General features: G+C 46.9%; 44 protein-coding genes, 2 pseudogenes and 1 other annotated feature. Of the genes and pseudogenes, 6 read left to right on the forward strand and 40 right to left on the reverse strand.

The window, feature by feature from the left end:
- From AB4Z17_RS10205 to AB4Z17_RS10270, 14 genes and pseudogenes are all read right to left on the reverse strand, one after another.
- Positions 1-1,161: pseudogene (locus AB4Z17_RS10205) on the reverse strand (metal-dependent phosphohydrolase); the annotation flags it as partial.
- Positions 1,162-1,178: 17 nt separating this feature from the next.
- Entirely contained in the window at positions 1,179-2,150 is a 972-nt protein-coding gene (locus tag AB4Z17_RS10210) for a PhoH family protein (RefSeq protein WP_054026960.1), read from the reverse strand.
- A gap of 6 nt (positions 2,151-2,156) precedes the next feature.
- Positions 2,157-3,350 carry a sporulation protein YqfD gene (gene yqfD, locus AB4Z17_RS10215; protein WP_441910443.1) on the reverse strand — a complete coding sequence of 398 codons (1,194 nt, stop codon included), beginning with the start codon at positions 3,348-3,350 and terminating at the stop codon, positions 2,157-2,159.
- A 54-nt stretch (positions 3,351-3,404) separates the two neighbouring features.
- On the reverse strand, positions 3,405-3,683 hold the full coding sequence (gene yqfC / locus AB4Z17_RS10220; RefSeq protein WP_076266890.1) for a sporulation protein YqfC: 279 nt from the start codon (positions 3,681-3,683) through the stop codon (positions 3,405-3,407).
- 149 nt (positions 3,684-3,832) lie between these two features.
- A complete protein-coding gene (locus AB4Z17_RS10225; RefSeq protein WP_441959635.1) occupies positions 3,833-4,327 on the reverse strand; it encodes a hypothetical protein in 495 nt (164 codons plus the stop codon).
- Positions 4,328-4,397: 70 nt separating this feature from the next.
- A complete protein-coding gene (gene floA / locus AB4Z17_RS10230) occupies positions 4,398-5,387 on the reverse strand; it encodes a flotillin-like protein FloA (protein ID WP_076266888.1) in 990 nt (329 codons plus the stop codon).
- A gap of 33 nt (positions 5,388-5,420) precedes the next feature.
- Positions 5,421-6,794 (reverse strand): NfeD family protein, encoded by a 1,374-nt coding sequence (locus AB4Z17_RS10235; RefSeq protein WP_441959662.1) that lies wholly within the window; start codon positions 6,792-6,794, stop codon positions 5,421-5,423.
- Positions 6,795-6,950: 156 nt separating this feature from the next.
- A complete protein-coding gene (locus AB4Z17_RS10240) occupies positions 6,951-7,394 on the reverse strand; it encodes a GatB/YqeY domain-containing protein (protein ID WP_076266886.1) in 444 nt (147 codons plus the stop codon).
- A 15-nt stretch (positions 7,395-7,409) separates the two neighbouring features.
- Entirely contained in the window at positions 7,410-7,583 is a 174-nt protein-coding gene (gene rpsU, locus AB4Z17_RS10245) for a 30S ribosomal protein S21 (protein WP_005547957.1), read from the reverse strand.
- Positions 7,584-7,674: 91 nt separating this feature from the next.
- Complete coding sequence (locus tag AB4Z17_RS10250) at positions 7,675-8,022, reverse strand: histidine triad nucleotide-binding protein (RefSeq protein WP_076266885.1); 348 nt, start codon at positions 8,020-8,022, stop codon at positions 7,675-7,677.
- 127 nt (positions 8,023-8,149) lie between these two features.
- A complete protein-coding gene (locus tag AB4Z17_RS10255; protein ID WP_441959637.1) occupies positions 8,150-8,764 on the reverse strand; it encodes a hypothetical protein in 615 nt (204 codons plus the stop codon).
- A 15-nt stretch (positions 8,765-8,779) separates the two neighbouring features.
- Complete coding sequence (gene addA, locus AB4Z17_RS10260) at positions 8,780-12,634, reverse strand: helicase-exonuclease AddAB subunit AddA (protein ID WP_441959639.1); 3,855 nt, start codon at positions 12,632-12,634, stop codon at positions 8,780-8,782.
- 3 nt (positions 12,635-12,637) lie between these two features.
- Entirely contained in the window at positions 12,638-16,153 is a 3,516-nt protein-coding gene (gene addB, locus AB4Z17_RS10265) for a helicase-exonuclease AddAB subunit AddB (RefSeq protein ID WP_441959641.1), read from the reverse strand.
- A gap of 32 nt (positions 16,154-16,185) precedes the next feature.
- Entirely contained in the window at positions 16,186-17,595 is a 1,410-nt protein-coding gene (locus tag AB4Z17_RS10270; RefSeq protein WP_441959642.1) for a class I SAM-dependent rRNA methyltransferase, read from the reverse strand.
- A 107-nt stretch (positions 17,596-17,702) separates the two neighbouring features.
- On the opposite strand from AB4Z17_RS10270, the gene AB4Z17_RS10275 reads away from it, so the two are divergent.
- Positions 17,703-18,677 carry a Na/Pi cotransporter family protein gene (locus AB4Z17_RS10275; protein ID WP_441959643.1) on the forward strand — a complete coding sequence of 325 codons (975 nt, stop codon included), beginning with the start codon at positions 17,703-17,705 and terminating at the stop codon, positions 18,675-18,677.
- A gap of 2 nt (positions 18,678-18,679) precedes the next feature.
- Here the strand turns inward: AB4Z17_RS10275 and AB4Z17_RS10280 are convergent, their stop codons facing one another.
- From AB4Z17_RS10280 to prmA, 5 genes are all read right to left on the reverse strand, one after another.
- Positions 18,680-19,111, reverse strand: coding sequence for an NUDIX hydrolase (locus AB4Z17_RS10280; RefSeq protein ID WP_076266880.1), 432 nt, complete (start codon positions 19,109-19,111; stop codon positions 18,680-18,682).
- A 115-nt stretch (positions 19,112-19,226) separates the two neighbouring features.
- Positions 19,227-20,618 (reverse strand): tRNA (N(6)-L-threonylcarbamoyladenosine(37)-C(2))-methylthiotransferase MtaB, encoded by a 1,392-nt coding sequence (gene mtaB, locus AB4Z17_RS10285; protein WP_441910450.1) that lies wholly within the window; start codon positions 20,616-20,618, stop codon positions 19,227-19,229.
- Between the two features lie 5 nt (positions 20,619-20,623).
- Positions 20,624-21,400 carry an RsmE family RNA methyltransferase gene (locus tag AB4Z17_RS10290; protein ID WP_339203463.1) on the reverse strand — a complete coding sequence of 259 codons (777 nt, stop codon included), beginning with the start codon at positions 21,398-21,400 and terminating at the stop codon, positions 20,624-20,626.
- Positions 21,401-21,511: 111 nt separating this feature from the next.
- Positions 21,512-22,225, reverse strand: coding sequence for a site-2 protease family protein (locus AB4Z17_RS10295; RefSeq protein ID WP_441910451.1), 714 nt, complete (start codon positions 22,223-22,225; stop codon positions 21,512-21,514).
- Positions 22,186-23,184 (reverse strand): 50S ribosomal protein L11 methyltransferase, encoded by a 999-nt coding sequence (gene prmA, locus AB4Z17_RS10300; protein WP_441910452.1) that lies wholly within the window; start codon positions 23,182-23,184, stop codon positions 22,186-22,188. Before prmA ends, AB4Z17_RS10295 begins: the two co-directional genes overlap by 40 nt.
- Before the next feature lie 149 nt (positions 23,185-23,333).
- On the opposite strand from prmA, the gene AB4Z17_RS10305 reads away from it, so the two are divergent.
- The 3 genes from AB4Z17_RS10305 to AB4Z17_RS10315 are packed head-to-tail and all read left to right on the forward strand — an operon-like array spanning position 23,334 to position 23,856.
- Entirely contained in the window at positions 23,334-23,477 is a 144-nt protein-coding gene (locus AB4Z17_RS10305; protein WP_441959645.1) for a hypothetical protein, read from the forward strand.
- Between the two features lie 8 nt (positions 23,478-23,485).
- Positions 23,486-23,683, forward strand: a complete 198-nt coding sequence (locus AB4Z17_RS10310; protein WP_441959647.1) for a TetR/AcrR family transcriptional regulator — start codon at positions 23,486-23,488, stop codon at positions 23,681-23,683.
- On the forward strand, positions 23,632-23,856 hold the full coding sequence (locus AB4Z17_RS10315; protein ID WP_441910453.1) for a hypothetical protein: 225 nt from the start codon (positions 23,632-23,634) through the stop codon (positions 23,854-23,856). Before AB4Z17_RS10310 ends, AB4Z17_RS10315 begins: the two co-directional genes overlap by 52 nt.
- A 57-nt stretch (positions 23,857-23,913) precedes the next feature.
- On the opposite strand, the gene AB4Z17_RS10320 is transcribed toward AB4Z17_RS10315, so the two are convergent.
- The 13 genes from AB4Z17_RS10320 to gpr all read right to left on the reverse strand — a co-directional run bounded on the left by AB4Z17_RS10320 (position 23,914) and on the right by gpr (position 36,612).
- A complete protein-coding gene (locus tag AB4Z17_RS10320) occupies positions 23,914-24,120 on the reverse strand; it encodes a hypothetical protein (protein ID WP_441959649.1) in 207 nt (68 codons plus the stop codon).
- Complete coding sequence (locus AB4Z17_RS10325; protein WP_441881057.1) at positions 24,120-24,287, reverse strand: YfhD family protein; 168 nt, start codon at positions 24,285-24,287, stop codon at positions 24,120-24,122. The genes AB4Z17_RS10320 and AB4Z17_RS10325 overlap by 1 nt, the downstream gene beginning before the upstream one ends.
- A gap of 117 nt (positions 24,288-24,404) precedes the next feature.
- On the reverse strand, positions 24,405-25,535 hold the full coding sequence (gene dnaJ / locus AB4Z17_RS10330) for a molecular chaperone DnaJ (RefSeq protein ID WP_076266874.1): 1,131 nt from the start codon (positions 25,533-25,535) through the stop codon (positions 24,405-24,407).
- Between the two features lie 99 nt (positions 25,536-25,634).
- Positions 25,635-27,467, reverse strand: coding sequence for a molecular chaperone DnaK (dnaK, locus tag AB4Z17_RS10335; RefSeq protein WP_441910455.1), 1,833 nt, complete (start codon positions 27,465-27,467; stop codon positions 25,635-25,637).
- 83 nt (positions 27,468-27,550) lie between these two features.
- Positions 27,551-28,111: a nucleotide exchange factor GrpE gene (grpE, locus tag AB4Z17_RS10340; RefSeq protein WP_339203475.1), complete on the reverse strand. Its 561-nt coding sequence runs from the start codon at positions 28,109-28,111 to the stop codon at positions 27,551-27,553.
- Positions 28,112-28,163: 52 nt separating this feature from the next.
- Positions 28,164-29,189: a heat-inducible transcriptional repressor HrcA gene (gene hrcA / locus AB4Z17_RS10345; RefSeq protein ID WP_076266871.1), complete on the reverse strand. Its 1,026-nt coding sequence runs from the start codon at positions 29,187-29,189 to the stop codon at positions 28,164-28,166.
- A 260-nt stretch (positions 29,190-29,449) separates the two neighbouring features.
- Positions 29,450-29,725 (reverse strand): hypothetical protein, encoded by a 276-nt coding sequence (locus AB4Z17_RS10350; protein WP_441910456.1) that lies wholly within the window; start codon positions 29,723-29,725, stop codon positions 29,450-29,452.
- Positions 29,726-29,924: 199 nt separating this feature from the next.
- Positions 29,925-30,395 (reverse strand): N-acetyltransferase, encoded by a 471-nt coding sequence (locus AB4Z17_RS10355; RefSeq protein ID WP_076266869.1) that lies wholly within the window; start codon positions 30,393-30,395, stop codon positions 29,925-29,927.
- Positions 30,396-30,478: 83 nt separating this feature from the next.
- The gene (gene hemW, locus AB4Z17_RS10360; protein WP_441910457.1) at positions 30,479-31,648 is read right to left on the reverse strand and encodes a radical SAM family heme chaperone HemW; all 1,170 of its coding nucleotides are present in this window, start codon (positions 31,646-31,648) and stop codon (positions 30,479-30,481) included.
- A 145-nt stretch (positions 31,649-31,793) separates the two neighbouring features.
- Positions 31,794-33,611 (reverse strand): translation elongation factor 4, encoded by a 1,818-nt coding sequence (gene lepA / locus AB4Z17_RS10365; RefSeq protein WP_076266867.1) that lies wholly within the window; start codon positions 33,609-33,611, stop codon positions 31,794-31,796.
- Between the two features lie 80 nt (positions 33,612-33,691).
- Entirely contained in the window at positions 33,692-34,129 is a 438-nt protein-coding gene (locus tag AB4Z17_RS10370) for a hypothetical protein (protein ID WP_441910458.1), read from the reverse strand.
- Positions 34,130-34,146: 17 nt separating this feature from the next.
- Entirely contained in the window at positions 34,147-35,400 is a 1,254-nt protein-coding gene (spoIIP, locus tag AB4Z17_RS10375) for a stage II sporulation protein P (RefSeq protein ID WP_441959651.1), read from the reverse strand.
- A gap of 204 nt (positions 35,401-35,604) precedes the next feature.
- Entirely contained in the window at positions 35,605-36,612 is a 1,008-nt protein-coding gene (gene gpr, locus AB4Z17_RS10380; protein WP_441910460.1) for a GPR endopeptidase, read from the reverse strand.
- 217 nt (positions 36,613-36,829) lie between these two features.
- Here gpr and rpsT point away from each other — a divergent pair, with 217 nt between their 5' ends.
- Positions 36,830-37,102 (forward strand): 30S ribosomal protein S20, encoded by a 273-nt coding sequence (rpsT, locus tag AB4Z17_RS10385; protein WP_053376847.1) that lies wholly within the window; start codon positions 36,830-36,832, stop codon positions 37,100-37,102.
- Positions 37,103-37,262: 160 nt separating this feature from the next.
- Here the strand turns inward: rpsT and holA are convergent, their stop codons facing one another.
- From holA to AB4Z17_RS10420, 7 genes and pseudogenes are all read right to left on the reverse strand, one after another.
- Positions 37,263-38,297: a DNA polymerase III subunit delta gene (gene holA / locus AB4Z17_RS10390; protein WP_441959653.1), complete on the reverse strand. Its 1,035-nt coding sequence runs from the start codon at positions 38,295-38,297 to the stop codon at positions 37,263-37,265.
- Positions 38,298-38,556: 259 nt separating this feature from the next.
- Complete coding sequence (locus AB4Z17_RS10395; protein WP_441910462.1) at positions 38,557-39,522, reverse strand: anti-sigma factor family protein; 966 nt, start codon at positions 39,520-39,522, stop codon at positions 38,557-38,559.
- Complete coding sequence (locus AB4Z17_RS10400) at positions 39,519-40,067, reverse strand: RNA polymerase sigma factor (RefSeq protein ID WP_053376850.1); 549 nt, start codon at positions 40,065-40,067, stop codon at positions 39,519-39,521. The genes AB4Z17_RS10395 and AB4Z17_RS10400 overlap by 4 nt, the downstream gene beginning before the upstream one ends.
- A gap of 381 nt (positions 40,068-40,448) precedes the next feature.
- Entirely contained in the window at positions 40,449-43,034 is a 2,586-nt protein-coding gene (locus AB4Z17_RS10405; RefSeq protein ID WP_441959655.1) for a DNA internalization-related competence protein ComEC/Rec2, read from the reverse strand.
- A gap of 110 nt (positions 43,035-43,144) precedes the next feature.
- Positions 43,145-43,675: a deoxycytidylate deaminase gene (locus AB4Z17_RS10410; protein WP_076266860.1), complete on the reverse strand. Its 531-nt coding sequence runs from the start codon at positions 43,673-43,675 to the stop codon at positions 43,145-43,147.
- Between the two features lie 97 nt (positions 43,676-43,772).
- Positions 43,773-44,832: pseudogene (locus AB4Z17_RS10415) on the reverse strand (O-acetylhomoserine aminocarboxypropyltransferase/cysteine synthase family protein).
- An 80-nt stretch (positions 44,833-44,912) separates the two neighbouring features.
- Entirely contained in the window at positions 44,913-45,473 is a 561-nt protein-coding gene (locus AB4Z17_RS10420) for a ComEA family DNA-binding protein (RefSeq protein ID WP_441959657.1), read from the reverse strand.
- A gap of 195 nt (positions 45,474-45,668) precedes the next feature.
- On the opposite strand from AB4Z17_RS10420, the gene comER reads away from it, so the two are divergent.
- Positions 45,669-46,508: a late competence protein ComER gene (gene comER / locus AB4Z17_RS10425; protein ID WP_441959659.1), complete on the forward strand. Its 840-nt coding sequence runs from the start codon at positions 45,669-45,671 to the stop codon at positions 46,506-46,508.
- Between the two features lie 40 nt (positions 46,509-46,548).
- Here the strand turns inward: comER and leuS are convergent, their stop codons facing one another.
- Positions 46,549-48,987, reverse strand: a complete 2,439-nt coding sequence (gene leuS / locus AB4Z17_RS10430; RefSeq protein ID WP_441959661.1) for a leucine--tRNA ligase — start codon at positions 48,985-48,987, stop codon at positions 46,549-46,551.
- A gap of 82 nt (positions 48,988-49,069) precedes the next feature.
- Positions 49,070-49,323, reverse strand: a binding site (T-box leader).
- Positions 49,324-49,406 lie beyond the last annotated feature (83 nt).

Below are 49,406 nucleotides of genomic sequence, written 5' to 3' on the forward strand. Positions count from 1 at the left end.
CATATCTAGCAGCAATGTAATCAGCATCGTCCCGAGAGCAGCAGGAGCCAAATAACCCGCATAAGGGGCAGCATCCGTCTGCGTCAACGAAGTAATCTCCATCGTAATAATATTGATCAGAAAGATGAGCCACAACATCAAAAGAGAAGAGTTGTTATATTTGGGCTTAATCCCATTGATACTTCCAGACTGATGCAAATACGCGTAAATGACGACGATAAACATCACAGACATGATTAGYAATCCGAACTGCGGCCAATAAGTCTTACGATCCTGCAGCAGCGAAGAATCAACGAGCAGCTTGTACAATTCAGGAGTAATCGTCTGACCGCGCTTCACGATCAGCTCACCTTCTTTAATTACGACAGGCGGCGTGTTTTGCTTAGCCTGCACTTTAGCCTCGTCCGTCGCTTCCTTATCCAGAAACTTGTTTGGCATGATGGCAAATCTCGCAAGCTCCTGCACAATTTCTCTGCTTGTCCGGCTTGATAGCGAGCTTGCATTAACAAGTTCCGCAACCTGTGTTCGAGCGGTTTCCGCATCACGAAGCTGCTCTACTGTCAGTTTACGCACAATATCCCGAGCTACATCGCGCATCTCGGTTAGCGTTTCTGCTGTTAGATTGGGCATCTTGTAAAAGGTTTCTTCCGGAATGGTGTATTGCTGCTCCTTTGCTATAAGCGCCATTTCCTCAAGCAGCGTGTTGTTATACGTTCCACGGCCTTTATTCAGCTTAACAAAGGTATCAATATACTCCGAATAACGGCCTGGAATTTCATTGCGATAAATATCAATCTTATTTTGCAAGGTTACTTGATCGTCCTGATTCAGCTGCTCTATTCGAACAAAGATTTGGTCGACCAGCACCTCGTTGCGTAGCGGTACTATCGAATAGATGACATCGACTTTCTCGGCTGCATCCTCTTCCGCTTGTCTAGTGGCCTTCTCGTCTTTAATTTGGAAGGGCGCTTTGATGTCCTTCTCGCTTACAGCGCCCTCCTGAATATCATAGGTTTCAGGAACGAGATGCGGAGCTAAGCTGAAATAGAATAGCAGCACAAACATCAACATCAGCACCCAGCGAACGGCTGCACTCTGCTTCCAACCCGCCGTTTTGGACGGCCGCAAGTTCCCTTGTTTTCCGGTCTGGTTTTGGTTCATGCAGCAGACATCCCTTTCTAGGCTTTGTTTTCAGCATCCCAGTTGTAGGCAACAATAATCTTTTGAACGAGCGAATGACGAACGACGTCCTGCTCTGAGAAAAGGATGATGCCAATTTCCTCTATGTCTCTCAGAATCCGCTGAGCTTCAATTAAGCCGGAGTTTTTGCCCCGCGGCAAATCGATTTGCGTAACGTCTCCTGTTATAACCATTTTAGAACTAAATCCTAGTCTTGTTAGAAACATTTTCATTTGCTCAGGCGTCGTATTTTGTGCTTCATCCAAAATAATAAACGCATCATCAAGCGTTCTGCCGCGCATATAAGCAAGCGGAGCAATTTCAATCATACCGCGCTCGAGCGCTTTGACCGTCTGATCAGGTCCAAGCACATCATGCAGCGCATCATACAAAGGACGAAGATAAGGATCAACCTTCTCCTGCAAATCGCCTGGCAAAAAGCCGAGATTTTCTCCCGCTTCTACGGCAGGTCTCGTAAGAACAATTCTTTTTACCGAGCCTTCCTTCAAAGCAGCGACAGCGAGCACAACGGCCAAATATGTCTTACCTGTTCCGGCTGGGCCTATTCCAAACACGATATCCTTCTTGCGTATCGTCTTTACATAATGGCGTTGACCGATCGTCTTTACCCGAATCGGCTTGCCACGGAAGGTAGTTGTAATTTCTTTCTTAAACAAGTCCAACAGCTCTTCTGCCTGCATCGATCTGGCAAGCTCTAGTGCATATGCAACATCACGCTCTGATGGCTTATAGCCCCCGCGAACGAGCTGTAAGAGCACATTGTATAGTTGTTCTAACGAATCAACCTCTTCTACAGGACCTGATATGACAATTTCCGCTTCACGCGATGTAATCGAAGACTCTACTTGCGCTTGAATAAGACGCAAAAAATTATCCTGTGGTCCGAATACTCCAAGTCCTTCCGCTGCGTTGCCGAGCGGTATCTTTACTACTTTCGTTTCAATTTGCAACAATCCTCATTCTCCCTGCATATGGACTAGTGGCATTTCCTTAACGATAGATTGCTCGACTTCAAAAAGAACTTTCATATAAACTTTACCATTGTCCGCCTTTTCATGCAAAACAATTTCATCGCGGATGACTGCGTCGCTGCCTGTTTTAAGCAGCAATTTGGCTTTAGCCTGCAGAATGCCGACGTTCTTCGCTTCTTCTTCAGTAAGCGTGCGGTCTTCCATTCGTGTTTCCATTATGGTCTCCTTCATTCTACCAATTGGCAGCGACCAATTGCGCCAGGATACCTTCTCTTCATGCTTAATCGATTCGGATTTTCCGAAAGCAGAATCACCGTATCCGCTAAGCTGAAGAGCTCTTGAGCCGATGACTGCAAACCATTTCGTCTCTTTATCTCCAGTATACACCTTAACCTGTTGAACAAGCGGTGAAGAAATTTCAAATTCGTACCAAACAAGCCCACGAACATTGCCCTTGGCAACGACAGTGCGTGAATTCATTTCTCCCCCAATCGTTCCCGAGATCAAAATTTGGTCTTTTTTCACCTTCGTATTTTTCCGAACGACGGGCCGTCCCGCCTCCGCTATAATTTCCGTAACAACAGCATCATCAGATGCGACCAGATGTCGAGGGGTATTCAAGGAAGCCTTATCCGGTATGGTTGATTCAACCACTTGAATGATAACCTTTGTCCCCTTTTTTTCCACGCCAACCCAGGTTGAGCCTGGAAGCTTGCGAACAAGCTGCTTGGACAGCACATCAGCATCGGTTAAACGGAATGACCACTGCATAGGATATAAGCCTTCCTCTTTGGCTGCAGCCCGTACTTGATCCTCTGTGAGCTTGACATTGCCTTGCACTTCGATGCTCCAAACAAGCGAGGAGAGCATAAAGATAATCGCAAAAAACAACACGATGCCAGCCGCAAAAAGCTTTCTGCGCTCTGCTTTTACCAGCAGAAAAGGCAAGCCTTTTCGCTTCGTTACATGAACACGACAGCCTGTCTCTTTTAAATACGGACGAAGGCCAAAAAAATCACTGATTGACAGCTCACATTCAAGCAAGCCGCTGCTTGTCCATCTGATGGAAGACAGCTGCAAGCCGCCAGCCAGCGCTCGGTTGACGAGCTGCTCAGGTTGTCCCCCCCGAATATGAATGGTGACCATACCCTTTAACCAATTTGCACCTTGTCCGCTCACGTCCATTCCCCTCCATTACCTCAGCTATTGATAAAGAAAATCGCCTTATCTATTTCATGGAATCAATTGAATATTCGTAATTTGTCCCTCGATAAACACTTCTTCTGTCCAAATGGTGCGGATAACTAGAGAGCTTCCCGTAACCTCCAACTGGCCTTTGCTTAGCGCGAGTCTCAATCGCTCACTAGAGAAATGAACAACACCACGATGGTTCTCGATATATAATTGGCAGTCTCCAATCATTGTTAATCGCGGCAAATCAAATACGACATCATGCGGCATATCAAGCAGCTCTGCTGTCATTTTGCGAAATCTCTTTTTTATGTGGCGCATGTACGATTCTTTGCCTCCTTCAAGGTTTGCTAAAAGTAAAGCAAAGGAATGGCGATTTTCATGTACTGTACCAAAATATGCGAACCGCTCTATAATTATGGCTCCAAAATAAAAAAACCGCCTAAGCGCAGCGCTTAGGCGGTTTAAATTTATTTTCGAAAAGGTTTTTTCGAGCGCGGCGGTCCTAATACTTCGGCCCAAATAACTGCTTTCCGCAAATCATCGGATCGAATGGATGCTGCATTGATGCTCTGGCTTCCATAATTGCGCTGTGCTGCAGCCTGTGTTGTTTCTTTGTTAGCTGCTGCTCTTTGAAGCGCGCGCTGCAGAGAAGCTGTTTGCGGCGCTTCTGCGCTCTCTCTGCTATAAAGCGTCGAATTCATATCAGAAGAACGCTCAACTTCAGTTACAGAGCGATAAGCCGTTCCTCCAGCTGCCTGCGGCGGTTGCGGTTGCGGTCGCTCTACCTCTCGCTCCTGTTCTCCGGACTGCGGGAACAATGAACGCGGCAGCCCTCCGCCGCCAAAGTCAGGCATTTGACCAGGCTTCTTCCTCGCGCCGGATTTGCCGAATACCGAAGCCAGCGCACCCAGTATAACGACTACGATAAATATGTTATTCATCAGAAATTCTATAATATTCAACTTGCCTTCACCTCCAAGGCTCAGTTACGTTGATCCAACTTGATCCAACCAAATAACTGGGCCATCGACTTTATCGGCCGTCTTTAATGTCCGTAGAACTGTCCTGCTTGCCGATAGAGCTGCGCATATGGGTATCCGCTTCGATGTTTTTCAAGTTCATATAGTCCATAACGCCAATTTTCCCGCTTCTAAGCGCTTCAGCCATGGCAAGTGGAACTTGTGATTCCGACTCTACTACGCGCGCTTCCATCTCTACGACTTTTGCTTTCATTTCCTGTTCGTGAGCAACGGCCATCGCACGGCGCTCCTCGGCTTTTGCTTGAGCGATTTTTTTGTCCGCTTCCGCTTGTTCCGTTTGAAGATGTGCACCAATGTTTTTGCCTACATCAACGTCCGCGATATCGATCGACAATATTTCAAACGCTGTACCTGCGTCAAGCCCTTTGCCAAGCACAGTGCGAGAGATCATATCCGGGTTTTCCAAAACGTCTTTATGTGAGCCAGCAGAACCTACAGTCGTTACAATCCCTTCACCAACACGAGCAATAATTGTTTCTTCACCCGCACCACCGACTAGGCGTTCAATGTTGGCACGAACCGTAACACGAGCTTTTACTTTCACTTCAATACCATCCTTCGCAACCGCAGCTACGATTGGTGTTTCAATGACGCGCGGATTAACGCTCATTTGTACGGCTTGTAGTACATCACGACCAGCCAAATCGATAGCCGCCGCGCGTTCGAATATAAGTGGAATGTTCGCACGTTGCGCTGCAATCAACGCATTGACAACCCGATCGACGTTACCGCCTGCCAAGAAGTGACTCTCAAGCTGGTTTATGTTAAGTCCCAGCCCTGCTTTTGTTGCCTTAATTAACGGGTTGACGATTCTGCTTGGTACGACGCGGCGAAGACGCATGGCAACGAGCGTAATAATTCCAACTCTAACGCCCGATGCTAATGCAGATACCCATAGCATAATCGGGAAAAAGCTTAAGAATACGGACAGTACGATAATAACAACGACAGCCAAAATTAAAAAAGATACGATAGGATCCATTTGTTCCAACCTCCATTTGTATATTCGTTTTCTCTATTTTGTTACTTCTTTGACAACGACCCAAGTACCTTCCGCTTTAATGACGGTCACCGTTCGGTTCGTATCGATAAACTCTCCAGAGGTAACGACATCAATTCGCTTGTCATTAATAACAATTGTTCCTGCCGGTCTCAGCGGAGTAATTGTTTTCCCTTGCAATCCGAGCAGTGAATCCTTTATATCCGCAGAAACAAAACCTTGCTCCGTTGTCAGCTTCTCGCGCAATATAAATTTGTTCCAAATACCTCTGGATTTGTTCATTCTAATAAAAATAACGATTAGAATGGTGGCAACAACTAACGCAATGACGATCGAAATGAAAGCCGTCATTGGGTCTGAAGCAGCGGTAACGACTCCTGCTACCAACGCAGCACTGCCGAGCAAGCCCAAAATCCCAAAGCTTGGTACAAACACCTCGATTATGAGCAAGGCTATTCCAATTACGAACAGCACGACCGACTCCATTCCGGCAAATCCTGCAACATAGTGGCCAAAGAAATAAAGGGCAAACGATAATATTCCGACAACGCCCGGTACTCCAAAGCCTGGAATGATCATTTCAATAACGATACCTGCAATGCCAAGTATGAGCAAAATCGTCATAACGATTGGATTGAGCAGCCATCTAGCTGCATTTTCCGCAAGTGACGGAACAACCTCAATTTGTGTTCTGCCTTCCAAGCCCAGCCATTTGACTGCTTCATCAACGTTCGCTGCTGTATGCTCAGAGTATCCGACTTTCTCAGCTTCACTTGCTGACAGGGTAAGAATTTCTCCCTTCAGCTTATCTCTGCCAAGCTTGTCTTTCAGCTCCACCATTGCATTCGGATCCGCCATAGCGACAGCGATACTCTTATCGCGACCCTGCAATCCTGCTGACTCGCTCATTTCAGAGGTCCAATAGGAAATCGTTTTGGGATTATCCTCTAATGTCCCTGAGCCATCCACTACAGCAGCTGCACCAATCGTACTGCCCGGCTGCATGATGATATTATCAGCATTTAAAGCAATATAAGTGCCTGCTGATACGGCTTTCCCCTCTACAAAAGCCGTAGTAGGAATGGCGCTCTCCCTTATAAGATGACCAATTTCCTCTGCGTTTACGACTTTCCCGCCAAGCGTATTAATAACGAGAATCACATGCTCAGCTTTTGCTTCCTCAGCTTCTTTAAAGGCTCGCTCCAAAAAGGATTGAAGCCCCGATTCCACCGTTTGTTTAACGGGAATCACATACACTGCTGGGCCAACTTCATTTGCTGCCTTTGCTTTCTCCCCCGGTGAACCAAATAATGCTGCAAGCGTCACCATTAACACCGCTGCGATCAATGCGATTGGAGTGGCGGACATACTTCTTCGCCATCGATTCATGTGCAAGAAGGTTCCTCCTTTTTTTCATGTTTGCTTTCTACTACGTTTGACAAATGAAAACGTTTCAGGCAGCCTTCTCCACATCATACCATTTACTCTTGAAACGTACAAAAAAACACCCCCGTTAAGGGGTGTTTTGTGAGTCCGTATGTTTAGTTAGTTGAGATGTTGCTGAACGAGCTGATTTACTAGTTTACCGTCAGCGCGTCCTTTTGTTTTAGGCAAAAGGGCACTCATAACTTTTCCCATATCGGCTTTGGAAGAAGCACCGAGTTCATGGATGGTCTGCGTTACTATCTCTTGAATCTCTTCTTCAGTCAGCTGTTCGGGAAGGTATTGACTAATAATTTCAATTTCGACCACAAGACCCGCTACTAAATCATCGCGGCTGGCTTTTTTAAATTCTTGGAGGGAATCTTTACGTTGTTTGATTTCGCGACTCAATATATCAAGCACTTCGTTATCGTCCAATGGACGCTTGAGATCGATTTCCAAGTTTTTCACTGACGCGCGCATCATACGAATAACGGAAAGTTTAAACTTGTCCTGATTCTTCATGGCTTGCTTCATATCATCGGTCAATCTTTCGCTCAGGTTCATTATGGAAGGATCCTCCTAAAACTTTCTCTTGCGCGCAGCCTCAGACTTCTTCTTGCGCTTTACACTTGGCTTTTCATAATGCTTGCGTTTTTTCACCTCAGCTAGAACACCATCTTTAGCGATGGAACGTTTAAAGCGGCGAAGCGCAGCATCAATAGTTTCGTTTTTGCGAACTTTAGTTTCAGACACCAGTTTTCCCTCCCTCCGAAACAGACCGTCCAGAGCTATAACACGGTTTATCAAATTTCATTATATGTCAAACCAAAAGGCAGTGTCAACTTTAGATATCTACAACCCGAGAAGAAAGTTTCGTTCCCCCCAATACATGGATATGCAGATGATAAACAAGCTGTCCTCCGTCGGCATTAACATTGTTGACCAGTCGATAGCCTGACTCCGCAATTCCTTGTTCCTTTGCGATTTGACGAGCTACCGCGAACATCTCGGCTATGACCTCGTCATCTTCATCGGTAACATCATTCATCGTTGCGATATGCTTCTTAGGAATGATAAGAATATGTACAGGAGCAGCTGGCTGTATATCGTGGAATGCGAGAATTCTGTCATTCTCAAATACCTTCTTCGACGGTATTGCACCCTCGATTAATTTACAGAAAATACAGTCCATAGGTTTCACCCCCTATTCGCTTTCCTTACCATATCATACCGAAATTTTAGCCGCTAGTCCAATCATTAAAGATAACCCGCAAAAACTTCGAAGGCGCCCTTCCAAAAAAGCGACTGAATCCAAGCTGCTACTTCGAAATCTCAGCTGATTTTTCCTTCATAACAGCCTGCATCTGTTCAACAAGCCGAGCCCATTCAAGCCCGCTAGACAACCGAATAATTGCAATGCGGCTCTCCCCGATATTTGTATTAAAACCACTCAATATACCTGATATGGTTTCAAACGCGCTTTTTAATCCCTGAATGTACGCGGCATCGGTTTCGTTCAAAGCACCATCATAGTGACCAATCGTTTGCAAGCCTTTGTCGACATCAGTTACATAGGCCAAGGCAAGCTCTTTATTGATTTTTTCCGGCTCTGCGATCACGCTTGCTGCTTCTGCAGTAAATTCCACCAAAGCATGGCCGCTCGCAGCTGCTTGACCTGAAAGAAATGCAATGGCATACCGTTCGTCTAAAGTTTTACTTTGAAGCAAAGCATCCAGCTGCGGAAGCATTTTTTCTACATAATCTTTAGAACCAATCGCTGCTTTAAATATTTTTTGGCCTTTTACATAATTGTTTTCTTGTTTATTTTGTAAAAATTGCGAGTACAAAAAAACATTGCCGATTAAGCTGAATACAAGAATAACGAGAGTTATCGGCAGCGCGATAGAGCGTTTGCCCGTTTGCTGTGGTTCCAACTTCACAGCCTCCTTTTAGATTTGGTTTGTTCTCTTAAGGTGAACGGATTGACCCCCGTCAAAGAAAAAGACATGGCTCTCATCCACTTTTCTCCCGAGAACAGATTCGATTGCTTCGGCATACAGCTCCAGCTGGAAACGATGCCGCTCCGCTGCTTCCACCCATTGCTCCTTATAAATGCGATCCGTCTTATAATCGAGCAGTACGACTCCAGCAGCATCCTCGAACAAGCAATCTATTACCCCTTGAATCAATATCGGCTCATCTAGATCTGAATTCGGATAAACACGTTTAGCAGGGAACATGCAGCTGAACGGAACCTCTCTTCGCACCCAGTCAGCGTTTAACAACCGCTGTCCAAGCTCGCTTCGGAAAAAAGCTGCTACGTTCGGCAAATCAATTGCCTCCGATTGCTTTACCGTTAATAAACGCTGTTCAATCATATGATCAAGCGTTTGTTTAAGCAACGGTTCATCTATTTCCTCAGTGAGGGAGACAAGCTGCATAAGCAAATGATTAACAGAGCCCTTCTCAGCTGCTGTAAGCGACTTTTCCTCCATAAAGGCTGGACGGCGCAGTCGGAACGTATACGATGCTTCTGGAGCAGTTGCAGCTTCTTGAAGATGTGTATTCGCCTGATGCTGATTCAGCTCGTCCAATGGAACAGCATCCTCCTGCTCTTCCGAATATAACCTCTTCATTTCCGTAACCGATGTTTTGGCAGCGAGTGCCGCCGCTTCTTGATGCGGATAATGCCATTCCAACCGCTCACGCAGCTCATCATCTGCTTCTACATGCTCAAGAAGCGATAGTGAAGTAACCGCTTGAAGCCGTTCTTCCTTGTCCTGGTCCTGCAGCTCCGTCTCTGACGCTGCTGCGGCTTCAGTGCCGAATATAGAAGCAGAAACAACACCAGCATGCCAGTTCGGAGCATTATAGTCAGCCAGCTGACTGTCATTGATTTGCCTAGCCGCTAGCGGACCTAGCCAATCGATAAATGTGCGTGCTGCAGCAACCCGGAAATCAGACATTTTACCTGAAGCATCGACGGAAGAAAGCCATCGCTTAAGCTTGGCTTCGGCATCCGCTACAGTCGCGACGAGAAACATTTTTTCCTTTGGCCGGGTTAGCGCAACATACAAAATACGCATTTCCTCTGCTAGCATTTCTTTACGCATGGCTCTTCGGATAGCCAAATAAGGAAGTGTAGGATAACTAATGCGAAGAGCAGGATCAACAAAACGAGGTCCGAAACCGAGCTCTTTGTGTTTCAAGAAGGCACTTCGCACATCCTGCTGATTGAACAGCTTACCTAGACCTGCTACGAATACAACCGGAAATTCAAGCCCCTTGCTCTTATGAATGGACATGATGCGAACGACATCCTCTTGTTCGCCGAGCGCTCTTGCAGTACCCAAGTCACCGCCGCTATCGCGCATACGTTCGATAAATCTTAGAAATCGAAACAAACCGCGGAACGAGGTCGCTTCATACTGCCGAGCCCGGTCATGCAGCGCACGCAAATTCGCTTGACGCTGCGTCCCTCCCGGCAAGCCGCCTACAAAATCGTAATACCCGGTCTCGCGGTAGATTTCCCATAGCAAATTAGCAAGCGAGYCCTGCCTTGCTTCCTCACGCCAGCGATCCAAGCTGTCCAAGAAAAGCGAAAGCTTCCTGCGCGTGTCCTCATCCATAAACAAATCGCCTGCTGCTTGAAGAACCGCATCATAATACGTTGATTTCGCAGATTGGATGCGTATTCTTGCAAGTTCCTCACCGTTTAATGCAAATAATGGCGATCGCAATGCAGCCGCAAGCGGAATATCCTGATACGGATTATCGATAACTCTTAACAAGGAGAGCATCGTCTCGACTTCCGTCGCTTCAAAATAGCCGCTGCTCAGCTCCGCATACGCAGGAATACTGCTTCCTTGAAGCTCCTCAATGATAATTGGCGCCCACTGCTGGGTCGCCCTTAACAAGATAACGACATCCCGCCATTGCATAGGCCGATTCTCACGCCGTTTGCCATCATAAACCTGGAATCCGCTGTCGATAAGAGATTGCAGCTGCTGAGCGATCCAGCGCGCCTCCAACTGCGCCGCCTTTAGCTCGGAAGCTGATTCGAGGAGCGTTCCATTTTCTCCTTGCTCTCCCTCACCCTGTCCCTCTGATGACTCTGAGTTATCGGCATCAGCTGTCTCTTCGTCATCTGCATCCGCTTTATTCAATACGGCAAACTCAACTTGACAACGATCGGCTGGCACTGGATCTGGGTAGGTAGCGCCACATACGAGTTCTGCTCGCTCATCGTAATCCATTTCAGCTACAGTCTCGCGCATGATGGCGCGGAAAACCGCATTCACGCCATCAACAACTTCCGATCGACTGCGAAAGTTGCGCGCCAAATCGATGCGCAGAGCGTCAGACTCATCTATTTCCGATCGCTTGTTCATCTCATGACGAGACAGATACGATTTATATTTTTGCAAAAACAGCTTCGGCTCAGCAAGGCGGAAGCCGTAAATGCTTTGCTTAACATCGCCAACCATAAACCGGTTGCCAGCACCTGGCCGTTCAATTAACGAAACGATTGCTTCCTGCACCATATTCGTATCTTGATATTCATCAAGCAATATTTCATCGAATTGCTGCTGGAATTCAATCGCTGCAATCGAAGGCAGCATTTGCTCTGGTGTAGAAGACGGATCACGCAAAATACGCAAGCAATAATGCTCCAAATCACCAAAATCGAGCATTCCCTTCGCTCGTTTAGCCGCTTCATAGCCTTGGCCAAATTCGATAACAAGCTCGGATAATGCCTTCATCAGAGGAGCAAGCTCCTGAAGCTCTTCCAAAAACTGCTCCGCAGTTCTGCCAAATAACTCATCAGAAAGTGAAGTGATCAGCTTCTTCGCTTGATCGCGCAGCTCCTTCGCCTGCTCCTGAAGGGACTTGTCATATTCATCGCCGCGCATCGCCTTCAGCTTGCCGAATTCGATGGACTGAAAAGGCGCTATCCAACATTCCCAGGGCATGGAATGTACCAGTTCCGAGAGACTTCTAATGATTTGCAAATCATCATCAAAGGTAGCCGCATAAGGTGCTGGGCCAGCAGGTTGTCGTGTTAGCTCTAAGGCTTGGTGCAGCAGCGAGCTCGCTCCTTCTAAAGCCATCTCAATGTCGCCTATTAAACTGACAACCCACGTACTGTTTTGCAGCGCTGCGACATCCGCGATATTAAAGGCATCCGCGGTTTGCCTAAGCCAATATTCAGGCCATGGATGGCTTTGCGCAAAGTCGAACAATTGTTGAACCAGCCTATACAAAGGCTCATCGCCGCGCTCACCGCCATAACGATCGGCAAGCCTTAGAAAAGCGCCGTTGTCGCCAGCCCCTTCATACTTTTGCTCAAATAGCTGATCGAGAACGTCAAGGCGCATTAGCTCGCTTTCGGTCTCGTTTGCAATACGAAAGCCAGGATCAAGCCCGATTAACGGATAGTAACGCCTAATGACGTCCATACAGAACGAGTGTAGTGTCGTAATCGACGCTCTATTCATTAAAGCCAGTTGTCGTCGCAAATGCTCCGAATCGGGTTGCTTTTCCAATTCAAGCTCTAAAGCGTTTCGAATCCTATCCTTCATTTCCGCTGCAGCCGCCTTCGTAAAGGTTGCAACGAGCAGACGGTCAACATCGGAGTTCGCTGATATTTTACGGATGATTCGCTCAACGAGAACGGCTGTTTTACCAGAACCCGCTGCAGCAGCTACAAGGATGTTCGAGCCGCTTGTAACGATTGCATCCCATTGATCATCGGTCCATGTACTATTTTCCGGCTTGGGCGAATCCTTTGCAGTGTGCATCATCCATTACTCCCCCTCTAGCTGCTGCCATATATGTTCCTTAGAAGGTTTGCTCAGCTTCCTATACTCGTTTCCGTCGAACTGAGCATCAAACTGACAAACCGCTTTATAATCGCAATACTGACAAGGTGTTTTTGTTCCGATACGATAAGGCTCAATTGAAACATCACCTGACTGTATCGAGCTGCCAATTCGGCTGATTGTATTTCTGACAGAATGGCGAAGCACATCCCATTGCTCATTCGAGACGACCGAAGAGCTGCTATAAAAGCTTCCATCCCGCTTCAAAGCAACGGGCAGCAGCTCTGAATAGCCAGTGTCAAGCTCGTCGTCCATCAGTCTAACGGTTTCCGAATCAGCCGTAACCAGTCCACGCATTTTGAATCGCTTTAAGAGCTGACCGCTTGCTTCAGCAGGGCTAATGCTGTTGGTCAGCGCCAGAATTGGATTATGCACATGAAAATAAAGTACACCGGCCGGAGAAGCAGGTCGACCAAGCCATGCCGATGCATGTGTAACCAGTACATCCAAATAAGTCAGCATCTGCAGGGAAAGCCCATGGGCGACTTCTTCAAGTCTTAGATGCGTCGAGCTCGATTTGTAATCAAGCACGCGCAGCAGCAGACCTTCCTCCGTTTCTGCAGCATCAACACGGTCGATCCTGCCGATAATCTCTATCTCACCGCCCGCCTCAAGCGGAATGCGGAGTGCAGGCAGCTTCCCATCAGGGCCAAAATCGACCTCGGTCCCTACGGGATGGAATTGCGCCCTTCGCGCATGTTCACCCAGCATAAGCGCTGCTTGGCCAACAATTTCCTTCAGCTTGCGAGCGATATATTGAAAACGACTGCTGCTTAACAAGATTTGTGATTGCAGCTTAGGAACTAAATCATCGACCGTTTGCGAGACGACCGCCTTAAGCTCCGCTTCCGATGTTTTTCCCCAGCGTCCACCAAAGCTCGTCGCCACCTTACTTAGAGCAGCGTGAAACAATTGACCAACATCAGGGGCATCCAGCCGGTAAAGCTTTCTTTCCCTGAGCTTTAAGCCGTGTATCGCAAAATGCTGAAATGGACACGATACGAACCGTTCCATGCGCGATACGCTAACTTGCAGCCTCGCTCCATAAAGCTCTCGTGCTGTATCATTAGAAAGAAACTGCTCTTGGTTCTCATAAGTTAAGGAGCTTGTCAGCAGCTGAAGCTTCTGCTGCCACTCCGGACGAACCGCGTACCAATTGTATAGATCCCACCAGAAAGGCGCAATAACTGCTCCCTGCTGCCATTTCCGAATAGCTCCTATCAAATAGGACATCGTTCTCTGCGGCTGCGATACGAACTTTCTTTGCTCGGACAATGGCAAGCTTGGCGATGGCTCTGCTGCGATACTTTGAACGGCTATGCCCGGGAACAACTGACGGACATGCCTTACAATCTCCGAAGGCAGCAAGCTTTTCCCTTCCTCGTCGGCTTGTGCCCAGCTAAGCCATAAATGCTTGCTTGGCGTGGTCAATGCGTTATAGATCATAAATCGCTCATCAAGCAGGCGCCTGCGCACCCCTGGGGCCATTACGATTCCATCATCAGCCAAACGTTCCCGCTCCGATTCGGTAAGAATGCCGTCTTCTTTCACACGCATTGGCATGATGCCGTCATTTGCACCTAGCACGTAACATACATGTATATGCCCCGACCTTGTTCGGTCCATGCTGCCGATCAATACTTGATCCAGCGCTGGAGGTACCGCAGCAAGCTTCAAGCTGTCAAGCCCCGCCTCAATCATGCCGGCGAACAATTCTGGCGTTACGGTCTGTTTTCCAGCCAGTTCAACTAATTGATCCAAAAGCTGCATGACACTGTCCCAAAGCTGCTTGTGGCTTCTTGCTCTTTGTGTTTTCCCTGCTCCAGTATCTTGAATGCTCCAGCGCTCGAGCTTATCTGCTGCTTCGGATTCATCCAGCAAACGATATAAAGCCTCGCACATCCCTTGAACATTTTCGGCCATATTCAGTGCATCAGAGAAGCGGCGAAGAGGAGGAACAACAACCTCTCTGGCAGCAAGTACGATATTGAATTCACGCTGCGCCTTTTCGCTAATTTTGGTCTCTATATCCTCGTCATCATCAAGTGAAACAGGAACTAACGGATGCCACCGCTTATGGTCAAGCCATTTCCAGCCATCAATGCCTGCAGCGAGCGCATAGTTTTCCAGCATATCGAACCAGTCTCTAGGCAGACTTCCGTCAACCTTGAACAACATTTCCGTCTTAATGCAGCGGAACACCGCATCGTATCGCCAGCCAAACAAGACGGTTTCAATCGCAGACCGAATAAACTCAACCAATGGATGATGGATGGCCTTCTCCTTCTGATCGACAAAATAAGGAATGCCGTAATCAGCAAAGACTAGTCCGATATAGTCGGTATAATCCTCCGCATTTCGTACCATAACTGCAATATCCCGCCAGCGCAGCCCTTCTTTACGTGCTCTGCGAACGATATCGCGTGCAACGGCCTCAACCTCGGCACGTCGATTCGCAGCGGCATGCAGCGATAAGCCGCAGCGTGCATCTTCTGCGTCCAATATCGTTTTGTCAGCAATAAGCATCGGTATTCTCTCGCTATAATGCTTCTCAAGATGAGCAAGCATTGGACTGCTTTTAAACCGAACAGGAGGAATTTCATCTAGCAATATGGGAGAATCGACCTCAACCTCATATTGAGCAGCCAGCTCCATCAGCTTATTGTAGGTTTCGGCTGTTGGATGAAACAGATCCAGTTCATGCGGCAGCTCGCCTATTCCATAAGTTCTATTTAGTGTAAGTGTGACCGTCACCTGAGCGGATGAACCGATCAACGTTCCTAGCGCTTCATATTCCGTTGGCGTAAATCCATAAAATCCATCCACCCATATATGCGCGCCGTTCATAGCAGAGGCATTAGCATAACCATTTTGCAAATAACGCAAATAATCCTCGGCGTCAATATACATGCCCGCGAGTTCCTGCTCCATCTGACTATAAATGAGCTGCAAATCATGCAGCTTGCGCTTTAGCAATGTTGATTGGCCTGCTTCTGCCTTAGAAGCGTCCTGCTTGCCCTGTAAGAGCTCGGAATCTATTCCGTACCTTTTCCACTCTGTTAGAAGCTCTGCAAGCCTATCGATGAATCCAGGCTGTTCCGCACCGTTTTGAAACAGCTCAAGCTGCTTTCCTAGCCGATGTACGATCTTGTAGAGAAGCATATGCTTCCCCGTATCGTTAATCGGAACGAGCGCCGTTCCGCCCGTCTCCTGCATGACCCGAAAGGCAAGGCGCCGAAAGCTAAGCGCCTGTGCCCTGATCGTCCCGTTTAATTCACCGCTCTGCAGCAGCGCATATTCGGTTTGAAAGGTAGCCTGTTCCGGTACAAGCATGACGAGCGGCGGTCCGYCCGGTTGACCTTGCAGTTGCTTTCTTATTTCATTCAAGCAATAGGATGTTTTTCCGGCTCCCGAACGCCCGATGACAAAGCGAAGCGACATGTGCAACTCTCCCGTCTATTCGTTTAAATCAATTATTTGCTTCGTACTTCAAATATTGCGAATTTCAAGTAATGCCCTTCATTTACACCGAGCAGTTGAGGATGATCCTTGCCTGCCGCGCGCCATTCAACCAAACGAAGAAGCTTGCCTGCATCTACAGCCGCTTCTTGGATCGTTTCCAAAAACAGCTCAGGACGCATATGATACGAGCAGCTCGCCGTAACTAAATATCCGCCCTCATTCACAAGCTTTAAGCCTTGTAAATTGATATCTTTGTAGCCGCGGCATGCGCCTGCTACTGCACTTTTCGTTTTTGCAAATGCCGGCGGATCAAGAATAACAACATCCCAGGTCCGTCCCGCTCCGCCTTCCATCTTCTTAGACGTATCCACGCCCCCAAGAGCACGCTGCTTTCTCTCGTCGAGCCCTTTCACTTGAACGCGCAAATAATCGAAAGCGTCTGCGACAACAAACTCGACCCGATCGGAGTACCCGTTGCGCTCAACGTTGCGCTTTGCGGTTTCGATGGCGTGCTCCGAAACATCCAAGCATGTTACTTTCTTGGCGCCATATTTACAAGCATGCAGTGTGAAGCTTCCTGTATGGGCAAAACATTCAAGCACCGATGCACCATCCCAGAAAGGAAAAGTAACCACTTTGCCATTCGCGTTCACCGGCACTAAATCGGATGTACCAGCTGATTTACTTACAACGCTTGCCTCGGTTGGAATAGAGCCTGATTCCAGTGCTTCACGCTCTACGAGATGAATACCGCTCCGGCCTCCCCAGCCTTTCATAAGCGGAGCAATGGCAGCACGGTTTTCACGTTGATCGAAGAAATAGCCTGTTTTCTGGCCTTCAACAATATCAACCTCAAGCTTCAAGCCATTTTCCTCAATTTCAATAATGGATGGGCAATCGCCGTAAAGCACGCCTGTCCGCTCTTCCAATCCTTCAAGCACTCGAACACCTACATCACTGCGCTCATAGATGCCGACAGGCTGAAATACGTCAATCAACGCCTCAATCAACGCTTCTCTTCTTACATCCATTCCAAGAGTCAAAAGCTGAAGCACCAGCACATTGTTGAAACGGTCAACAACAAGCCCAGGAAGAAAATCCGCCTCCCCGTAAACTAAGCGGCAATCGGCATCCGCAACGAAGCGACGGCGATGCTCCTGACACTGCCGAAGGCGATCACGGAAAAAGCCTGCATCCATCGCAGCGATTGGTGTATGTGCAACGATTCTTACTGTAATTTGTGATTTTGGATTCCAATAGCCTGTTGCTAAATAACGTCCTTGATGGTTAACCACATCAACCAAATCACCCGGCTCTGCATCGCCTTCCAAACGATCAATTTCTGTCGCATAGACCCATGGATGTCCTTGCTCCAGCCTCTTTTTCCTTGCTTTTAGAAGAAATATTTTTGGATTGCTCACGTTTATCTCGCTTCCCCTCATTGGACTTGCTAGTCATGCTTGTCTTGCTTGCAGCATATGTATATTTACGAATCAAAAATTGAAATAAATAATAAGGAGTCCAAACCATGGTTCAGACTATACTCATCCCAATGCTGCTTGGGTTTTCTGTTTTCATGTGCGGCATGAAGCTGATGGAGCTGGCGCTGCATCGATTAGCCGGTCCCTATTTGACCGGAATCCTAAAACGATCAACTGCAACCCCAATTCACGGACTAGCAATCGGTACGGTCACGACTGCTTTTCTACAAAGCAGCACAGCCGTAACGGTTATTGCCATTGGAATGGTCAATGCCGGCTTGCTTACATTCCCGCGTACACTAGGCATAATACTCGGTACGAATATTGGCACCTGCATAACGACAGAGCTAATCGGTCTAAATTTAAATAAACTTGCCGTTCCCTTGCTCATCCTCTCGATCGGAATGTGGCTGGCAACGGCTTTACTAGGAGAATTACGTCTGTTTCCTGCTGTTCGGAACGCGCGCTGGCTTCCAGCAGTTCGTTCGACCTCTGTCGTGCTGTGCGGCTTCGCTCTGCTCCTTACTGGAATGACGATGATGCAAGGCGTAGGCTCTGCCGTCCAAGACAGCCCCATGTTCAGCTGGTTTCTTGGAAAAGCAAATGAGAGCTTATGGTGGGGGCTCGCAGCGGGTGCGCTTCTTACAGCTGCTGTTCATAGCAGCGCAGCCGTTATTGGTATCATTATGGGTTTCGTATCTATAGGCGCAATGCCCATTGAACTTGGTATCGCCGTCGTTCTCGGCGCTAACATCGGGACTTGTGCGACAGCATTGTTAGCCTCTATAGGCGGGACGAAGGCCGGGCAGTATGTGGYATGGTCGCATGTCATCTTAAACGCTGGAGGCGCATTGCTGTTTATGCCGTTCATCGGCGAGCTTGCGACGATATCGGAATGGATATCCTCGTCTGCAGCAGGGCAAATCGCTCATACGCAAACGATTTTCAACATTCTAAGCTCATTGATCGCTCTGCCATTTTGTTATCTGCCCACATTTAGGCGCCTTGATCCCGTTACTTAGCACTAATCCGTTTGCAAACCAAGCAGCTGGAATGCTCCTGCAACGATGCGATGATTGTTATCGTAACCGGATTGCTTTTGACGTCTCCAAGCTTCCCCAGGCTCAAACCAATCGACCCCGCGGATCTCTTCTACTTGCGCATGCAGAGATCCTCCAACAGCCTCAACTAAATAATAATGAACCTCTTTATCGACCATCCCGAAGGCTTCATGCTCATATTTATATTTAATTTGATCAATCGGAGCGATGATCACCCCTTCAAGACCTGTTTCTTCGACGATTTCACGCAAAGCGGTTTGTTCAATCGTTTCGCCGGGCTCCATTTTTCCTTTTGGCAGCGAAACTTTTCCGTAACGATCCTGAATGAGCTGGATTTGCAGTTTTCCTTCCTCGGTGCGGCGATAAACGACACCGCCTGCTGAAATTTCCTTCATGTCCGTTTCCCCCTTGCAGCATTAAACAGATTGTATATGCAGCAAAGGATTCCTCCATCTTTTCCACAAAAGGAATCGATAAGCAAAGGAATCCCCGCATTTTGTCAAGCTATAGCTAGGCTCTTATCGCTTCCGGACGCTCCAGCACGAAGGTGTGCTGCTCCATGCTGCTCGCTGCGGCAGGATGATCTTCCATCACGCGAACAAGCTTGGCGCGGCATTCGTTGACGCCTGCTTCCGTGATTTTCACTCGGCAAAGCTTGCCGATCAGCGATTCTGTGCCGTCGAATACGACCTGGATATAGTTATCCGTATAGCCCATAACAAGTCCAGTACCCGGGGCACCCTTGTAATCGCGCTCTGGGATAACATCGAGAACATGGCCAACGTACTGCTCTGCGTACGCAAGCTGCATTTTCTCAGACAAATCAATTAGCTTATGCACGCGCTCATTTTTCACTTCTTCATCCACTTGCTCGTCCATTCGAGCGGCAGGCGTACCTGTGCGTTTTGAATAAGGGAACACATGCATTTCAGCAAATTTCAAATCTTCCATGAAGCGGAAGCCCTCTTCGAACATTTCTTCCGTTTCTCCAGGGAAACCGACAATAACATCCGTTGTAATGGCAACGCCAGGCATTGCCTCGTGCAATCTTTTAATTTTTGCTGCGAATTCTGCAGTCGTATATTTACGGCGCATCCGCTTTAATACGGAGTCTTCACCTGCTTGGAGTGGAATATGCAGATGGCGGCACATTTTGCTGGAACGGTTCAACACATCAATCATCGCATCGTCGATTTGACTTGCTTCGATAGAACTAATTCGAATGCGCTCTAGTCCTTCTACCTTGTCCAAGTCCCATAGCAGACTTGTTAAATTGTAATTTTCCATATCATCGCCATAGCCGCCAGTGTGAATGCCCGTCAGCACAATTTCCTTGTAGCCGGATGCAACGAGCTGTCTAGCTTGCTCTAGCACGCTTTCTGAAGCACGGCTGCGGGATAAACCGCGTGACCATGGAATAATACAAAACGTACAGAAGTTGTTGCAGCCCTCTTGAATTTTCAAGAACGCACGCGTCCGCTCCGAGAAGTCCGGTACATTCAGTTCCTCAAAGTCGCGAGTCTTCATGATGTTGCGGACGGCGTTAACCGGCTGGCGATCTTCGTGAATTTGATTCACAAACGTCATAATTTTCTCCCGGTCCTGTGTCCCGATGACAAGATCAACGCCTTCAATAGCCATAATCTCTGCTGGAGAGGTCTGAGCGTAACAGCCCGTGACCGCAATGACAGCATCGGGGTTGCGACGAACAGCCCGTCTAATAATTTGACGGCTCTTCTTGTCTCCCGTATTGGTTACCGTACATGTATTAATTAAGTAAACATCAGCAGTCGATTCGAAATCGACCTGTTCATAACCTTCGTTTTTAAATAGCTGCCATATCGCTTCTGTATCATAGAAGTTTACTTTGCAGCCCAGCGTATAAAATGCGACTGTTGGCATAGTTGTTACGCTCCTCCCATTTCTCCGGATTCATATAATAAGCAGGTTAATCCTACGATGCCCGCTGTTTCCGTTCGTAATATTCTTCTGCCTAGTCCAACCAGCACAGCACCAGCTGCTTCTGCCTCGTCCGCTTCACGATCCGTGAAGCCGCCCTCAGAACCAATAATGAGCAGCACTTTCGGCGAGCTCACTTCGCCTGCTTGTTCGGTCCATTCGTTAATCGCTGTGCGAACGCCTCTGCCATGGGCAAGATGTCCTTCACGCTCATAACAAAATAAAACCAAATCGTAATTGGACATAGACTTTATGAGCTCACGCCAGCTATGCAGCGGCTCAATCGCCGGAACACGGTTGCGATGCGCCTGCTCTGCCGCTTCCTTCGCAATTTTACTCCAACGCTCTATGCGCTTTGCTTCCTTTTTTGCATCATATTGAACGACCATGCGCTCGGACTGAAAGGGAACAAATGCATAAGCGCCGATCTCCGTTCCTTTCTGTATCACAAGCTCCATTTTGTCGCCTTTAGGCAAGCTCTGAGCGAGCGTTATTGCCCATTTCGGCTCACTATCATTGCCTAGCATCTCAACAATTTCTGCTGTTACGAGTGTTGCAGATGCTTCAAGCACAGCGACAAGCGCCGTGCGCGACTCCCCATCGCTGACAATAAACTTATCGCCTGGCTTCGTGCGCATAACCCTTGCGGCGTGATGCGCATCGTCGCCGATTAGGCGGATTTCAGAGTCGCTAAATTGCTCCGCCGCTATGAAATATCGTTGCATGATCTTTTTCCAACCACCCTTAAACAAATTCCATCCTTCATAATAACATGTTTGTCTTCACTAAATCTATCAGAAACCGTTGCCAGCAGCCTGCGAACGGCCGCCTAGCCTCTATAAGAAAATCTGGTAAACCCACTTAAACGTATTGTTCATTAGATCTGCGCCTAACCCAAGTACAGGATCAAGTGTTACTTTACGAAGCGGTGGAATAAATACGATTAATAAAAAGATAAACATTCCCCACTGTACATTTTGATCCATTTTGTAACGAAGCTTTAGCGGCAACAGATCTGCGATGATCCGGTAGCCGTCAAGCGGAGGAAGCGGAATAAGGTTAAAAATAAACAACAAATAATTATACCAAATAAAATAATCAAAAAATCGATGTACAGCTGCATCCACACCGACAGATGCTCCGCTTAAAATATCTGAAGCCAAAATCGCAACATAAATAAAAATGCTTATCGTACCCATGAGCAAATTGCTTAACGGTCCTACTGCGGTCACTACAATGCTCATCATTCTCGGGCTTTTGAATTTGCTTGGATTTACCGGTACGGGCTTCGCCCATCCAAATCCGGCAATGAGAATCAACAGCGTCCCTAGCACATCCAAATGCACACGCGGGTTTAGGGTTACACGTCCAGCATTATAAGCAGTATCATCACCGAATTTATAAGCGCTGTAAGCATGAGCGAACTCATGCACGGTAAATGCAATAATTAAAGCCAATACGATAAATGGCAAATCCTCCAGCGGAAATCGCAAAAAGCTTTGCAAGTCCATTAAATCACCTGTGGCTTTCTCGCTACGATTGCGATCCAATCCTCATCGCGGCGCTTCTCAATAATTTCAAATCCATGACGAATCAATCCTTCTTCTACATCGGTTTCTTTATTTTTGTAAATGCCGGAAGCAATATAAATTCCGTTTGGTTTTAATGCCGCATATACATCGTCCACAAACATCAGGATGATTTCTGCCAAAATGTTAGCAACAACAAGATCTACAGGCACGGTAACTCTGAAAGCGCCATTCGCAGCTGCTTGTTCTCCTCCAGCAGATTCTTCCTTAATTACACCAAGCAAATCGCTAAGCCGCACTTCAACTTTCTCGGAAAGATTGTTTAGCGACACGTTCTCTTTGGCACTGGAAACAGCGACGGGATCAAGGTCAACTGCAAGTACGCTCTTCGCGCCCAGCAGACAAGCTCCAATAGCGAGTATTCCCGAGCCTGTGCCGACATCAATGACTTCTTCTCCGCCGCGAATGACAGACTCGAGCGTTTGCAGACACAATGAGGTGGTTGGGTGTGTCCCTGTTCCAAAAGCCATTCCTGGATCCAGCTCGATTATGCGCTCATCCGGACCTGCTTCATACTCTTCCCAAGTTGGCTTAATCGTTAACTTATCTGAAATGCGAATCGGCTTGAAATATTGCTTCCATGCAGTAGCCCAATCCTCGTCATCTACAGTTGCAACGATATATTCTACAGTTCCGGGATCAATATCATATTCACGAAGCTCTTCTACACGAGGTCTAATCGCTGCAACTAGCGCATCGGTATCGGTGTCTTCTCCAAAATAGCCCTTGATGATCGCTTGGCCTTCTGGAATATCGTTAAGCGGCGTTTCGTACCATTGTCCAAATGATGTATCACGCTGTTTGCTGAGTGTACCCGATTCTTCAATGGATACGCCTCCTGCTCCCATCTCATGCAAAAAGTTGGATATCATCTCTTGCGCCTCTTCAGTTGTAGAAATTGTAAGTTCAAACCATTTCATATGTAATATCCTCCAATGCCAATCGTAAACGGCTATCGCCGACCGCGGTCGACTAGACAAGCGTTTCGCTTTAAAAACCTAACATCTATTGTACACCAGAGTAGTGCCTTTGCACAAAAAAATGACACAAGAGACCGACTGCTGTATTTATGCTACAATCGTTACGGAATCTGGAAGAGGATAATTACAATTCCAGCAAGCTTTTTATCGTCGGGAGGTTTACTGCAATTATGTCACCTAGAAATATTGAAAAAGATCAGAAGCTGCGTGATGAGCGGCAGCGACAATACTAGAAGCAGCGATGCATGTTATAGCACGGCGAGGTTTGGCAGCAACCAAGATAGCTGATATTGCTGCAACGGCCGGCATTAGCGTTGGCAACGTTTATAAATATTTTCGCTCAAAAGAGGACATATTCCAAGCGCTGGTAGAAAGCGGCCAAAAAGAATGCATAGAGTTGATGTTGACGAAGCTTTGCTGCTTGGCACAAGAATCATAACGATGCAAGGCGCCCCTGGCAGAATTGAGCTGGATTTGGCAAATCCGCTAACGAAACGAACTGAACCATTCGCTGCGGTTCGAAAGCATAACAAGTACAGCGAATGGCGTGACATTCTCGTCCAATCGCTGCGCCCTGCACAGTTGGAGCTTCTAGAAGCTGCTCATATTTAATGGTCTAACGAATGAAAGGGACTGAAGGCTATACTAGCCCGCAGTCCCTTTTTTTGTTTAAGTAATATTTGTATTTGCGTTGCCGCCCATTTGTTTAATAAGATGAAGCGCTCGTTCGGCGACATCATCATCTACGGTTGCCGTCAGCAATCCGCTGTCAATCAACCCGTTCACTTCAATTGCACGCAGCGCTTGAAGCTTCCGCATCGTCTCCTGAGCAGCACCCTCACCCTCGAAGGTCGCTTGGATTTCAATATGGCTCATTATGCCTGCTCGTTGCGCTCATCAGCTGCAGCTGCACGCTGAGCAGCTTTGCGATCCGCTTCGTCTGCAAGCTCTTCAGAAAATTCCACATCTTCGTTTTCGCCTACAGGCAGGTTGCCAAAGTTTGTTTTCTCCAAGCTGTTATTGTTGTTGTTATTGTCTGTCATCGTATTAGTTCCCTCCGGTTGTGTGTTGATGTATGGTTTTCCTACCCGAATAGAGTATGTTTATCCACCGTATTCTATACAGCCGCGGGAAGAAAAAAAAAAAAAAGACGTGCCGGGTTATTCACCGCGGAACGCCTTTTTCATTTTTTCGAATATAGATTCATGATGTTCTTGATCATTCGATACGGAATCACCGCTTAGCCCGCCAAACTGACGAAGCAGGTCCTTCTGATCATCCGTCAAGCTCGTTGGTGTTACGATAGTAACCTTCACATGCTGATCGCCTTGACCGTATCCACGCAGCTTAGGAACACCTTTGCCTTTGAGTCTGAAGTAAGTGCCTGTTTGTGTGCCAGCTGGCACCTTGAGCTTCACTTTCTCCGTTAACGTAGGAATCTCAATTTCATCGCCAAGTGCTGCTTGCACGAATGTAAGCGGAACTTCGCAATAAATATCATCGCCTTCACGTTCAAAAAACTCATGCGGCTTCACACGGATAACAATATACAAGTCGCCCGCAGGACCGCCGCGAAGACCGCCTTCACCCTCGCCAGACATACGGATTTGAGCTCCGTCATCTACGCCGGCTGGAATACGGATGTTGATTTTGCGTTGACGCTTCACTTTACCCGCGCCATGGCAAGTTGTACATTTATCTTTGATTACGCGGCCTGTGCCGCTGCAATTCGTACAAGCACGACGGTTGACCATACGGCCAAATGGCGTATTTTGAACAACCTCCTGCTGTCCGCTGCCCTTACAAACCGAACAGCTCTCCGGCTTCGTGCCCGGCTTAGCTCCATCACCATGACAGGTATCGCAAGTTTCTGTTCTAGGAATCGTAATCTCGGTTTCTTTGCCGAATACTGCTTCCTTAAACTCAACTGTCATTGTATATTGCAGGTCGTTTCCGCGCTGCGGTGCATTCGGATCACGACGGCCGCCTCCGCCGCCAAAAAACATGTCGAAAATATCGCCGAAGCCTCCGCCGAAATCAGCGCCGCCTCCGCCGCCCATACCTTGGTTTGGATCAACATGGCCGAACCGGTCATACGTTGAACGTTTTCCATCGTCACTTAGTACATCGTAAGCTTCTTTAACTTCCTTGAACTTCGTTTCTGCATCTGCAGCTTTATTTACATCGGGATGATATTGACGTGCTAGCTGACGGTATGATTTTTTAATATCGTCTGCTGATGCATCCTTGCCAACACCAAGAACCTCATAATAATCGCGTTTGCTTGCCACCTGTTCTCACCTCCGCTATATATCCTATGATTCCTCTATAAGCACGAAAGGAGGTCAAAGCCAGGTAGCGCCTGTCTTTGACCTCTCGCTCGCTACACTTTATTTATTATCGTCAACCACTTCATAGTCGGCGTCTACTACATTGTCTTTGCCTTTTGCAGCGCCGCCAGCTTCTGGGCCAGCACCTTCAGCTGCTTGTGAAGCTTGCTCATAAAGCTTAACTGAAAGCTGTTGAACGATTTCAGTCAGCTCTTCAGCTGCTGCATTGATTTGCTCAAGATCGTCTGTTGCAAGTGCTGCAACTACTTTCTCTTTTGCAGCGTTAGCTTTTTCGATTTCAGCAGCATCAACTTTATCGCCAAGATCTTTAATTGTTTTGTCAACGGAGTAAACCAATTGGTCAGCGCTGTTTTTTGCTTCAACAAGGTCGCGACGTTTGCGATCTTCTTCAGCGTTAAGCTCAGCATCTTTCATCATTTGGTTGATTTCATCATCGCTGAGACCGCTTGAAGATGTAATCGTAATTTTTTGGCTCTTGCCTGTTCCTTTATCAAGAGCAGACACGTTTACGATACCGTTCGCATCGATATCGAAAGTAACTTCGATTTGCGGAACGCCGCGTGGCGCAAGAGGAATATCGTTCAATGTGAAACGACCAAGCGTTTTGTTGCCTGCCGCCATCGAGCGCTCACCTTGCAAGACGTGAATTTCAACGCCCGGTTGATTGTCCGCATATGTGGAGTACACTTGCGATTTGCTTGTAGGAATCGTAGTGTTACGATCGATCATCTTAGTGAACACGCCGCCAGCTGTTTCAATACCAAGCGACAATGGAGTAACGTCAAGCAATACAACGTCTTTCACATCGCCAGTCAATACGCCCGCTTGTACAGCTGCGCCAAGAGCTACAACCTCATCCGGGTTAACACCTTTATGCGGTTCTTTGCCGATCAATTTTTTAACTGCTTCTTGTACCGCTGGAATACGAGTCGATCCGCCCACGAGTACAACTTTATCGATATCGCTTGGGGACATTCCCGCATCGCTAAGCGCTTGACGAGTAGGTCCAAGCGTACGCTCTACAAGGGAAGCTGCAAGCTCTTCAAATTTCGCGCGAGTAAGGCTAAGCTCCAAATGCTGAGGAACGCCGTCAACCATTGTAATGAACGGAAGAGAAATAGCTGAAGTCAATACGCCGGAAAGTTCTTTTTTCGCTTTCTCAGCAGCATCTTTCAAACGTTGAACAGCTGATTTATCTTTGGAGAGATCAATGCCTTGCTCTTTCTTGAATTCAGCAACAAGATGATCGATGATAACTTGGTCAAAGTCATCTCCGCCTAGTTTGTTGTCGCCGCTTGTCGCTTTAACTTCGAAGAAGCCATCGCCAAGCTCAAGAATGGAAACGTCAAATGTACCGCCGCCAAGGTCATAAACAAGAATCGTTTGATCTTCTGTTTTCTCAAGGCCGTATGCTAGTGCTGCAGCTGTTGGCTCGTTGACAATACGAAGAACTTCAAGACCAGCAATTTTACCAGCATCTTTRGTCGCTTGACGTTGGCTGTCATTGAAATAAGCAGGAACCGTAATAACGGCTTGCGTTACCGTTTGACCCAAGTAAGCTTCAGCATCAGCTTTCAATTTTTGCAAAATGATTGCAGAAATTTCTTGTGGTGTGTAATCTTTATCGTCAATTTTTTCTTTGTGGTTCGTACCAATGTGGCGTTTAATCGAGCTGATTGTACGATCAGGGTTTGTGATTGCTTGACGTTTTGCTGTTTCACCAACAACACGCTCGCCATCTTTCTTGAAACCTACTACGGAAGGAGTTGTGCGGTTGCCTTCCGGGTTAGGAATAACAACTGCTTCTCCGCCCTCCATTACTGCTACGCAAGAGTTTGTTGTACCAAGGTCAATACCAATTACTTTACTCATAGCTATAGTTCCTCCTACAATTTTTATATTTTATCCTAATAACAGCTTGCTTTGTCTCATTTATTGAGCAAAAGTTTTACCGTTTAACTGCTTACTTTAACCATCGCCGGACGTAATACCTTGTCTTTCAAGATATAGCCCTTCTGAACTTCCTCAACAATGATACCCTCTTCATGCTCATCGGAATCTACAGTCATAATCGCTTGATGGAATTCAGGGTTAAAAGGCTCGCCAACTACGTTCATAGCTTTAAGGCCTTCCTGCTCAAGTGTTGACTCGAGCTGACGAAAAATCATGTCTACACCCTTCGCAAGTGATTCAAAATCACCGTTAACAGATGCGGCTGCAACAGCGCGCTCAAAATTATCTACAACCGGAAGCAGTTGACCGATTAGCTTCATCGATGCGTACTGTCCGAGTTCTTCTTTTTCTTTCATTGTACGACGGCGGAAGTTATCGAAATCCGCTTGTGCGCGCAAGAAGCGCTGCTCTTTCTCCTCAGCCAGCTTCACAAGCTCCGCATAACGCGAATCTTCTTCCACAGCCTCGTTTACAGTATCCTCGCTTGCTTGATCTGATTGCTCAGCAGATACCACTTCTTCTACAGCCTCGGCTGCCTCATTATGTTGTTCTTTCGTACTCATGCAATCACCTCCTAAAAAAGTTTACGAAGTAAACTTGGCAAAATATCATTAATTACTTATACCAGCGGCCAAGAAGAACCGCCATATCCTTGGATATAATATCCAACAAACTAATGACTTTGCCGTATTCCATTCGCGTTGGTCCTAGAATGCCGATCGTTCCCAGCGATTGGCCATCAATGGCATAGGTTGCTGTGATAAGACTGCAATCGCTAATTGCCTTATGGTCATTTTCTGTCCCGATACGTACTTGTATACCTGACGGAAGGCCGGAAAACATTTTCATTATGGCTGGTGTCTCATCAAGCAAATCCAAAATCGTTTTTACTTTGTCTACATCCTTGAATTCAGGCTGAGTCAGCATATTGGTTGTTCCGCCTAAGAAGATTCGGTGCTCATCCTCATTCTGCAATGCATGATCCAGTACCTGCAGCAGCTGTTCATAATGATCAACATGCCTTTCAAGCTCTTGCCCAACTTCAGTGTAAAGCTTCGACCTTAGACGAATCAGCGGAACGCCAACCAATCTTGTGTTTAAAATGTTAACGACCTTTTCCATATCGTCCATTTTCAGGCCGTCAGGAATTGAAATCGTCCGATTTTCAACATGTCCAGTGTTCGTCACAATAATAGCAACTGCTGATGTTTGATCAAGCGGCACAAGGCCAAAATGCTTAAGCGATGTGCTGAACATTTCAGGTCCAAGCAAAATAGATGTGTAATTGGTTAAATTGGAGAGAATCATCGCCGTTTGTTGAATAACCTGCTCCATTTGATTCATTTTGTCCGTTACGAACGAGCGAACCACACCAATGTCTTTCTCATCTACTTCGCTAAGCTTTATTAAATGGTCGACATAATAACGGTAACCTTTCGTTGATGGAACACGCCCTGCTGACGTGTGCGGCTGTTCTAAGAAGCCCAGCTCCTCCAAATCCGCCATTTCATTGCGAATGGTTGCCGGACTAAAGCCAACGTCGCCGCGCTTCGAAATACTGCGTGAGCCTACTGGTTCAGCCGAGCGAATATAATCATCCACTATTGCATGTAAAATCATCCGTTGTCTCTCCGTCAGCATTCGAATTCCCCCTACGTAAATGTCAAATCCGTTATTTCGATGTACCTTCGTTAGCACTCAATCCAATCGAGTGCTAATCATTACTACAAAAATACCAAACCAGCTTGTCGATTGTCAAGTCAGTTCGGCATTTTTCATGCGCCTAATTCAATTTAAACATCTTATAAACGATTTAATGACACAAGGAAACTCCGATGTGGCTTAAAGAAAGCCGCTGTGCCAGCAATATATGTTGGCACAGCGGCTTATTCTACAATCAATTACACTTTATGAACTCTTCCTGCTTCATCTGTTGCAAACTTTTCTCTTCTCACGCGATTTTCACCTTGGTATAGCTCTACAATACGATAAGGTGAAACGGAGTCATCTATAATAACTTTCCAGCCATTTGTATTTAGCATAGCGAACAGTTCATCGTAACCCATTGCTTTAAAACCATAAAACCCGCTAAATCCTGCCCATTTCTTCAAAAGCACTGTCGTTACATGCTTTAGTTTATCCTCTACTGCTACGATTTGATCTTTTTTTTGGCTCATTTTTATTTCTCCTCTATATGACAATAAACATCTACCTTGACTATATACCAAAACGCGCAGCATTACTATCAACGAGTTCGGACAAACTAACATATTAGTTGAATGAAACAAAAAAACCACTTTCCCAATAGTCCTAATGCAAGCGCTAAAGGAGAGTGGTTTATTTTCAATAAAAGTAGGAACGTTCGGAAATTGTGCTTTAATTCAGCATTCTCAGAACAGCTATTTCATCGCAAGCAAGCTGCTTTGGACAGTTGATGCAATCCTTCCAAACCTTTTCCGGGAAAATTTCCTTATCAACGACCTTGAAGCCATTTTTCTCAAAAAAGGACACGGCATAAGTTAAAGCCATCACCTTCGGAATTTGCTGCTCTCTAGCTTGTTCGATCAACGCTTCTACCAGCTTGCTGCCGATCCCTACGCCCTTGTAGCCATCCGACATGCCAAGCGAGCGAATCTCAACCAATTCTTTCCCGAGCCGCAGCAGTGAACCGCAGCCGACAACTTCTTCCCCAATTTCCGCGACGACGAATGTATCTATCATATATTCGAGCGCTTCCCGAGTGCGAGGCAGCATAATGCCTTGCTCTGCATAACCTTTAATTAATTCAAACAAAGTCTCGATATCATTAGACGTTGCTTTCCGACATACGACCTGTACTGCCTGCATTTGTGCATTCGCCTCCACCCGGTGCAAGATCAAAATCAATATGAATAAATATACACCACAACGAATTTTTTCTCAAGAGTATTTTAGCCGTTATATCCGATAAAAGCACCAAAAACTTCGTTCCCGAGAAGCACACCTTTGTCAGTCAACCGATAAATGATATCGTCTTCCGTTTGCTCAGCTTCGAGCAGGCCATCCTTCATTAATTTATGAATAACATCACCGAACTTGTCCTCCAGCTTCTGGCCTTCAAACTGATTCGAGAAGCGTGATGCCGGAACTCCGCTTAGCAGCCTGAGCCCAACCATCATTAAATCCTCCATCGCTTCAGCTTCAGTAACTTCAAACGTTTCAAGGCGCGGAAGCTTGCTTGAAGCCGCATCGATATACGGTGTAATCCCTTTTAAATTGACATGACGCATGCGATTGACATAGCCATGCGCGCCCGCTCCGAGGCCGTAATACGGCTCATTGCGCCAGTAAGTGGAATTATGGCGGCTCTCATAACCTGGTTCGGCGAAATTGCTAATCTCATAGTGTCCGTATCCATTTTTTTTCAACATGTCCATTAGCAAAATAAACATATTAAACTCTTCTTCCTCTGGAGGCAAAGGCAGCTCGTTGCGCTCATAGAGCTTATGGAACAACGTATTTTCTTCTACTTTTAGACTGTAGATGGAGTAATGAGGCAATCCCAGCTCCATCGCTTTGTTCACACTGTCTCTTAACAGCTCAACCGTTTGACCTGGCAGGCCAAACATCAAATCGATTGATAAGTTAGTAAATCCAACTTTGCGTGCATTCTCGATACTGCGATATACATCGTCTACGCTATGAATGCGGCCAATACGCTCCAGCAATCCATTATCAAAGGATTGAACCCCGAAGCTAATCCGGTTCACGCCGCCTTCCTTCATAGCTGTCAGCTTGTCTATGTCCGTTGTGCCCGGATTCGCTTCCATCGTAAACTCCACATTTGGAGCAAGCGGGAAATAAGTGCGTACTGCTTTTAGAAATCTTTCCATTTGCGGAGGAGTCAGTACGGTAGGCGTACCTCCACCAACAAAAACAGTATCAATTTCTACTGGCGGCCATTCAGCAACTGTACGCTGCATTTCTTGCTCAAGCGCGTCGAGATACTGATCAACAGGCTGTCCCTTCAGTACATAGGAAGTGAAATCGCAATAATGACATTTATTCGTGCAAAAAGGGATGTGTATATATAAAGCGCGTGGTGATTGCGTCATGTTCATCGTTAACATTCTCCTTCAAGCGTAAACGGCTGGCACTGCATAAGAGCGGCAGGCTCACGTCCCGCGTTGAAATATAAGTCGGTAAATACAGTTCACTTAAAATAGAAAAGAGGGAGAGCTGCGCCCTCCCTCATCCTCGTACGTTTTAATCCTCGCCGATTTTGAGTACCGCCATGAACGCTTCCTGCGGCACCTCTACACTACCTACTTGCTTCATCCGCTTCTTGCCTTCCTTCTGCTTCTCAAGCAGCTTCCGCTTCCGGCTAATGTCACCGCCGTAGCATTTGGCAAGAACGTTTTTACGCATTGCTTTTACTGTCTCACGCGATATGATTTTGTTGCCGATAGATGCTTGAATCGGCACCTCGAACATTTGACGCGGAATAAGTTCCTTCAGCTTTTCACAAATAACCTTGCCGCGTTGGTAAGCACGATCGCGGTGGACAATGACAGACAAAGCATCAACCTGTTCATTGTTAAGCATGATGTCCATTTTGACCAGATTGGATCTGCGGTAGCCCGATATCTCGTAATCGAACGATGCATAACCCTTCGTGCTTGATTTCAACTGATCGAAGAAATCATACACAATTTCTGACAAAGGTAATTGATACGTAAGCGTTACACGATTCAAATCCAAATATTCCATATTCACGAACTCGCCACGCTTGTTCTGGCAAAGCTCCATAATTGCGCCGACATAGTCATTTGGGACAATGATAGCAGCCTTAACGAAAGGCTCTTCTACGAAGTCAAGCTTGCCTGCTTCAGGATAGTTCGATGGATTATCAATCTCCATCGTTTCGCCATTTGTCAGCGTAATTTTGTAAATTACGCTTGGTGCTGTCGTAATAAGCGGGATGTTGAATTCCCGTTCAATCCGTTCTTGAATAATTTCCATATGAAGCAAGCCAAGAAATCCACAGCGGTAACCAAAGCCCAAAGCAGTTGATGATTCCGGCTCATATTTGAGTGATGCATCGTTAAGCTCCAGCTTCTCAAGCGCATCACGCAAGTCATTATAGTCCTGTGTCTCGATTGGATAGAGTCCGCAGAATACCATCGGGTTAATCTGACGATAGCCTGGCAGACGTTCTGGTGCAGGTTTCTTCGCATCCGTAATTGTATCACCGACACGCGTGTCCTTCACGTTCTTGATGCCCGCAACGACAAAACCAACATCACCGACCGCAAGCTCCTTCACGATCGCCATGTTCGGCATGAATGCCCCAACCTCGATGACCTCAAATTCTGCTCCCGTTGCCATAAACTTAATTTTATTGCCTGCTTTGATGCTTCCATCCATAACTCGTACATAAACGATTACGCCTTTGTAGGGATCATAATGGGAGTCAAAAATAAGCGCTTTAAGCGGCTGATCTGGATCTCCTTCTGGTGAAGGCATCTTCGTCACAACCTGCTCTAGTATTTCCTTAATGCCGATTCCCGCTTTTGCAGAAGCAAGTACCGCGTCGCTGGCGTCTAATCCAATGACATCTTCAATTTCCTGCTTTACCCGTTCAGGCTCCGCACTTGGCAAATCGATCTTATTAATAACAGGTACGATCTCCAAATTGTTGTCTAACGCCAAGTATACGTTAGCCAGCGTTTGCGCTTCAATGCCTTGCGCAGCGTCAACAACGAGCAAAGCACCTTCACAAGCAGCGAGACTGCGTGAAACCTCGTATGTAAAGTCGACGTGTCCAGGCGTGTCAATCAGATTGAGTATATACTCGATCCCGTCATCTGCCTTATATGCCAAGCGTACCGCTTGCAGCTTGATGGTAATTCCGCGTTCCCGCTCCAAATCCATTTTGTCAAGAACCTGCTCTTGCATCTCGCGTGATGTCAAAGCGCCGGTAAATTCTAAGATCCGGTCAGCAAGCGTAGACTTTCCGTGGTCTATATGCGCGATAATGGAAAAATTCCTAATTCTCTTTTGTCGGTCACGTACGTCAGTCATGCCTAACCCCCACAATTTCCAATAATGCTAATCATTCCTCCTATTATATCAGTTAAKGGGAAGACCAGCAATGTTCATTATCACTTCGTCAGCCCATCGAATATAGATACGACCATTCGAATGCCTTCACTTGACATATTTTGCAGCAAACCAGAGGTTGAATCTGCGATCTTATTTACTGCTGGCTGGTCACTCTTAAGCGGAAGACCAGGCATCCTTTCATTTTCGGCAGGAAAGGTTTCGGCCGTTTCTCCTGTGGTTTCGTCATCATATGCAGCAAGTCGCTTTAGTTCTTTAAGCTCCTGCTCAAGCTGGGCAATCTTTTGCTGCTGTTCCTTCTGAAAATCATTAACTGGCTGCACATTTTGCTCTGTCTGCGGAATCTCTGTGTACCCGCTTGAGCCTTCTATAGGTCCATATATACGCTCGATGCCCGAAGAGGACATATCAATGCCATACATGATGATTATCGCCAAAGCACCGCCCAGCACCGTCCATTTTAGCGCATTTCGTTTCACTTATTCTTCGCCCCCTCCTACTTTTTTGTTGATGCCTTCTCGTCTGCCCAGTAAATTTCGGAAATAACTGCTGCCAGCGCATCCGCTGTTCGATAGGACTCTTCGAGGGTGTTGTCTACGCCCCCTACCTCAATAAGCACATTATCCTCAGCTAGCGATTGATTGTATTCGGCATTGCCTGATGAGGCTGTTTTGCCCCAAATACCGCGAGAGATGCCTGGATATTTTTTTTCGAGCGCTTCGTGAATTTTAGTCGCAAAGGCTTCGTTTTTTTCCCAATTGGGATTTTTATGGCCGATAATGAAATAAACCTGCGCATAGCTTTTGCCATCAATATCGATGGTCGTTTCTTTCCGCCTCTGCGAGTCTCGGTGAAGATCGAAGAAAAACTTCAAATCCTTGTTGCTGGCAATGGCTTCTTTCACCGTTTTCATCGAATATTTATAAGAATAGTTCCAATCATATCCTTTAATCGCCGTTGGATAATCAGTGTTCGAGTGCTGTGCGCCTACACCCTTCTCCTCCAGCTTCTGGGCAAGCCGTTTGCCAACCAGCGTAATATTTTTTGTACTAGAATTCGGGTCTTTCTTTTTATCTGTCAGTTCAGGGTACCAGGATTCGCGATTATGCGAGTGATAGATAAAAGCCACTTTTTTTCCGCCAGTCGTAGGTTTCGCCGGCTCCCCGTTATCACCTTCGCCAGTTCCTGAAGATGGCTTGTCTGTCTGTACCGGCAGCGGCTCCTCCTCATTTCCTTCTGTCGCCCCATTATTCGATACATCTGTTCCTGTATCCTCATGCAATTCGCCAAGCGGATCATATGTAATCGGTGCATTATCTTCCGGCCCCACCGCTGTATCCGTACCGATGCCCTTGCGAATTAAGTAAGCATCATTAACCCCCATGCCAGGCAGCTCGCCTGCAAGCAAGCTTTTGGGATCGTTAGGATTAATATCTGTTAAAGCTCGCATAAGAAACGCACTAATTTGCTTTGAAGTAAAAGTATCTGTTTCCCGACTGCTTTGAAATGCAGGCATCTCCATCTCTAGCATATCCCCAAAAAAACCGCTCGATACAGCAGCAGCAAAACCTTTCATTGAATTTACAGGCGAAGCTGTCGTTTGCTGATGCGCCATACCCGCTGCTCCTAACAAAATAAAAAATACCATTGAGCAAAATGAGAGCAACGCGAATGTACGTCCCGTTACTAGCAATTGTCTCACTCGTCTACTTTCCTTCCCTATATCAAGCAGCATAATTTTTCTTTTCATTGGTTTATTACCTCCCGCTTCATAGTGCTAGCCGCATTAGTCACTACTAAACTATGAGAGTGATAGAGTTCATAGAACCAAATCTATGTGGAATAATTAGCGTTGATAGAGTTATAGGGATACAAAATAGCGAATCGCGCAAAAAAAAGAAGCTGTCCAAAGGTTATGCCTTTAGAAAGCTTCTTTCTTAATTATCATAGGAATTTAATGCGTATACGCAGCAACATTGCTTGAATCAACCGCTTCGTGCAGCGATGCATTTAGTCCGCTTGCTATAATGTTGGCGATATCCTCTATAAATTCATCAATTTCCTTTGGCGTAACCAGCAGATCATGGCCAAGCGGGCTGAGCACTTCCCTGACGAGCTGCAGCCTCTCGTTTTCTTCCATCTGATTTACCAAACCTAAAATTTGATCCGAGTTTGCGCTTTGTTTCTTAAAATGACTGCTCATCATCTCAAGCGTGTTGTTGACGATGGTCGAAGCATAAACAACGGTAGGCACTCCGATCGCAATGACCGGGACACCTAAAATTTCTTTTGTAAGCCCTTTTCGCTTATTCCCGATGCCAGAGCCCGGATGAATGCCTGTATCTGCAATTTGGATCGTTGTATTCACTCTCTCTAATGCTTTAGATGCTAATGCATCAATAGCAATGACGAGTTCCGGACTCGTCTTCTCAACGATACCTTGAACGATTTCACTGGATTCAATACCCGTTATGCCAAGCACTCCAGGCGCTACCGCACTTACCGCGCGATAACCAGGCGCCACTTGATCAGGCATCAGCTCGAAAAAATGACGAGTGACCATTACATTCTCAACAACAATTGGACCAAGAGCATCAGGCGTAACATTCCAATTGCCTAAACCTACAATTAGAACTCGCGCTGTTTTATTTATGGACAACCGTTCAAGGAAAGCTTCAAAATGTTTGGCAAACTGTGTCGCCACCCTATCCTGCAGCCCCGTATCCCCTTTTCGCAGCTCCGGAACCTCAATCGTCACATAATGCCCTTGCATTTTGCCAATGGCCTGAGCGCCTTGTTCGTTTTGTACATGCAGCTGCGTAATCGTTATTCCTTCATCTTCCGAAGTTTCGGATTGTATGCCTGGTATAGGCCCGCCGCTTGGCGCCTCTGCCATCTCCTTCGCTTCAAGCGCCAAGTCTGTTCTAACATTATATTTTTGCAAATCAAGTTCGTTCTCCATAGCTCATTCTCCCTTCAAACACCAGTTCTGATGTTATTGTTTGCAGATGGATTATTTTCATACTCGTAGATGAGCCTTCATCCTTACGGAATACAGTTTTTATAAGGAGCTTCCTGCTATTGCTTTTTGAGGAGTGGCATGATAATATACTTTAAGTTGTGTTGTCTAGGTTTATGATGTAGATAAACCGTTGTAAACAGTTTAGGAGGTGAATTCCATGCCAAATATTAAATCCGCGATTAAACGCGTTAAAACAAGTGAAAAGCGTCGTGCTTTGAATGCATCCCAAAAATCCGCACTTCGTTCGGCCGTTAAATCTGCTGACCAAGCTATCGCTGGCACTGATGTAGATGCTGCTAAAGCAGCTCTTATCGCTGCAACGAAAAAGTTGGACAAAGCAGCAACTAAAGGCCTGATTCATAAAAATGCGGCTTCCCGCAAAAAATCTCGTCTTGCTAAACGTCTGAATGCCCTTTCGGCTCAAGCCTAAGCAAGATAACCGCTCATACGAATGACGTTGTCCATCTGGTCAACTGAAATTCGTTTAGCACATCAAAAAAGCTTCACTGCTCTTATCGAGCGGTGAAGCTTTTTTGTTGTTCCATGCTGCTTATTTGCTTTTCACATAAAAAAAGGCAATGGAAAGAACGCTATGCGCCCTTCTCCATGCCAAGTGAAAGCAAATACAGCTCTAAACCGAGCGTTTTATCAATTGCTCCGGTTTTCATTTTATAATCGAGATCTGCAAGTGAAGCCAGCAGCCTGCCAAGTCTAGCCACTTGAAATTTCCGGCTTTTCTCCGCGGCAAGCTTGACTGCGTATGGATGCAATCCTAATTGGCCAGCCATTTGCTGAGGGGAATAGTGATGCTGCTCCAGCTCTTTGATTTGCAGCATGATTCTTAACTGCCTAGCGATAAGAGCGGCGATCTTAATCGGTTCTTCACGACGAACCAGCAATTCTCTGTACAGACGAATTGCCTTGTCAATGCGAAGCTCAGCGATCGCATCCACAAGCGCAAATACGTCCTCTTCAACTGTTGCTGCAGTTAGCATAGATGCCGTCTCTACATCAATGACACCGCCTGTTCCCGCATGCAAGCACAGCTTGTCCACTTCCTGCGACAATTGCTGCATATTCGCTCCAGCGCGTGATAGGAGCAGCTCAGCCGCATCTGAAGACAAGGTTCTATGTTGATCTGTTGCCCGCTTAATCATCCATTGCTTAAGCTGAACCGCATCGAGTTCAGGGAACGGAACTAAGGAATGACGATCCTTTAACGTTTTTACAAGCTTTCGACGTTCATCCAGCTTCTCTGATTGGACAGAAATAACGATAATGGATGTCTCTGAAGGATACTCCATATACTGAATCAGCTTCTCAGGACGATGCTCAAGCTTTCCGCCTTCCTTGCCTCCAGCACACAGCACAGTCGCATCTCGTATCAAAATCAGCTTCCGCTGCACAAAAAAAGGCGATGTTTCCGCTTCAAGAACCGCTTCTTCAATCGAGGTTTCCGCTGTATCAAATTTAACAATGCCAAGCTCTCGCTCCTCAGCTGTAAACATCGCCTCGGTCAATACGTTAATAAATTGCTGCAGCCGATAACGATCCTTGCCATACAGCACATAAATGGGACGGAAGCGTCCGCCCTTTATTTCTTTTAATGCTTCCTTTGCATCCATACCTTCACCTCGTCACGAGTAAGTACAATTAGACGGCAACAAAGGGATGAGCCATATAAAGCCTCATCCCTTTGCCGAACATCTATATAAACATTCGCAGGCAGGTCCATGGTACCGCCCTGCGGATGGTCATACGACGTTAAGGATTCGTCGCAGACACTATCGCTGCTAACATTATACGCATAAATCGATGTAAATGTGCGTAATAACCCTTAATTTTTGCAGACCGCAATMTGTGCTGAAGCGAGCAGTTTCCAAGTTAATGCCCTGCCTTCTGCTCCGTCAGCGTAGATAAATCGATCACATACTTCTCAATTGCTCCTTGTTCAACATGAACCTCGTAGGTCAGCTTTTTGCTGTCCTCAGACCAGGCCAGATTGAGCAGCTCACCGTTTTTGCGCGGTGATGTGAAGACGACAGATTGATCGGCAGCAGCAACTACTTTAATTTTAAAATTGTCAGCCTTGCCGCTATAAAGGCCATCGGGTGAAACCGTTGCCGTGCTGTTCGCATTCGCACCCAAACCATTCTCGCCTTCGTTTTCAACCAACCCTTCAGAAGGATTCGAAGTTAAGCCCTTGATTGAGCCATCCTCAAATGACCCACCATCAGGCGCTTTGTCTTCATTGGTTAAAGGATTTATTGCGGTACTCTTGGACGATGGCGATGAATCGGCTTCATCACTTTTTTTTGCCGTTTCTGTCTTCACTTCTGGGTCTTCAGCACCGTTAGCGCTCGCTTTATAAGACATTTCCACTGGCGTATCGTTCATCATATCAGCCGCGACGTTATTCGATCGCTTGGCTGAAGATTGTGATGCATTCATATCGCCAATCGAGCCTGAATTATACGTTACGAGAAACAGCCCTGCAACGATTCCGGCTGCGATCACACCACTCATAATGCGCATGGACGGCCAGCGGCGTTGACGCTTCGAAAGACGTTTTGTTGCTTCCGTTCTGCTAACCATGGATGGCGGTTCCGCTTCAGCCTGACCAAACAGTTCCATCCGCTCTAATTGAGGCATAATCGCATCGACTAAGCTATAGCTCGGCATAACTTTTGGCAAACTGGTAAGCTCGGCGGACAATAGCTGTAACCGCTCGAACATGGCTGCACAGTCCGGACACTGTCTAGTATGATTCATCAAGACTTCGATTTCGCTTTCATCGAGATCGTTGTCTAGCTGTCTTTGCATTAGTTCCATCACCTCTTGACAATTCATCCCCGGACACCACCTTTCTGATAATCATGGAGTAAAGTCTGCAGCTGTTGCCTAGCTCTGAATAAATAGGATTTCACTGTATTGAGCGGCAAATCGAGCGAATCTGCAATTTCATTGTAAGAGAAATCCTGTAAATACCGAAGGACGACGACCGCACGATGATGCTCAGGAAGCTTGTCGATAGCGGCTTGAATGTCTTTAACAGCGTAAGCAGACATTACCTCGTCCTCCACGTTTTGTTTTTCGTGGAATACCATGTCGTGCTCATCTATTGAGACGGTCGGTTTATTTCTCCGAAACTTGTCAATGCAAATGTTGGTTACAATACGTTGAATCCATGTTTTGAACTGCGCTTTTTCTTCGTACGAGCCTATTTTTGTATAGATGCGAATTAGCGCTTCTTGCGCTGCATCAAGGGCATCCTGTTCATTATTTAATATATAATAGGCTGTCCGATAAACATGCGTTTCAATCTCTCGCAATAGAGTAATTAAAGCGTCGCGATCTCCCGACTGAGCGGCTCTTATAAGCTCCGGCTCCACCACGAAGGATCCCCCTCTCTTGCAACCATTCTGACGAACTGGTTGCGGTAAAAGTTGCAGATAAATTAGAAATATTACTTTATTTTTTTTAGTAAGTTTTAACAAGCAGAGCGATTGTCCCCAAGCGGACCGTCTTGAATGCACGAAGCAGGAAAAAACCATAAAAAATTTACAGATACTCGCTATGCTGTGAAAGAATCGAAATAAACTCCACATTAAAGGATACCAAATTTCAACTAACTCGTATATAGAAAGAAGTCGAAAACCTCTGAAAACGGCTCGACTTCTTTATTCCTAAGTATGAATGATTTTCATATGCTATGCGAATTTAGGTACGGAAATATGAAGGCAAGGCTTTCTATTCCCATTTTTTCGATACCCGCCCTACTTAATTTTTGTATACGTAAATAAATCTTGGCTGGTTACAATAAACCGTACCTCGCCATCACGATCTGTTCGCCACAAAGCGGTTCCCGCTTGATTTAATCGAGAAATTACATCTGGACTAGGATGGCCGTAGGTGTTTGTTGCTCCAACAGAAGCTACTGCTCCAAGAGTATCCCAATAATCGAGCCACTCTGCGCTTGTTGAAAAACGACTGCCATGATGTGCAACCTTCATAACGGAGACAGTCTTTTCATTTGAATCCATTATATTTTGCTGCCGCTCATTTCGTATAATGGCGCGTTCCGTGGCTGCATTAATATCACCGGTAAACAAGAAGACCGACTGAAAAAGCTGAACACTAAGCACAACACTGGCTTCATTCTGCTCCTCAAGGTGAGCCACCGCTTCCTCTTTTTGCGCCAAGGGCCACAGAACGCTTATCTTCGTATTTGCATCTACCTGCTGCTTCATGCCCGCAGACGCGCTGTACATTGGAATTCCCAGCGCAAGTGCCTGCTTAATTAGCTGCTGAGCATCATCTGCTTCCTTCACCGTTCCATTCCACCAAATGCTGCGTATTGGAATTGTCTCCAAAACCGCTTTTAAACCACGGATATGATCGCTATCCAAATGTGAAATGACGAGGATGTCAATCTCGCGCACGCCTCTTTTCATTAGTAAAGGCACAAGCACCTTTTCCCCAATTTCAAAAGGGTCGCTCCGCTCCTTCCACTCTTCTCCCGGCTTGCGGAAGCTCATCGTACCTCCGCCATCGATTAAAATATGCTTGCCGCCGGGTGTTCGGATATGTACAGCATCGCCTTGACCAACATCAATAAAACTAACCTCTGCCTGACGGTTAAATAAATCCGGCTTAAAGGCATAAAAAATCATAATCAAAACTAACGCTAACAGCAGATATAGGCTAGTCCTTAGCTTTTTACTGTTTTCTTTAACCACTATGTAAGGATGAACCGCTCCAATTGCAACTGTCTCCTCTATGGTCGCTGCTTCTTCCTCATGTTTCGCAGCGATTTGCATCGTCCAACTGCGCAAAATCCGAAATATGACACCAAATATAATCAGCCAAGCTGCCACCCACCAAAGAGGCGGAGTTGCCCAAATCGTCCTTAATGAATCCACTTCGGACAGCTGCTCGACGAAAGCAAACGTCCATTCATTCGCGAAATGCGAGAAATAGGCCAGCAGCTTGCCGCCGCCCTCCCAAGGTATCGCAAGCAGAAGAGATACTGCGCCAAGCGGCATAACGATAAAGCTGATGAACGGAACGAGCACAAAATTCGCGAGCATAGACAACACATGAAACTGATTGAAATAATAAATCGTCAATGGAAAAGAAACAATCTGCGCTACGAGCGTAACCGCTGCCAGATCAAGCAGCGATTTTCCTCTGCGCCACCTCGGCATTGCTTGCCGTACAGGCTGGACTCCGACAATCAGACCGATCGTTACAATGAACGACAGCTGAAAGCTGACATCCTCGATAAAATAGGGATCATAAATAAGCATAAGCACCGCAGCAGCAGCTAACAGATGCAGCCCATCCTTCAGCTTGCCCATCCGGGCTGCCAATAGCCCAAGAACGGACATTAGACCTGCGCGGACAACCGAAGGGGAAGCGCCGGCAAGCAGCACATACAAGGGAACGGACAACATGAGGATGAGCAGCATTCGTTCGCGGCTTATACGTGCGACGCGCAGCAGTCCGCTAAGCGCATAAAGGAATACAGCAACATGGAGGCCCGAAATCGCTAAAATATGCGTTAAACCAAGCCTTGAAAATTGCTGGAACTGCTCTGGATCGAGGTCCTCGCGAATGCCGAGGACCAGCCCCTTCATGTATCCGGACTGCGAGGACGGATACAGCTGTTCCATCTGCGCGCCAAGCCATGCGCGCGCGCTGTCGACGCGGCCGAGCAGCGCGGCCGCGGTCCACTTGGGGCCCGGCGCCGGCTTTACGGCGGCGGTGCCCTTCACTTTCAGCAGCCAGTGGATTCTCTGGCTGCTGAGGTAGCGGCGGTAATCAAATCCGCCGCTATTGGATGCGCCAGCCGGCCGCGTAAGCTCGCCGGCAAGGCGCACTTTGGCGCCGCGCTGCCAAGCCGCGGCGATAGCCTGCTCCGGCTGTTCCATCAGCCGGACATGCACGATCAACCGCTCGCGCAGCGGCTGCGCAGCGGCTTCACCTTGAACGTGGATGCTGTGCGCCTCCACGCGAAACATCGCGCGGTCGCCGTCGACCTCCACCGCCGACACAATAACGCCCTCCGCTTCCGCCGCATACGCAGCTCGCGGTCCATCCGCCTCAGCGGCGGCAAGCAGTGCTGGCAGCGCAGTCACGTTGCGGGCATCCGCCCATAACCGCTCTCCTGCGGCAAGGCACACTGCCAAAGCACAAGCCGCCGCGAGCTGCCACGTCGCTTGCTTGCCAAGCACTGCGGCGGTTGCGAGCAATATTCCCGCTCCCGCCGCAAGCCAAACGCCGCTGCTGTTCAAACCGGCAGCAGCCGCGCCCCCAAATGCCCAACAAATCGCAAACCAAATTAAAGGACGTCGATTCACCTCTAGCTCCCTCCAATTCGCAAAAGCCTCATAACAAAAAAAAGAACCTCTGTCGCATCAAAAGATGCAATCAGAGGTTCCTCCTCGTTTCTACTATTTCATGAACAACGCTATGATGTTACATCCATATGCGCCTGAGCAGGTGGCTCGTAATGATCCAAACAACGGAAAACAATACCTTTCTGGGCCATCATATTGCTCACCTTTTCACTGTCTTTCGGATAACTCCGATGATAGACGATTTCGATAACGCCGCTGTTCGCGAGCATGTTAGCGCATGTCCAGCAAGGCTGGTCGGTTACATAAACGGTTGAGCCTTCGCGATCGGTACGATCGGTGAACAGCAGCAAATTTTGCTCCGCATGTATCGTTCGAATACAGCGTTGTTTCTTGAATGGCTGCTCCTTGCCGTCGACCAGCTTCATCTCAACTTCCTCCGAAATCATGCAGCCTGCCTCGAGACAATCCTGCACGCCCATCGGAGCACCGTTATACGCTGTGCCAAGCAGTTTTTTTCCTTGTACAAGAACAGCTCCAACATGTCTGCGCGGACAACGCGAGCGCGTCGAAACCATATAGGCAATATCCATGAAGTAGGTGTCCCAGTCCTTGCGGTCGGCATCCTTCGTTTGGGTGCTCATAACTCAACTTCCTCTCTCATGCTGCATCTGATGATCTCTGGTTGCATTTATTTATCGTATATTTCTTCGTTAAAGCTTCCTACTAAAGCGTTTAGGCTTAGGCTTGGCTGGCAGCAATGGCTTGCTCAATATCCGCCAAAATATCATCAATGCCTTCTGTACCAATCGATAGACGAATCATGCCTGGAGAAACGCCCGCATTAGCTTGCTGTTCCTCAGACAATTGCAGATGTGTTGTGCTTGCTGGATGAATAATTAGCGACTTGGAATCACCGACATTCGCCAAATGCGAGAATAGCTGAACGGAGTTGATCACTTTCTTGCCCGCTTCTACTCCGCCTTTAATGCCAAATGTCATAATTGCGCCTTTGCCCTTCGGCAAATATTTTTGTGCAAGGTCATAGGACGGGTGGCTTGGAAGTCCTGGATAGCTAACCCACTCAACCGCTTCATGGCCTTCCAAATATTCAGCTACCTTTTGCGCGTTTGAGCTGTGGCGTTCCATCCGAAGATGCAGCGTCTCAAGTCCTTGAAGCAATAGGAAGGAGTTGAAAGGTGAAATGGCAGCACCCATATCTCTTAGCAATTGGACGCGAGCTTTAATGATATAAGCGACAGGGCCAACTGCATCGGTGTAAACAACGCCATTGTAGCTTGGATCCGGCTCAGTAAGACCTGGGAATTTGCCGCTGGCTTTCCAGTCAAACTTGCCGCCGTCTACAATGATACCGCCGATTGATGTTCCATGTCCGCCGATAAACTTGGTCGCGGAATGCACCACAATGTCTGCTCCATGTTCAATCGGTCTGCACAAGTAAGGGCTCGGGAATGTATGAAACGATCTCATCGCCAGCTCCTGCAATATTTAGAATCGCGTATGTAATAGCCGATTGACCAGAAGCAACTGCCAATGCTGCCGGAGCACCCTCTAATTCAGCTACACGTTTCTCAAAAACATCCGATGTCGGGTTCATAATTCGGGAGTAAATATTTCCAAATTCCTGCAATGCAAATAGATTCGCTGCATGATCTGTATCTTTGAATCCGTAAGATGTCGTCTGGTAGATAGGTACCGCGCGCGACAACGTAGTCGGATCGATTTGCTGACCTCCGTGGACGGATAGTGTGTCAAGGGAAAGCTTGCGTTGTTCTGACATTTTCTCGACTCCTTCAAATGAGTTAATAGATAATGGCAAACGGAAGTTGTAAATGTCCGCTTCTTTCCATTCTCTCACAATTATGGACGAGCTACAATGCTGTCTTCCAATCCTTTTAATAGTTTTTCACCAATTCCCTTGACACGGAGCAAATCATTAACGGTCGCAAATTTGCCGTTTCTTTCTCTATCTTCAATAATTGCTTTTGCTTTTGACGGTCCGATTCCTTTCAAATCATCAAGTTCCGTCTCCGTTGCACGGTTGATATCAAGCTTTGCTGCATCATCCATGCCCGCATTAGCAATTGGTGCTGCTGGCGCAGTGGATACAATCGTATCTTCATTTAGAGCAGCTTTCCCATCCGGCTCATTCCGATGATCAACACCCGCAGCTGATGCTTCTTGCTCCTTTTCCGAGATCATCTCAGTATCCTTCTTGTTCTTTACGTCTTCTTCACCCGTATCTGCTGCCTCAATTGCAGCGACTGCAGATTTCACAGCATCGTTTAAAGGTACCCAATCACCTGTTTCCGGCTGCTTAGGCTCCAAAAAAGCAGCTGCCAGCAATATAGCTGCAGCAAGTATTAAAATAAAAGTAAATATAATGGCTTTGCTAGAAATCGTTCCAGTTAAAGGCTTCACTTCTTCACTCTCCTTTGAAAGCGACGATTTTTTTGGTAATTAGTGACATATGAAACAAGTCCTGCGGAATAAGGTAAGAGAGCACACGAAATGAGTACGGCTATTGAAATTTTCACTCGGGATTTGTTCGCATATAACCTTTCTCTACAAATTAAAGCAGGTTATGCGCGCGCCAAACCTATAGGAGGGTTCAGCATGAATGTCGGATTTATCGGGACGGGCACAATGGGAAGCCTGCTCATTGAAGCTTTGATCGCATCTGGTGCATTATCACCAAAACAAATTGCCGTCAGCAACCGCACCTTTGCAAAAGCGCAAGCCTTGGCCAACCGTTATTCCGGCATGAGAGCCGAATATACGAATGCTGCGGCTGCTTACGGCTGCGATATTGTTTTTTTGTGCGTAAAGCCTTTGGAGTTCAAAAAAGTGGTCGATGATTTGAAGGCAACTATTCGACCAAACCAGATTGTCGTATCTATAACGAGTCCTGTCCTTATCTCTCATCTAGAAGGGGAACTCGATTGCAAGGTAGCTAAGGTTATTCCGAGCATTACAAATTATGTATGGAGCGGAGCATCGCTTTGTATTTATGGGGAAACGATTGATGAGAAAGATATGGCTCAACTGGAGGACTTATTATCCCATATTAGTCAGCCGCTGCGAATAGATGAGAATTACACACGCATCGTATCCGACATTTCAAGCTGCGGACCAGCTTTTATGTCTTTCCTGCTTGAGCAATTTGTTGATGCTGCGGTTGAAGAAACGGGTATAAGCCGTGATGAAGCGCTGCGTGTTGCAAGCGCCATGCTGCTCGGAACCGGCTTGCTGCTGACCGAAGGCGGCCTTACACCAGCAGAGGTGCAAGAGAGAGTTGCCGTCCCTGGCGGCATTACAGCCAAAGCGCTAAACCTGCTGCGCCGCGAGACAGAAGGAGTATTCAATCAACTCATCCGTACGACACATGCAAAGTTCGATGAAGATGTGGTCAAGGTTTCGACCGCCTTTATAGGCGAAGAGGTGAACGGTCAATAGCTGTTCTTCAGCTAATGCCCGCTCACCTCTTCTGTTTGTCTTAATTGGCAACGATATTGACTAGCTTGCCTTTTACCGCAATGACTTTACGGATTGTTTTGCCGGCAATCAGCTCTTGCACCTTCTCAAGTTCTTTCGCTATGCTTTCCATCTCAGCAACGTCCATATCAGCTGCAATGGAGATGCGATCTGCGATTTTACCATTTACTTGTACGACGATCTCAACCTCTTGATCGACCGTCCAAGCTTCTTCGAACGTCGGGAACGCTGCATACGTAAGCGAATCCGTGCGTCCCAGCTTCTCCCATAGCTCTTCCGCGATATGCGGCGCAATTGGAGAAATCAATTGAACGAATTGCTCCATTGCTGCTTGCGGAAGCACATCTGTTTTGTAGGCTTCGTTTACAAAAATCATGAGCTGGCTGATTACGGTGTTGAAACGAAGTCCCTCATAATCATCCGTAATTTTTTTGATTGAACGATGCCATATGCGCTTGAATGCATCACTCGTTTCGCCATTGCCGATTTTGGCATTCAAGCTGCCGTCCTCGTTCACGAACAAACGCCATACACGGTTAAGGAAACGATATGTTCCTTCCACACCATTGGTATTCCAAGGTTTCGTTGCTTCAAGCGGCCCCATAAACATTTCGTACATACGAAGCGTATCTGCGCCAAACTCGTTTACGATATCATCTGGATTGATAACATTTCCACGCGATTTGGACATTTTTTCGTTGTTGTTTCCAAGGATCATGCCTTGGTTGACAAGCTTATGGAACGGCTCCTTTGTATCTACAACGCCGATATCATAAAGCACCTTGTGCCAGAAACGAGCGTAAAGCAGATGCAGAACAGCGTGCTCAGCGCCACCAATGTAAAGGTCAACCGGCAGCCATTGCTTTTGCTTCTCTGGCGAACAAAGCTGTTTGTCGTTTTTAGGATCGATGAAGCGCAGGTAGTACCAGCAGCTGCCAGCCCATTGCGGCATCGTGTTCGTTTCACGGCGAGCCTTCATGCCCGTTTCAGGATCGATCGTATTCACCCATTCCGTAACGCTGGCAAGCGGTGATTCCCCTGTTCCTGAAGGAGTGATAGCATCAACATCAGGCAGCAGAAGCGGAAGCTGATCCTCAGGAACAGTCTTCATCGTACCATCCTCCAAGTGAAGGATCGGAATCGGCTCACCCCAGTAGCGCTGGCGGCTGAACAACCAATCGCGCAGTCGGTAAGTGATTTTCCCTTTGCCTTTGCCCGATGCATCCAGATGCTCTATCATTTTCGCAATCGCTTCTTCATTCGTCAAACCATTCAAGAAATCGGAATTGACATGAATGCCGTCGCCTGCATAAGCTTCCTTCGTAACATCTCCGCCTTGAACAACCTCAACGATTGGCAAATCAAATTGCTTAGCAAATTCCCAGTCGCGAGCGTCATGACCTGGAACAGCCATAATAGCACCCGTTCCATAACCAGCAAGAACATAATCTGCGATCCAGATTTGTGTTTTCACGCCATTAACGGGATTAATGGCATAAGCTCCTGTGAACACGCCTGACTTGTCTTTCGCCAAATCAGTACGCTCCAAATCACTCTTGCGCGATGCTGCCAGTTGATAAGCTTCAACTGCTTCTTTTTGCTCTGCCGTTACGATTTTTGCAACAAGCTCATGCTCAGGAGCGAGTACGCAATAAGTCGCGCCAAACAATGTATCTGGACGAGTCGTAAATACGACCAAAGCGGAATCATGACCGTCAATCTCAAAGGTAACCTCAGCTCCTTTGGATTTTCCAATCCAGTTGCGCTGCATATCCTTAATGCTTTCTGTCCAGTCCAGTTCTTCCAAATCATCCAACAGACGATCCGCGTATTCCGTAATTTTCAAAATCCACTGACGCATAGGCTTGCGAACAACGGGATGATTGCCCCGCTCGCTTAGGCCGTTAATAACCTCTTCATTGGCAAGCACCGTTCCAAGAGCTTCACACCAGTTAACTGATACTTCAGCAACATAAGCGAGTCCTCTGTTGTACAATTGGATAAAAATCCATTGCGTCCATTTATAATATTCAGGATCGGTTGTACTAATCTCGCGATCCCAATCGTATGAGAAGCCAAGTGATTTTATTTGTCTGCGGAAATTATCGATGTTTACAAACGTAATATCGCGCGGATGCTTTCCTGTATCTAGCGCATGCTGCTCAGCAGGCAATCCGAACGCATCCCAGCCCATCGGGTGAAGGACATTATAACCTTTCATTCTTTTGTAGCGAGACACGATATCTGTCGCTGTATACCCTTCGGGATGTCCTACATGCAAGCCAGCTCCAGATGGATATGGAAACATATCTAATGCGTAAAACTTTGGTTTTTCAGCATCCTCTGTCGTTTGAAACGTTTTGTTTTTATCCCAAAATTGCTGCCATTTCGGCTCCACAACAAGCGGGTTATAGCCGTGAAATTGCTGTTCTTGACTCATGTGCTCATATCCTCTCTCAAATAAATGCTGAATGCATAATTGTACAAAAAAACATAAAACCTCTCGCCCCTAGCGAATTATCGCTAGGGGCGAGAGGTTGTTCTCCCGTGGTACCACCCTAGTTAGCGAAAGACATGCTTTGCCGATCGCTCACTTGTCGCCCTTATCGCGGGCCAAACGGTGATTTTCGCGTAAACGATGTTTCGTAAACATCGCTTTCGTTAATCGCACAGCTCCAAGGCGAGCTTCATTTCGCTGCAGGTCCGGCTTCCACCATAAATCACCGGCTCTCTAGGCCTGACAAACGAAATTACTGTTCCTCTTCAACGCTCCATATGCATAAAATCGTTAGTTTCGATTATAAAGATCACACGGTTCGGTGTCAAGAGAACGAACTTGAACTCCAAACGGTTTATAAT

The organism is Paenibacillus sp. TAF43_2, from assembly GCF_052113545.1.
Classification (GTDB): Bacteria; Bacillota; Bacilli; order Paenibacillales; family Paenibacillaceae; genus Pristimantibacillus.

Coding starts and splice junctions, on each gene's coding strand:
- yqfC (WP_076266890.1), bottom strand. CDS start 3,683: ATGCGCCACATAAAAAAGAGATTTCGCAAAATGACAGCAGAGCTGCTT.
- floA (WP_076266888.1), bottom strand. CDS start 5,387: ATGGATCCTATCGTATCTTTTTTAATTTTGGCTGTCGTTGTTATTATC.
- AB4Z17_RS10235 (WP_441959662.1), bottom strand. CDS start 6,794: ATGAATCGATGGCGAAGAAGTATGTCCGCCACTCCAATCGCATTGATC.
- AB4Z17_RS10240 (WP_076266886.1), bottom strand. CDS start 7,394: ATGAACCTGAGCGAAAGATTGACCGATGATATGAAGCAAGCCATGAAG.
- AB4Z17_RS10250 (WP_076266885.1), bottom strand. CDS start 8,022: ATGGACTGTATTTTCTGTAAATTAATCGAGGGTGCAATACCGTCGAAG.
- AB4Z17_RS10280 (WP_076266880.1), bottom strand. CDS start 19,111: ATGAAGGAAATTTCAGCAGGCGGTGTCGTTTATCGCCGCACCGAGGAA.
- mtaB (WP_441910450.1), bottom strand. CDS start 20,618: ATGCCAACAGTCGCATTTTATACGCTGGGCTGCAAAGTAAACTTCTAT.
- AB4Z17_RS10290 (WP_339203463.1), bottom strand. CDS start 21,400: ATGCAACGATATTTCATAGCGGCGGAGCAATTTAGCGACTCTGAAATC.
- prmA (WP_441910452.1), bottom strand. CDS start 23,184: ATGAAATGGTTTGAACTTACAATTTCTACAACTGAAGAGGCGCAAGAG.
- AB4Z17_RS10305 (WP_441959645.1), top strand. CDS start 23,334: ATGCTACAATCGTTACGGAATCTGGAAGAGGATAATTACAATTCCAGC.
- AB4Z17_RS10310 (WP_441959647.1), top strand. CDS start 23,486: ATGCATGTTATAGCACGGCGAGGTTTGGCAGCAACCAAGATAGCTGAT.
- AB4Z17_RS10315 (WP_441910453.1), top strand. CDS start 23,632: ATGCATAGAGTTGATGTTGACGAAGCTTTGCTGCTTGGCACAAGAATC.
- AB4Z17_RS10320 (WP_441959649.1), bottom strand. CDS start 24,120: ATGAGCCATATTGAAATCCAAGCGACCTTCGAGGGTGAGGGTGCTGCT.
- AB4Z17_RS10325 (WP_441881057.1), bottom strand. CDS start 24,287: ATGACAGACAATAACAACAACAATAACAGCTTGGAGAAAACAAACTTT.
- grpE (WP_339203475.1), bottom strand. CDS start 28,111: ATGAGTACGAAAGAACAACATAATGAGGCAGCCGAGGCTGTAGAAGAA.
- hrcA (WP_076266871.1), bottom strand. CDS start 29,189: ATGCTGACGGAGAGACAACGGATGATTTTACATGCAATAGTGGATGAT.
- AB4Z17_RS10350 (WP_441910456.1), bottom strand. CDS start 29,725: ATGAGCCAAAAAAAAGATCAAATCGTAGCAGTAGAGGATAAACTAAAG.
- AB4Z17_RS10355 (WP_076266869.1), bottom strand. CDS start 30,395: ATGCAGGCAGTACAGGTCGTATGTCGGAAAGCAACGTCTAATGATATC.
- hemW (WP_441910457.1), bottom strand. CDS start 31,648: ATGAACATGACGCAATCACCACGCGCTTTATATATACACATCCCTTTT.
- lepA (WP_076266867.1), bottom strand. CDS start 33,611: ATGACTGACGTACGTGACCGACAAAAGAGAATTAGGAATTTTTCCATT.
- spoIIP (WP_441959651.1), bottom strand. CDS start 35,400: ATGAAAAGAAAAATTATGCTGCTTGATATAGGGAAGGAAAGTAGACGA.
- gpr (WP_441910460.1), bottom strand. CDS start 36,612: ATGGAGAACGAACTTGATTTGCAAAAATATAATGTTAGAACAGACTTG.
- rpsT (WP_053376847.1), top strand. CDS start 36,830: ATGCCAAATATTAAATCCGCGATTAAACGCGTTAAAACAAGTGAAAAG.
- holA (WP_441959653.1), bottom strand. CDS start 38,297: ATGGATGCAAAGGAAGCATTAAAAGAAATAAAGGGCGGACGCTTCCGT.
- AB4Z17_RS10395 (WP_441910462.1), bottom strand. CDS start 39,522: ATGAATTGTCAAGAGGTGATGGAACTAATGCAAAGACAGCTAGACAAC.
- AB4Z17_RS10410 (WP_076266860.1), bottom strand. CDS start 43,675: ATGAGCACCCAAACGAAGGATGCCGACCGCAAGGACTGGGACACCTAC.
- comER (WP_441959659.1), top strand. CDS start 45,669: ATGAATGTCGGATTTATCGGGACGGGCACAATGGGAAGCCTGCTCATT.
- leuS (WP_441959661.1), bottom strand. CDS start 48,987: ATGAGTCAAGAACAGCAATTTCACGGCTATAACCCGCTTGTTGTGGAG.